This window comes from Rhizobium sp. 01N447_2 (assembly GCF_056399245.1).
Genome location: NZ_JBFTQY010000012.1, coordinates 1 through 56498, shown reverse-complemented (window position 1 = coordinate 56498; position 56498 = coordinate 1). Strand labels below are relative to the sequence as shown.

55 protein-coding genes and 2 pseudogenes (1 of these 57 running past the window's edge) are annotated in these 56498 nt (G+C 60.1%); 28 read left to right on the top strand and 29 right to left on the bottom strand.

The window, feature by feature from the left end; all coding sequences use genetic code 11:
• From AC1ECN_RS09965 to AC1ECN_RS09945, 5 genes are all read left to right on the top strand, one after another.
• Positions 1-1996, top strand: the 3' portion of a protein-coding gene (locus AC1ECN_RS09965) for a vitamin B12-dependent ribonucleotide reductase (protein WP_477952880.1). 1820 nt of this gene lie to the left of the window's left edge; 1996 of the gene's 3816 nt are visible here — the last part of the coding sequence; its start codon lies off the left edge, out of view; it ends in the stop codon at positions 1994-1996.
• A 362-nt stretch (positions 1997-2358) separates the two neighbouring features.
• Positions 2359-3552 carry an SAVED domain-containing protein gene (locus tag AC1ECN_RS09960; protein WP_130672436.1) on the top strand — a complete coding sequence of 398 codons (1194 nt, stop codon included), beginning with the start codon at positions 2359-2361 and terminating at the stop codon, positions 3550-3552.
• A gap of 10 nt (positions 3553-3562) precedes the next feature.
• Positions 3563-4810 carry a nucleotidyltransferase domain-containing protein gene (locus tag AC1ECN_RS09955; RefSeq protein WP_130672435.1) on the top strand — a complete coding sequence of 416 codons (1248 nt, stop codon included), beginning with the start codon at positions 3563-3565 and terminating at the stop codon, positions 4808-4810.
• 3 nt (positions 4811-4813) lie between these two features.
• Positions 4814-5497: a type II CBASS E2 protein gene (locus AC1ECN_RS09950; RefSeq protein ID WP_477952906.1), complete on the top strand. Its 684-nt coding sequence runs from the start codon at positions 4814-4816 to the stop codon at positions 5495-5497.
• 242 nt (positions 5498-5739) lie between these two features.
• Complete coding sequence (locus AC1ECN_RS09945) at positions 5740-7098, top strand: hypothetical protein (RefSeq protein WP_246705677.1); 1359 nt, start codon at positions 5740-5742, stop codon at positions 7096-7098.
• 49 nt (positions 7099-7147) lie between these two features.
• Here the strand turns inward: AC1ECN_RS09945 and AC1ECN_RS09940 are convergent, their stop codons facing one another.
• Positions 7148-7543: a hypothetical protein gene (locus AC1ECN_RS09940; protein ID WP_130672433.1), complete on the bottom strand. Its 396-nt coding sequence runs from the start codon at positions 7541-7543 to the stop codon at positions 7148-7150.
• Positions 7544-7733: 190 nt separating this feature from the next.
• Between AC1ECN_RS09940 and AC1ECN_RS09935 the strand changes: the two genes are divergently transcribed.
• On the top strand, positions 7734-8495 hold the full coding sequence (locus tag AC1ECN_RS09935) for a metallophosphoesterase (protein WP_477952879.1): 762 nt from the start codon (positions 7734-7736) through the stop codon (positions 8493-8495).
• A gap of 390 nt (positions 8496-8885) precedes the next feature.
• Here AC1ECN_RS09935 and AC1ECN_RS09930 read toward each other — a convergent pair whose 3' ends face one another.
• A complete protein-coding gene (locus AC1ECN_RS09930) occupies positions 8886-9350 on the bottom strand; it encodes a hypothetical protein (RefSeq protein ID WP_130672431.1) in 465 nt (154 codons plus the stop codon).
• Between the two features lie 269 nt (positions 9351-9619).
• Between AC1ECN_RS09930 and AC1ECN_RS09925 the strand changes: the two genes are divergently transcribed.
• A complete protein-coding gene (locus AC1ECN_RS09925; protein ID WP_130764638.1) occupies positions 9620-11629 on the top strand; it encodes a DNA cytosine methyltransferase in 2010 nt (669 codons plus the stop codon).
• Here the strand turns inward: AC1ECN_RS09925 and AC1ECN_RS09920 are convergent.
• The 6 genes from AC1ECN_RS09920 to AC1ECN_RS09895 form a co-directional block, all read right to left on the bottom strand.
• Positions 11619-11921, bottom strand: a complete 303-nt coding sequence (locus tag AC1ECN_RS09920; protein WP_130672429.1) for a hypothetical protein — start codon at positions 11919-11921, stop codon at positions 11619-11621. The genes AC1ECN_RS09925 and AC1ECN_RS09920 overlap by 11 nt on opposite strands.
• Positions 11918-13372 carry an AAA family ATPase gene (locus AC1ECN_RS09915; protein WP_245489794.1) on the bottom strand — a complete coding sequence of 485 codons (1455 nt, stop codon included), beginning with the start codon at positions 13370-13372 and terminating at the stop codon, positions 11918-11920. The genes AC1ECN_RS09920 and AC1ECN_RS09915 overlap by 4 nt, the downstream gene beginning before the upstream one ends.
• 419 nt (positions 13373-13791) lie before the next feature.
• On the bottom strand, positions 13792-14415 hold the full coding sequence (locus AC1ECN_RS09910) for a hypothetical protein (RefSeq protein WP_130764637.1): 624 nt from the start codon (positions 14413-14415) through the stop codon (positions 13792-13794).
• Between the two features lie 119 nt (positions 14416-14534).
• Entirely contained in the window at positions 14535-15887 is a 1353-nt protein-coding gene (locus AC1ECN_RS09905) for a sensor histidine kinase (RefSeq protein WP_477952878.1), read from the bottom strand.
• A 41-nt stretch (positions 15888-15928) separates the two neighbouring features.
• Positions 15929-16600, bottom strand: coding sequence for a response regulator transcription factor (locus AC1ECN_RS09900; RefSeq protein WP_017965669.1), 672 nt, complete (start codon positions 16598-16600; stop codon positions 15929-15931).
• Positions 16597-17088 (bottom strand): PepSY domain-containing protein, encoded by a 492-nt coding sequence (locus AC1ECN_RS09895; RefSeq protein WP_245488683.1) that lies wholly within the window; start codon positions 17086-17088, stop codon positions 16597-16599. Before AC1ECN_RS09895 ends, AC1ECN_RS09900 begins: the two co-directional genes overlap by 4 nt.
• On the opposite strand from AC1ECN_RS09895, the gene AC1ECN_RS09890 reads away from it, so the two are divergent.
• Entirely contained in the window at positions 17075-17350 is a 276-nt protein-coding gene (locus AC1ECN_RS09890) for a PepSY domain-containing protein (RefSeq protein WP_018073264.1), read from the top strand. The genes AC1ECN_RS09895 and AC1ECN_RS09890 overlap by 14 nt on opposite strands.
• Positions 17347-17910 carry a cytochrome b/b6 domain-containing protein gene (locus AC1ECN_RS09885; RefSeq protein ID WP_130672425.1) on the top strand — a complete coding sequence of 188 codons (564 nt, stop codon included), beginning with the start codon at positions 17347-17349 and terminating at the stop codon, positions 17908-17910. The genes AC1ECN_RS09890 and AC1ECN_RS09885 overlap by 4 nt, the downstream gene beginning before the upstream one ends.
• A gap of 99 nt (positions 17911-18009) precedes the next feature.
• On the opposite strand, the gene AC1ECN_RS09880 is transcribed toward AC1ECN_RS09885, so the two are convergent.
• Positions 18010-18282 (bottom strand): DUF982 domain-containing protein, encoded by a 273-nt coding sequence (locus AC1ECN_RS09880; protein ID WP_130672424.1) that lies wholly within the window; start codon positions 18280-18282, stop codon positions 18010-18012.
• Positions 18283-18522: 240 nt separating this feature from the next.
• On the opposite strand from AC1ECN_RS09880, the gene AC1ECN_RS09875 reads away from it, so the two are divergent.
• The gene (locus AC1ECN_RS09875; protein WP_477952874.1) at positions 18523-18885 is read left to right on the top strand and encodes a hypothetical protein; all 363 of its coding nucleotides are present in this window, start codon (positions 18523-18525) and stop codon (positions 18883-18885) included.
• A gap of 82 nt (positions 18886-18967) precedes the next feature.
• On the opposite strand, the gene AC1ECN_RS09870 is transcribed toward AC1ECN_RS09875, so the two are convergent.
• Positions 18968-20407 carry a DUF1254 domain-containing protein gene (locus AC1ECN_RS09870; protein ID WP_130672422.1) on the bottom strand — a complete coding sequence of 480 codons (1440 nt, stop codon included), beginning with the start codon at positions 20405-20407 and terminating at the stop codon, positions 18968-18970.
• Positions 20408-20734: 327 nt separating this feature from the next.
• A pseudogene (locus AC1ECN_RS09865) lies at positions 20735-21483 on the bottom strand (cupredoxin domain-containing protein); the annotation flags it as partial.
• 331 nt (positions 21484-21814) lie between these two features.
• Between AC1ECN_RS09865 and AC1ECN_RS09860 the strand changes: the two are divergent.
• Positions 21815-22198: an EF-hand domain-containing protein gene (locus AC1ECN_RS09860; protein WP_130672421.1), complete on the top strand. Its 384-nt coding sequence runs from the start codon at positions 21815-21817 to the stop codon at positions 22196-22198.
• A gap of 53 nt (positions 22199-22251) precedes the next feature.
• A complete protein-coding gene (locus tag AC1ECN_RS09855; RefSeq protein ID WP_130672420.1) occupies positions 22252-22641 on the top strand; it encodes a DUF302 domain-containing protein in 390 nt (129 codons plus the stop codon).
• A gap of 139 nt (positions 22642-22780) precedes the next feature.
• On the opposite strand, the gene AC1ECN_RS09850 is transcribed toward AC1ECN_RS09855, so the two are convergent.
• Complete coding sequence (locus AC1ECN_RS09850; protein WP_113546157.1) at positions 22781-23476, bottom strand: VIT1/CCC1 transporter family protein; 696 nt, start codon at positions 23474-23476, stop codon at positions 22781-22783.
• A 46-nt stretch (positions 23477-23522) separates the two neighbouring features.
• On the bottom strand, positions 23523-24770 hold the full coding sequence (locus AC1ECN_RS09845; RefSeq protein WP_245503360.1) for an APC family permease: 1248 nt from the start codon (positions 24768-24770) through the stop codon (positions 23523-23525).
• Positions 24771-24997: 227 nt separating this feature from the next.
• On the opposite strand from AC1ECN_RS09845, the gene AC1ECN_RS09840 reads away from it, so the two are divergent.
• Positions 24998-25882 (top strand): universal stress protein, encoded by an 885-nt coding sequence (locus AC1ECN_RS09840; protein WP_130673512.1) that lies wholly within the window; start codon positions 24998-25000, stop codon positions 25880-25882.
• Between the two features lie 180 nt (positions 25883-26062).
• Complete coding sequence (mgtA, locus tag AC1ECN_RS09835; protein ID WP_477952872.1) at positions 26063-28708, top strand: magnesium-translocating P-type ATPase; 2646 nt, start codon at positions 26063-26065, stop codon at positions 28706-28708.
• Positions 28709-28750: 42 nt separating this feature from the next.
• Here mgtA and AC1ECN_RS09830 read toward each other — a convergent pair whose 3' ends face one another.
• From AC1ECN_RS09830 to AC1ECN_RS09820, 3 genes are all read right to left on the bottom strand, one after another.
• On the bottom strand, positions 28751-29680 hold the full coding sequence (locus tag AC1ECN_RS09830; RefSeq protein WP_245510259.1) for an ABC transporter ATP-binding protein: 930 nt from the start codon (positions 29678-29680) through the stop codon (positions 28751-28753).
• Positions 29681-29759: 79 nt separating this feature from the next.
• Entirely contained in the window at positions 29760-29912 is a 153-nt protein-coding gene (locus AC1ECN_RS09825) for a hypothetical protein (protein ID WP_018073256.1), read from the bottom strand.
• A gap of 38 nt (positions 29913-29950) precedes the next feature.
• Positions 29951-30616, bottom strand: coding sequence for a CBS domain-containing protein (locus AC1ECN_RS09820; protein WP_018073255.1), 666 nt, complete (start codon positions 30614-30616; stop codon positions 29951-29953).
• A 244-nt stretch (positions 30617-30860) separates the two neighbouring features.
• Between AC1ECN_RS09820 and AC1ECN_RS09815 the strand changes: the two genes are divergently transcribed.
• Together AC1ECN_RS09815 and AC1ECN_RS09810 are read left to right on the top strand one after the other, a co-directional pair.
• Positions 30861-31913: a type III polyketide synthase gene (locus AC1ECN_RS09815; RefSeq protein ID WP_130672418.1), complete on the top strand. Its 1053-nt coding sequence runs from the start codon at positions 30861-30863 to the stop codon at positions 31911-31913.
• A pseudogene (locus tag AC1ECN_RS09810) lies at positions 31910-32409 on the top strand (isoprenylcysteine carboxyl methyltransferase family protein). The gene AC1ECN_RS09815 and the pseudogene AC1ECN_RS09810 overlap by 4 nt, the downstream one beginning before the upstream one ends.
• 103 nt (positions 32410-32512) lie before the next feature.
• Here AC1ECN_RS09810 and AC1ECN_RS09805 read toward each other — a convergent pair.
• From AC1ECN_RS09805 to AC1ECN_RS09785, 5 genes are all read right to left on the bottom strand, one after another.
• On the bottom strand, positions 32513-33019 hold the full coding sequence (locus AC1ECN_RS09805) for a cytochrome b (protein ID WP_130672417.1): 507 nt from the start codon (positions 33017-33019) through the stop codon (positions 32513-32515).
• Between the two features lie 153 nt (positions 33020-33172).
• Complete coding sequence (locus AC1ECN_RS09800; protein WP_477952869.1) at positions 33173-35554, bottom strand: phosphoketolase family protein; 2382 nt, start codon at positions 35552-35554, stop codon at positions 33173-33175.
• A gap of 10 nt (positions 35555-35564) precedes the next feature.
• Positions 35565-36737: an acetate/propionate family kinase gene (locus AC1ECN_RS09795; protein WP_130672415.1), complete on the bottom strand. Its 1173-nt coding sequence runs from the start codon at positions 36735-36737 to the stop codon at positions 35565-35567.
• Positions 36730-37083 (bottom strand): hypothetical protein, encoded by a 354-nt coding sequence (locus AC1ECN_RS09790; RefSeq protein WP_130672414.1) that lies wholly within the window; start codon positions 37081-37083, stop codon positions 36730-36732. Before AC1ECN_RS09790 ends, AC1ECN_RS09795 begins: the two co-directional genes overlap by 8 nt.
• Positions 37064-38701, bottom strand: coding sequence for an MBL fold metallo-hydrolase (locus AC1ECN_RS09785; RefSeq protein ID WP_130672413.1), 1638 nt, complete (start codon positions 38699-38701; stop codon positions 37064-37066). Before AC1ECN_RS09785 ends, AC1ECN_RS09790 begins: the two co-directional genes overlap by 20 nt.
• A 214-nt stretch (positions 38702-38915) precedes the next feature.
• On the opposite strand from AC1ECN_RS09785, the gene AC1ECN_RS09780 reads away from it, so the two are divergent.
• Complete coding sequence (locus AC1ECN_RS09780; RefSeq protein WP_130672412.1) at positions 38916-39563, top strand: BON domain-containing protein; 648 nt, start codon at positions 38916-38918, stop codon at positions 39561-39563.
• A 427-nt stretch (positions 39564-39990) separates the two neighbouring features.
• Here the strand turns inward: AC1ECN_RS09780 and AC1ECN_RS09775 are convergent, their stop codons facing one another.
• Both AC1ECN_RS09775 and AC1ECN_RS09770 read right to left on the bottom strand, forming a co-directional pair.
• Complete coding sequence (locus tag AC1ECN_RS09775) at positions 39991-41601, bottom strand: transposase (protein WP_477952867.1); 1611 nt, start codon at positions 41599-41601, stop codon at positions 39991-39993.
• Between the two features lie 266 nt (positions 41602-41867).
• Entirely contained in the window at positions 41868-42374 is a 507-nt protein-coding gene (locus tag AC1ECN_RS09770; RefSeq protein ID WP_130672411.1) for an Hsp20/alpha crystallin family protein, read from the bottom strand.
• Between the two features lie 205 nt (positions 42375-42579).
• On the opposite strand from AC1ECN_RS09770, the gene AC1ECN_RS09765 reads away from it, so the two are divergent.
• The gene (locus AC1ECN_RS09765) at positions 42580-43023 is read left to right on the top strand and encodes a hypothetical protein (protein ID WP_130672410.1); all 444 of its coding nucleotides are present in this window, start codon (positions 42580-42582) and stop codon (positions 43021-43023) included.
• On the opposite strand, the gene AC1ECN_RS09760 is transcribed toward AC1ECN_RS09765, so the two are convergent.
• Complete coding sequence (locus tag AC1ECN_RS09760; RefSeq protein WP_130672409.1) at positions 42986-43729, bottom strand: response regulator; 744 nt, start codon at positions 43727-43729, stop codon at positions 42986-42988. The genes AC1ECN_RS09765 and AC1ECN_RS09760 overlap by 38 nt on opposite strands.
• A gap of 173 nt (positions 43730-43902) precedes the next feature.
• On the opposite strand from AC1ECN_RS09760, the gene AC1ECN_RS09755 reads away from it, so the two are divergent.
• Both AC1ECN_RS09755 and AC1ECN_RS09750 read left to right on the top strand, forming a co-directional pair.
• Positions 43903-44586 (top strand): helix-turn-helix domain-containing protein, encoded by a 684-nt coding sequence (locus tag AC1ECN_RS09755; protein WP_245488679.1) that lies wholly within the window; start codon positions 43903-43905, stop codon positions 44584-44586.
• Positions 44564-46483: a hybrid sensor histidine kinase/response regulator gene (locus tag AC1ECN_RS09750; protein WP_130672407.1), complete on the top strand. Its 1920-nt coding sequence runs from the start codon at positions 44564-44566 to the stop codon at positions 46481-46483. The genes AC1ECN_RS09755 and AC1ECN_RS09750 overlap by 23 nt, the downstream gene beginning before the upstream one ends.
• A 344-nt stretch (positions 46484-46827) precedes the next feature.
• On the opposite strand, the gene AC1ECN_RS09745 is transcribed toward AC1ECN_RS09750, so the two are convergent.
• Together AC1ECN_RS09745 and AC1ECN_RS09740 are read right to left on the bottom strand one after the other, a co-directional pair.
• The gene (locus AC1ECN_RS09745; RefSeq protein WP_130672406.1) at positions 46828-47475 is read right to left on the bottom strand and encodes a BON domain-containing protein; all 648 of its coding nucleotides are present in this window, start codon (positions 47473-47475) and stop codon (positions 46828-46830) included.
• Positions 47476-47598: 123 nt separating this feature from the next.
• On the bottom strand, positions 47599-48171 hold the full coding sequence (locus tag AC1ECN_RS09740; protein WP_245488678.1) for a PDZ domain-containing protein: 573 nt from the start codon (positions 48169-48171) through the stop codon (positions 47599-47601).
• A gap of 372 nt (positions 48172-48543) precedes the next feature.
• Between AC1ECN_RS09740 and nhaA the strand changes: the two genes are divergently transcribed.
• The 5 genes from nhaA (at position 48544) to AC1ECN_RS09715 (ending at position 53704) form a co-directional block, all read left to right on the top strand.
• Positions 48544-49737, top strand: a complete 1194-nt coding sequence (gene nhaA / locus AC1ECN_RS09735) for a Na+/H+ antiporter NhaA (protein WP_130672405.1) — start codon at positions 48544-48546, stop codon at positions 49735-49737.
• A 347-nt stretch (positions 49738-50084) separates the two neighbouring features.
• Positions 50085-51428, top strand: coding sequence for a chloride channel protein (locus tag AC1ECN_RS09730; RefSeq protein ID WP_018069785.1), 1344 nt, complete (start codon positions 50085-50087; stop codon positions 51426-51428).
• Between the two features lie 143 nt (positions 51429-51571).
• Positions 51572-51949 (top strand): GFA family protein, encoded by a 378-nt coding sequence (locus AC1ECN_RS09725; RefSeq protein WP_130764636.1) that lies wholly within the window; start codon positions 51572-51574, stop codon positions 51947-51949.
• 885 nt (positions 51950-52834) lie between these two features.
• Positions 52835-53200 (top strand): MarR family winged helix-turn-helix transcriptional regulator, encoded by a 366-nt coding sequence (locus AC1ECN_RS09720; RefSeq protein WP_245488677.1) that lies wholly within the window; start codon positions 52835-52837, stop codon positions 53198-53200.
• An 87-nt stretch (positions 53201-53287) separates the two neighbouring features.
• On the top strand, positions 53288-53704 hold the full coding sequence (locus AC1ECN_RS09715) for a hypothetical protein (protein ID WP_477952862.1): 417 nt from the start codon (positions 53288-53290) through the stop codon (positions 53702-53704).
• A gap of 72 nt (positions 53705-53776) precedes the next feature.
• Here the strand turns inward: AC1ECN_RS09715 and AC1ECN_RS09710 are convergent, their stop codons facing one another.
• Both AC1ECN_RS09710 and AC1ECN_RS09705 read right to left on the bottom strand, forming a co-directional pair.
• Positions 53777-54085: a hypothetical protein gene (locus AC1ECN_RS09710; RefSeq protein ID WP_130672403.1), complete on the bottom strand. Its 309-nt coding sequence runs from the start codon at positions 54083-54085 to the stop codon at positions 53777-53779.
• Between the two features lie 22 nt (positions 54086-54107).
• Positions 54108-54530 (bottom strand): response regulator, encoded by a 423-nt coding sequence (locus tag AC1ECN_RS09705; protein ID WP_204332766.1) that lies wholly within the window; start codon positions 54528-54530, stop codon positions 54108-54110.
• 70 nt (positions 54531-54600) lie between these two features.
• On the opposite strand from AC1ECN_RS09705, the gene AC1ECN_RS09700 reads away from it, so the two are divergent.
• The 3 genes from AC1ECN_RS09700 to AC1ECN_RS09690 all read left to right on the top strand — a co-directional run bounded on the left by AC1ECN_RS09700 (position 54601) and on the right by AC1ECN_RS09690 (position 55563).
• Positions 54601-54729, top strand: a complete 129-nt coding sequence (locus AC1ECN_RS09700; protein WP_018069779.1) for a hypothetical protein — start codon at positions 54601-54603, stop codon at positions 54727-54729.
• Between the two features lie 195 nt (positions 54730-54924).
• Positions 54925-55194 (top strand): hypothetical protein, encoded by a 270-nt coding sequence (locus tag AC1ECN_RS09695; RefSeq protein WP_197727401.1) that lies wholly within the window; start codon positions 54925-54927, stop codon positions 55192-55194.
• Positions 55195-55212: 18 nt separating this feature from the next.
• Positions 55213-55563 (top strand): hypothetical protein, encoded by a 351-nt coding sequence (locus AC1ECN_RS09690; protein WP_245488676.1) that lies wholly within the window; start codon positions 55213-55215, stop codon positions 55561-55563.
• A 9-nt stretch (positions 55564-55572) separates the two neighbouring features.
• Here the strand turns inward: AC1ECN_RS09690 and AC1ECN_RS09685 are convergent, their stop codons facing one another.
• A complete protein-coding gene (locus tag AC1ECN_RS09685) occupies positions 55573-56061 on the bottom strand; it encodes an invasion associated locus B family protein (protein WP_130672402.1) in 489 nt (162 codons plus the stop codon).
• Between the last annotated feature and the right edge of the window lie 437 nt (positions 56062-56498).

Below are 56498 nucleotides of genomic sequence, written 5' to 3'. Positions count from 1 at the left end.
CATGCTCAAGGTCATTCGCAACCATCGCCGTGCCGCGCATGGCGAGAGCTCCGGCTATGAGGCCCTGTCGATCAACCCGGTCGCGCTGATCCATTCGGAAAACCCGGACCAGGATCTCGTCGCCCACGCCAAATCGGCCTGGGACAAGGCGCTCGAGCTCGGTGAACAGCATGGCTACCGCAATGCCCAGGTCTCGGTCATCGCGCCCACGGGCACGATCGGTCTCGTCATGGATTGCGACACCACCGGCATCGAGCCCGACTTTGCCCTCGTCAAGTTCAAGAAGCTCGCCGGCGGCGGCTACTTCAAGATCATCAACCGCGCCGTGCCCGACGCGCTGCGCACGCTCGGCTATTCGGAAAGCCAGATCGCCGAGATCGAGGCCTATGCCGTCGGCCACGGCAACCTGAACCAGGCACCGGCCGTCAATCCGTCGACGCTGAAGACCAAGGGCTTCACCGACGAGAAGGTCGAAGCCGTCAACGCCGCGCTGAAGAGCGCCTTCGACATCAAGTTCGTCTTCAACCAGTGGACGCTCGGCGCCGACTTCCTGAAGGAGACGCTGAAGGTTTCCGACGAACAGCTCGCCGACATGAGCTTCAGCCTGCTCGACCATATCGGCTTCTCGAAGAAGGACATCGAAGCCGCCAACATCCATGTCTGCGGTGCGATGACACTGGAAGGCGCGCCCTTCCTCAAGAATGAGCACCTGCCGGTCTTCGATTGCGCCAATCCGTGCGGCAAGGTCGGCAAGCGCTACCTCTCGGTCGAAAGCCATATCCGCATGATGGCGGCTGCCCAGCCGTTCATCTCCGGCGCAATTTCCAAGACGATCAACATGCCGAACGAGGCGACCGTCGAGGATTGCAAGAACGCCTACATGCTCTCCTGGAAGCTTGGCCTCAAGGCCAACGCGCTCTATCGCGACGGCTCGAAACTGTCGCAGCCGCTCAACTCCTCGCTGATCGAGGACGAAGACGACGAGGATGCGCTGGAGGAACTGCTGCAGGCGCCGCTGGCCGCCCAGGCCGTTACCGTCACCGAGAAGATCATCGAGCGGGTGATCGAACGAGTTTCGCGCGAACGCGAGAAGCTGCCGAACCGCCGCCAGGGCTATACCCAGAAGGCCGCCGTCGGCGGACACAAGGTCTATCTCCGCACCGGCGAATTCGGCGACGGCCGCATCGGCGAGATCTTCATCGACATGCACAAAGAAGGCGCTGCCTTCCGTGCGATGATGAACAATTTCGCCATCGCCATCTCGCTCGGCCTGCAATATGGCGTGCCGCTCGAGGAATATGTCGAGGCCTTCACCTTCACCAAGTTCGAGCCGGCCGGCATGGTCATCGGCAATGACGCGATCAAGAACGCCACCTCGATCCTCGATTATGTCTTCCGCGAACTTGCCGTCTCCTATCTCGGCCGGCATGACCTCGCGCATGTCGATACGTCGGATTTCTCAAACACGGCGCTCGGCAAGGGTATCCAGGAAGGCAAGACCAACCTGCTCTCCACCGGCTGGACCCGCGGCTACAAGCCGACGCTGGTGTCCGGCACCGGCGGCGAACGCCAGGCAGGCGAACCCAAGGGTGCGGCGACCGCCGCCCCTGCCCGCGCCGCCTCCACCGGCACCGTGACTGCCTTTGCAGGCGCCGCTGCCCGCAAGCTGGAGCCGACGGTCGCCATCGCCACCTCCGAAATCGTCGCCTTCAAGCGCGATTACGAGGAGCGCGCCAAGGAATTGGCGGAAGAGATCGCCGAAGAGGTGACCGAGGAACTCACCAGCGACGCAACGGCGTTGTTCTCCGACAAGGCGGCAGCCGACGCGGCAACGGCGAAATCCGAAGCCAAGAAGCGCGAAGCCGAACGCCGCCAACGCTCGATCATGCAGGGCTATACCGGCAACATGTGCTCGGAGTGCCAGAACTTCACGATGGTGCGGAATGGCACTTGCGAGAAGTGCGACACCTGTGGTGCGACGAGCGGGTGCAGCTGAGTAGGCTTACCTACTTGTAGGCAGCCAGTGATTTTGACGAGCAGCCACTAAAATGACGCAGTAACAGGAAGGCCGCAACACCCTTGCGGCCTTCCAAAATTCCCAAGGTCTGAAGAGTTGGCGGCTTGAGAGATCACAAGGAAACGACAAGCAGAAAAAAGGAAGCATAAACACAATAGGACGGCACGGAACGGGAAAGTAACGATTGCTTTTTAGGTAACCGGTCGACCGATAAACTTCGAAAGAAGACGGCATGCATTCAAAAGAGATTTCATACTGGGTTCGCATGCAACACTGTACTATTGGAGATCTTCCATATTCATTGGTAGATTCCCTCAGGTCGAAGATTTAAGAGGTGTTCCATGTCAGGAGCATCCGAGGCCGTGGACGAGCAGCTCCTAGCAGACAAGAGCACTAGGCGTCGCCCTTCCCTTCCGCAGAATGTCAAAGCGATCGTCTGGGCGCGTGCGGCCGGCCGGTGTGAGTTCCGCGGCTGCAACTGCAACCTGATCGGCGATCTGTTGACGGGGAAAGACGATCTCAACAGGGCTTACATCGCACACATCGTCTCTGACGCCCCAAAGGGCCCGCGTGGCGACGACGTTCTCTCGCCTCAGCTCTCCATCGATCCCACAAACCTGATGCTACTATGCGACACCCATCACAGGCTGATCGATGGCAGTTCGACGTGGCGAGAGTACCCCGACGATATTCTTCGGGAGATGAAGGCCGAGCACGAGGACCGCATTGAAGGCGTCACGTCGATCGCGCGCGATCGTGGGTCCCATGTCATTCGCTTCGCAGCCGGCATCGGCAAGAACGAGTCACCGGTGAACACTGACGCAGTTAAAGAGGCGCTACTGCCGGAGTTCTATCCCATCCGAAACGGCATGATAGACTTGGATGTCCCCGATCTTGGCATCCCTGACAGCGACCCGGCCTATTGGCCGCTCCACCAGCGCCTCCTTCGCGAGAAGTATCAGGAGCGGGTCAAGGGACGGCTTGAGCGAAACGAGATCAACCGGCTGACCGTGTTCGGCCTCGCTCCGATGCCGCTGTTGATCGAGCTCGGCCGGCTGATATCCGATATTTCGGAAGCAAACGTCCGGCAGCGGGTCCGCGAGCCGACTACCTGGGAATGGCAGCCTGAACCTGGGAACATGGAGCTCGTTCGAGAATCGCCCGCTTCCAACCGATCAGTGATCGCTCTGAAGCTGGGCGTCAGCGGACCGATCGACGACCACCGCATCACGGCCGCCCTCGGCGAAGACGTATCAATATGGTCTCTGTCCGCAAAAGACGCCAACAACGACGTTCTCCGCACCCGGAGCGATCTTGTTTTGTGGCGAAAGGACCTCAGGGCCGTTTTCGAAGCCATCAAGGACCGCCACGGAAACGCCGACATCATACACCTCTTCCCTGCGATCCCAGTCTCCGCAGCGATAGAGGTCGGCCGGGTATGGATGCCGAAGGCCCACCTCCCGATGCGCATCTACGACCATAACCGGGCGCTAGGCGGCTTCCGTCAGACCCTCGACATCGTTCATCAAGCATAGGAGCCATCCGATGAACTATACGGATCCCGTCCTTCGCGAGATCGCCGCCTTCAGTCCGCTCGACGTCCTGCTCGCAGACATCGCAGTCCGCATTCAGCTTACACCGACAGACCATCGTCTTGCCGTGGGCCACTACAACGCGATCCATCAATGGTTGGAACGGGACGACAGTCCGTTCTCAGGCCTCATCGAATCCTTCTATGCGCAAGGCGGGTTCTCCATCGGCGCGACCACGGCGCGGCATGCTGAAGACGCCGACTTCGATATCGACGCCATGGTTCAGGTGAGCTTGCATCCGGAAACCGACCCTGAGCACGTCCTGTCTACGCTCCACACCGCCATCCGGGGCGAACCCGGTTCCCGCTACTACGACAAGACGGAGCGGAAGAGCCGTTGCGTCACGGTGAATTACGACGGCATGCATCTTGACGTAACGCCTGCCGTTCTCATCCCGTCGCTCGAAGAGCGGACGAGCTTCATCTTCCACTCCAAGAAGACGGGGAGCGGCTTCGACAAGGCACGGCTTGTCGCAAACCCGTGGGGCTTCGCGAGATGGTTTCTAAGGCAGACGCCACCGGAAGCCGCGTTCGGCCAGTTCTTCGAACGGCAGACTTTGGACTACGACCGGCTTCGCGTTACCAAGGCAGAGTCTGAGGCCGACCCGGTCCCCAACCAGGATCCAGCTTATCGCAAATCTCGGGCTATGATCGCGCTTCAGCTCGTGAAGCGTTGGAGAAACCTCGCGTACGACGCACGACATGGCGCGCTGCGGCTGCCCCCGTCCGTCGTTCTGGCCCACTCCGTCGCCGTGAACGCGAACAGGACGTCGAGCCTATCCGAGGAACTGCTCCATCAGGTAGTCTCCCTTATTTCGGCACTCGAAGCGGCCGAACGTAAGGGAACGACCTACAAGGCAGTCAATCCAGCATGTGTTCCTTACGACATTCTGACAGACCGCTGGCCAGAGGATCTTAATTGTCAACGCATCTTCATCGACGAGCTGCGCGCCTTCGCGGTCGACATTCAGCGGCTGCGTAGCGGCCTGTCCGTGCCGGAAATGCGCAAGACGCTGGAGAAACTTTTCGGCGAACGGCCGGCAGCAGATTCGGTCCGGAAGTTTATGGACAATCAGGTGTCCGCGGATCGAAACGGCGTTGCCGCACATGTCCCTTCGACGGGAACTGTGGCCGCCGTGACTTCAATTGCGACTCCGACCTATGCCCGTCCTACCCCGAGAACCTCTCCCTGGGGAGACTGACAACTGGCGTGGTATTCGATTGCAGAGCAGGACGCCCGGCTCCGTTCCGTCTATCCGGGATTTCGGTTGACGTTCGACGGCGGGTGGTTTGCGACCTGGGAAGGAACCCTGACCCCGATCGCTCAGTCCTACCGGATCTGGATCAGGTACTTTCCGGAACGATATCTCGACGAGGTGACCATTTCACATCCTTATGTGACGGTGAAGGTGCTCGATCCTCTGATCGCACCCGACCCGCGCGGAACAGGCGAGCGGACACCGCACGTTTACAGATACCATCAGCCTGCCCACAGTCCCGCTCTTTGTGCGTGGGATCCGACGGACGAGCCGTTCAGTCCCGCCGTCTTCGTCGCAGATCATGTCATTCCCGCCGTTGTAAGGTGGCTGGTTTTCTATGAGGACTGGCTTGACACGGGTGTCTGGAGAGGCGGGGGAAAGCACCCAGACCCCGACGCCGCAATGCTAGCTCGGTCGAGTGCTCTCACGGCAGGGGATGCATTCTTGAAAGTGCGAAGTTACGGCACTGCCCTCGAGCGTCGCGTGACCGATGAAACCGGGTCGGCGACATCAGCGATCACGATCTGTCGAGCCGCTTGGGGATGGTTCCCGAGTGCGCTGGATTACGTTCAGTACAGCTACCACAGAAGGTTCGGTATCAGCCTAGGAAGAACGATCGTGGTCAGGTGACATCGGCATTCCAGTGGTTCAAACCAAGGTGCCGATCAAAGTGCCGCCGGCTTCCAACGTTTCTGTATAATTCTTACCCTTCGCTCGCCGAATCCTTTTCAGCCGTGGGAGATTTCACGCTCCCACCAAGCATTCGTCAGAATCCAGTGAACAACCAAGGATTGGAACTTCGAATATTCGGAAAGGCTATTGCATCCATGCCGCGATCATATTGAACTTCGGACACTTATGGATGAGGGGCTATGAGTTACCGGACGATACTACTTGACGATATGCTGGTTAACCTAGCGAACGATCGGCACGGCGAGTTGGAAAACGAAACCGCCGCCATCGGGTGGCTGTTTTCAAACCATCTCGGCCAGATGCGCAAGCTTGCCGAAGATATCGTTAGCTCCAAGGTACTGTACGAGCCTCCCCTTGTTTACCAGGAAGGATCGCACTTCGTCGTCTATGACGGCAATCGTCGAACGACCTGCCTAAAACTGCTCGCCGACCCGAGGCGGTCGCCAAATGCGGAGTTGCGCGATTTCTTCGTCAAACTTCGGGCTGAGTGGATGGGTGCCTTCCCGGATCGGATCATGTGTCGCGTCGAGACCGATCGAGATGAGATCGACGAAATTCTCTACCGGCGTCACACGGGGAGCCAGGGAGGTGTCGGCCAAAGCACCTGGGATGACCGGCAGAAGGCAACATTCGTCAATCGGACCGGTAAAGGCGGAAAGCTCAACGTCGCTGACGAGATTGAGACCAGGTTAAGAAACGCGGGTCTTCTCCCCAAAAAAGGGCGCATTCCTCGCAGCAATTTGAATCGCCTCCTGTCCGGCGAAGTATTTAGAAATCGTGTCGGGATTTCCACGGCGAAGGGACGATTCGAGTTTATCCGGACGGAAGAAGCCTCCTTGAAGGCACTTGCCCGTATTGCCGACGATCTTGCTCACCGCCGAAAGACGCTCGACGATGTGTGGGATGTCGACAAGAAGTCCGAGTACCTCAACGAACTCGACAAGGAAGGCGTCCTGCCGACTGCGGCTGACCTCTTGACATCGGGACCGCTAAAATCGGCGAAGGCGGTGAAGACGGTGGGCGCCACAACTGTTCCTTTGGCAAGTTCCGCACCGGGCAACGTGGTCTCCTTGGGAGCCTCACGCTCATCCAAACCTCCAAGACGAACCACGCTGATCCTGCATCACGACTACGGCATCGCGTGGACCGGACGCCTCCAGCGGCAGAGGTCCATCTGGGAGGAGCTTCAGTTCAAGCTGGACCTGAACGAACACCCGAATGCCATCGCGGTTCTGTGCCGAGTGCTGCTTGAGCTGTCCGTCGACAACTACATCAAGCAGACGAAGCTGGCGACGGCGGCCGAAAACGACGCCCTCGTGAAGAAGCTAGTGGCGTGCGCGGAAGATCTCAACACCCGTGGCAAGGTGGACAAGCGCTACGTCGAAGTCGTGAGAAAAGCGCGTACGATGGACGCTATCGTGTCCGTCGACACTCTAAACAAGTATGTTCATTCGTCGAACCTTGCACCCACCGGGGAACATCTTTGCGCACTCTGGGACACATTCTCAGAACTCGTCGTGAACTGCCTCAATGAATAGCCGGTAAAGATTGATTAAGCGCCGGCGCGGGCACCATCGCGCTATCTTCCTAGGCAGCCTTTTCGGGAACGCGTTCGTCGATTAGGCCCGTAGACAACCACTGGACGGCAAGTCTGACGGCGCGCTCATAGGAAAGACGTTGCCCCTCACCGATCCTCTTACCGGGGGTCCACTCAGCGTCGTCACAGATGAACTGCGCACCTTCTCCACGGTATCTGTTGATCGTCAATGTCCATCCGTCGTCACTTCCGGGACCGCTCAGCACGACGTCCCGCCTTGCGCCAGTTTCGGCGTAGGTCGCTACGTATCGCCAAAGATTGCTCGGACCGAAAGAAACATCGAACTCCTCCATAGCTTTTGCAACGAGAACAGCGAGCGGCTCTTCGACGACTTGCAAGACCGACAGCGATACCGGTTCGAGATGGTTGGAGGTCATGTCTGTCATCGCTTCGGTGCCCCTCACATTCGGTCGATCGGTTCGCCAAGCTGTAAATGATCGCGCGTTGCGAAAAGCGCCTTGGTTTCATTAAAAGTCATCGAAAATGCCAGATAGTCAGTTTCAATTTGAGGCATGACATTCGCGCGCCGGAAACGTTTGGGCGCTATTGCTTGCCATAAAACCGAGAGGACGTCCTTTGAAGACCTATGCCATAGGCGATGTACATGGCCGCGCCGACCTATTGGAGGCACTGCTTTCCCATATCGAAGAAAACGGTCCGAATGGCGGCGGCCACCGGGTCATCTTCCTGGGTGACATCATCGATCGCGGTCCGGATAGCATGAAGGCGATGGACATGGTGGTAAGCGAGCTCAGCCAGAATCCGGAAAGCCGCCTGATCCTCGGTAACCACGAGGAATTCATGCTCCTCTTCCTGGACCGGCCCGACAAGCGCGAGATAGTCTTCGACCACTGGATGAGGAACGGCGGCCTGGCTGCCGCGGCGTCCTACGGATTGGATGTAGGGGGGCGATACGGCCGCATTGAGGAGGCTCACGAGTCCTTGCTGGAACTTCTCCATCGGAAGCGGGACCACATAGACGCGATGCGACGGGCCGCTTCTCTGATCAACGACGGCGCCAACGTCTTCGTCCATGCCGGCCTTCGGCCGGGCGTCCCTCTCGAGCAGCAGACTACAAAGGACTTGCGCACCATCCGCTCGGGTTTTCTGGACAACGATTTCGACTTCGGCGCGATGGTTGTCCACGGTCACACCGTGACGGTCTCTGGTCTGCCTGAGATTCGCCGAACAAGGATTGCACTCGATACCGGTGCGGGTGCAGGCGGATGCCTCTCGATGATGATGGTCGATGACGACGGAGCAAGAACCTTCTTCCAGTCGGGTTCGGCCCGCGAGGTCGTGAAAGTCGAACTTTCCCAACGGCCGGACGAACATTGACGCTCGATGGCATCGTTTGCAGGATTCACTAGCCATGACTCCGATCCAACCGAGTGACAGGGAAATGCCAGGGAGCGGTTGACGGGCGGGATTGATACTAGAGAACTGCCGGCATCTTCGCAGGCCAGGCGCCTACTAGCTCCTCCAGCGTCGGCGTCCTCCACAATCCCCATACGTGATCGTCCGCCACGCCCGGATAGCTGCCAAACCAACTGCGGCAATCAAATAGTAACAGTGAGAGCGGTGAAGCCGTTTTCTCACGACACTGGCAGCGGATTAGGAGTGATGGAAATCTGCAATGAGGTCATCGACGTCGGTAGAATCAGGCGACGGCCAAAGAACGCGTCAATGGAAACCAACCTTTTCTTGTGCCTAAACACGCCTGACGGATCACGAGTAGAAGTTAGTGATCAAAGCCACGAAGCTCTGGGCAAGTTCATCGTTTTTCGACGTGTGAGGGATTTTGAGGCTGTCTTGGTCCTCTGCAACCGCGTTCGTGACGTTGGTGAAGAAATGGTGATAGTCACTATGGAGGTCGATTGCGACCGTTTGTGATGGCGATCCCTCCCAGAACATCGTGATCGCCAGCGTTTTATTGTAGGCCCGCATACTGATGTCGAGACCATGACCGTATTTCGGAGGTTCGCTGATATAAGGCCCCTCCCACTCCAATTGATAATCCGGGTCTTGCTTCAAATCGATGATGCTGAACGCCGAGTTCAAAACCCGAATGAGATACAAAGTCAGGGTCAGGAACGTCTGCTCATCCGCTGAAATCGTCTTATCACGGGCGTCGATCGCCCTGTCGAGCTTGTCCCGCAGATCGATTTCAAATGCAGAAAGGTCTATCGCCATCAGGTCTTTCCTCGGTTTTAGAAGGAGCACGCGCTCGCTTAGAGTGCGCCTCACGACATAGTCGGCCGCAGGGGCCCGAAAGTCTCCATGGGTATTGACGAAAATCGATAAGATCTCAACTGTATCGTTTCCGTTTTAATCTCATTCGCATAAAGATTAAGCCAATCCCAATAATTTGAGGTTGCAAACAATTTTAATGACACGCTTGCCGGTCCGGCAACGAATGTCCCGATATGACACGTGGGAATTTCACATGCGAGACATTGCGGATGACGGATTTGAGAAGCGAAGCACTCAGCAAGGCGAAGAAGGCGATCCGGAGCCTTCAACAGCAGATGTCTGACCGCCTGTTCAAGATGGCCCACGAAGTCGAAGGACTGCTTGAGCATCTGTCGCCGAAGGAAGTGGTACACTTTCTTCATGCCGGCTGCGAAATGGATGTCGCCGAGGCAGGCACATATGTGAAGTTGACGAAGACCTTAAAGAGCTCCGAGGAGTTGCTGCGCGAAGCACGCGTTCAGTTTCCAGTCCTGAAAGCTTTGGCCGCCTCGGACGACGAAGCGCGGAGCGAGGCCATTTCCCGGATTGCCGGTGGCGCAACATTGGGTGTGAGGGATGTATCCGCCATCCGGGCCAATCTTCGGAGTAGGAAAAAGACGTTCGCGGAGCAGTATGCCACGGCCGGCTTCCAGAGCTCGTCGAAGGCGGCGCGTCGCAGAGCGGTCGATAACGTGCGCGTAGTCGACAAGGCTGCCACGGAACTCCTTGCCCTCCTCCACGCATACCGCCCGAAGAGTATGACCGACGAGCAACGCTCGGACGCCCATGCGAACATCCGAGCGTCAGCAGCAGCTCTTCTTCCGAACTTCATCTCTGCCTATGGCACGTATGACCTTCCGCTCGCAAACGTCTTAAAGCTTCCGCAGCGTGCGACCGAACGTCATCTATCCCTCGCCTACGCCGCCATCGGCGCTCTTGCCGAAGGACGCTTTGGCGGGGACTACGGGCTTGCCCTCGACAGATCCAGTCTGGAAGCGCAGTGGGCGACGCATTTCCAAGAGTGCATCCAACCGATCACGTCGACCGTCGCGCCGATCATGTATGACGTCGCTATGAAAGAGCCGGCGCCACTAACTCGTCTTCCCAATCAGAAGCTGACCGTCGTCGAATTGTGCGCGGGCGCGGGTGGAATGTCGCTGGGTCTGGAGGATGCAGGGTTTCATCCCCTCGCCCTTTTCGAGTTCGACAAACATGCCGCCGCTACGCTGCGGCTGAATAGACCCTTCTGGGATGTGGTCGAGGGCGACATCCGCCAAGTGGACTTCACGAAATATAGATCGGCCGGCGTGGACCTTCTCGTGGGAGGCCCGCCGTGTCAGCCATATTCCATAGATGGCAAGGGTCTCGGCAAGGAGGACCCCAGAGATCTGCTACTCGAATGTGCGCGCGCCGTKCGCGAGATGCTGCCGCGGGCCTTCGTCTTTGAGAACGTCTCTGGTCTCCTGAATGCGAGACATGCAGACCATCTCGGGAACTTCCTGAAGCAGTTGAAGAAGTCTGGCTATGCCGTTCAAATCGTACGCATGGAGGCGGAAGAGTATGGCGTCGCCCAGGAACGTACCCGAATGCTGTTCGTTGGAATGCGCCAAAAATCTATGGGCGCCTTCCGTGCTCCGCCGACATTCCCCAATTGGCGGTCCAACCTCGGTGACGTCCTCGAAGACTTGATGGCCGCCAACGGCTGGACGGGCGCCACGGATTGGGCGGAAGCCCGCCGCAACTATGTGGTCGTTCGCAATGGCATCGAACTACGAGGAGCGTTGGCCTCGACAGTAGTCGGGCGAAAGGGAGGCTCTCGCGAGAAGGAGGCAGCGCGCTGGGCGAGGAAGGGCATCGACATCGCCACCGTCGCCGACGCCGCACCAACACAGGAGGAAGCTGACAAGGGCGGCGCAGGATTCCTGCCTCAACTTACGCTTCGGATGCGTGCCCGGCTTCAGGGGTTCCCGGATTACTGGGACTTCGTAGGCGGCAAGGATTCGACCGCTCGGCAGGTCGGAAATGCGGTTCCTCCCGTGATCGGTCAGGCAATCGGGCTTGCGGTGCGGTCGGCTTTGACCGGGAAGCGATTTGACTATTCGGTCATGCTGCGGGAGCGAGGCTGCATCGAAGAGCCATTTGGACGGCGCATCATCGATGCTCCTCCCATCGTCCCGTCCCTTCAATCGAAAGGCGTCGGCGACGTAGATGGATCGGCGACGGCTGTGATCACTGCGTGACACGACGCATGACCTCCGCCAGAGTTGGCGGAGGATCGGCCAGGATATCCAAAAGATCATCGAACGAAATCAGGCAGATTTCACCCTCTCCGTATACGTCGATAAACCGTGGCGTACCGGAGAGGGCGTCGACGGACATCGTCAGCAGTACTCTCCTGGCCTGTCGGATCGGCGCGGCGTCGCCACCGACGTCCTTCAGCACTTGGGCGATCAACTCCTTGCGGCCTGCCAGCACCTTGCTCTTCAGGCCTTTGACGACGAGCTTCCAGGAAGATTCCTTCGCCCCTGTCATGGCGACCTCTCCCACAGCTTCGCCGACATCATCTGCTCCACTTCCTTCCCGTCGAGACGACCCTTGGCGGCCAGTTGCGACGCCACCAATTCAATGACGCCGACATGTTCCTCGACGATGGTTCGCGCGCGCTTCCACTGCTTCAAGAGAACCTGTTCGACCCGCTCGCGCACGGCAGGAATTCGGCGGCGAAGTTCCTCAAGGTCGGCAGAGGAGCTTGCCCGGAAATACCCCAGCGATTCACCCATCCCGAGCTGAACCTCCATAACGGTCGCGAGGTCCGTAGCCTTGTGGATATCAGATCCCTCGCCGCCCGATCCTTCGAATGCCGATCCAAGAATGACCTCTTCCGCCAGTCTTCCTCCCAGCAGCATCGCGATCTGGCTCAGGAAGGTCTGTCGATCTCGCTCGACGTCACCGTCGGCAACGAAGTGCACAAAACCGGCGGCGGATCCGGTCCTTGGGACGTCGCGGGCGACCACGATGGAATCCAACCTTCCGACCGCAACGCGAATGCCGACGATCGCGTGGCCGGCCTCGTGCACGGCCACCGTTCGCCGCCGCTCTCCCTCGATTTTCAACATAGGAGGCAAGACCGACAGAGCGAGCTCGGCCGTGATCTCCGCCCCGCCCCTCCTTGCCCGCCGACGGATATCGCGTCCGATCTGTTCGAAATCGGCGCCGCTGAGACCGGCGGTGGCATGAACGATCGTCTCGATCTCGCCCTTGGGCATATCATTACGGATGTATCGTCGGCACAGCGATCGTCTGGTTTCAGCGTCCGGCAGGGAAATAGCAATATGCCGATCCAGTCGGCCGGCCCTCACGAGTGCAGGGTCGATTTTCTCGGGGAAGTTCGTAGCTCCAACCACCACGACGCCTTCGAGACGATCAAACCCGTCGACCAGTTCGAGCAGTCCGTTCACCACCTGGCTAGAGTATTGGGCGTTGTCGCCCTTGAAGGTGGCCCTGTCACCAATGCTGTCGAGTTCGTCCAGAAAAAGGATGCATGGCTTCTTTGCGGCAGCCTCCTGAAAACTCTTCCGCATGGCTCCCAGCATGTCGCCAAGGTGTCCGGTCGACTGCCACCGGCTCACGGACGTCGCGACGACCTCAACTCCGCAGGTACGTGCGAGCGCCGAGGCGAATAGCGTCTTACCCGATCCTGGAGGCCCGCTGATGAGAATTCCCCGATCGACATCCGACCATGGAATTTCGGCACTCTCCCATGCACGGATATCCTCCGCCAACGCCAAGCCCCAATCGCGGGCTTCGCCATAGCCTTCCAGCTCGTCGAGGCCGGGACCTGCTGTGGGGATGTCGGACGAGAGATGCGCGTCCTGGAGTCGCTTCAGGACGATTTCGGCCGAGCGTCCGGCGCGCATCGCCGCGAACACGGAGGTGACCGGATATTCCAGGAATCTGGTCGCCTCGCTGATATCAAGCGTCATTCCTTCAACGAACTTGGCAGCGGAAACGAGATGGGAGGGCCGTACCGAACGTACGTCGACAATTCTGTCGGCCGCTGCGACAACATTGGCCGGCACGTTAAGACCCGGTGGCCAAAGAATGACGAGCGGACGTCGTAGCACAAGAGCGTCGTCGAGCTTTTTGACATCCAGGACGCCCCGGCGCGTGACGTCGGCTCTCAGAACCAGGAAGCCGTAGAGATCAGGTACGCATTTGATCAGCAGGCCAGCCGCGTTTTCATAGCCCCTTTCGTCGGCGTGCGGAGGCAACTTCAAGATGATGACAGTTTGACGGGTGGTCGCCTCTTTCAGAAAGGCGCCCCCGAGGCGCATCGCAGCTTTCAAGGCGACGCCGTAGGTCGCCGATGCGATGGTGATAGTCGTGGGAGTTCGCTCGAGGGTCATCGCGCCACCTCGTTGCTTGAGCGACGGATCAAGGTGTCGGGGCCGATCGGGGCGCCGTCCAGATCCATGGAGATGAAGCGGTGAAGGGTCATCCATGCGATCGCCGTCAAAGGCGGCACTTCCCGGAACAGGTTGAACGTTTCGCCGACGGTCATGGAACCTGCTTCGCTCAGGGCGGCCATCATCCTCACTCGGTCGTTCAGGGGGGTGCGATACCGAGCGTAGCGGAGCAAGTCCTTCGCATTCTGGAGGCGATGCCCGGAATAGATTTCTCCTAAGGTGACGAACCGGTGCCGTCGCTTCATACATGCGATCGTCTCGGTCACCGCGGGATCACCGAAGAACTCTGCCACGTCAAGGAACTCGCGCGTTCCGTTGGAGTGGTCGACCATGAAATCAACCACATGCACTCGATCATCGACGTGAGCGCCGAAGCAGAGGCAGGACCAGGCGATGACCGTTTCGTCGACGTCCAGGAGACAACCAAGGTCTCGCGCGATCTGGCTCCTAAACGCGGGTCGATCCGGGCAGCGGACGGTGGCTAAGGGGAAGTAGGTCTTCAGTGACGCCTCGCGAAAGACAGCGTCGAGGATGGAGTGGTCAGCGGCACGCTTTTCCATGTTCGAAAATCCAACACACGATGATACCTGCCGCGGGAGCGGCGTTCAGTGTCAACCGATGGTGGATATTCGCAGATTGTGCTCCATATTGGAACATATAGAGAACACCCAGGTCGATGTCAACAGAGATCCTCAACGCTTTCTGTCGACTCTTGTCGGGAGTCGCTGGCGTCAGGGAACTCGACTTCCGCACGGAAGCCACCTTCCACGCGGTTTTCCAAAACGAGCGTCAGGTCGTACACCGCTGCAATCTCCGACACGATTGCAAGACCCAGACCAGAGCCGGGTTTCAGACGGTCGAGACGGACACCCCGGCGCGGAAGTTCGGGCAATTTCTCTGGCGACACGCCTGGGCCGTCGTCCTCAATCACGAGGCGGGAATGCCCATACTGTCGAACTGCGCTCACATATATCCCGGTCCTGGCCCACTTGCAGGCGTTCTCGAGCAGGTTTCCCACAAGTTCCCGAAAGTCGTGCGGGTCGACCGGCACGCTTAAGCGGTCGGCAACGTTTACGTCCCAGGCGAGGCGTTCGCCCGCCTCAGTATGTCGGAGCATTCGAACGGTCTCGTTGACGATCTTCTCGACGTCGGCGTCACCACTTCTCTGATCAGGGCTCGGGGTGATACGGGCTCGGGCGAGCTCGTTCTCGACGTGGGAGAGCATGGTCTCGGCAAGGTGGTCGAGTTCATCGGCGATCTCGATCTCGCCCTTCTCTCGGAGTGAGTACGCGTTGTTGGTGAGAACGGTCAAAGGCGTCTTCAGCCCGTGAGCGAGGTCACTGGCCCTACTCCTGGCCTTCTCCATCGCCGCGCCCTGGCTTTCCAGCAGTTTGTTCAGTTGGTTGACGAGCGGTTGGACCTCACGCGGATAGGCCCCCGCCAGTCGGCTGGCCTTCCGGTCGCGGACCGCTTTAAGATCACGGCCAATGCGGTCGAGAGGTCTCAATCCGATCCAAAGCTGCCCGATCGACATCAAGACGAGGAGCGCGGCAAGAACAGCGACATAGGGCAGGATGTCCAGAGCAAATCCAAGGCGTGCGCTGTCGACCTCGTCGGCATTCACCGCCACCGCGATGCGAATGGGCCTCCTGCCCTCAGGTGCGGCCAATGACAGCACGCGTTCCTGAACAAGGACATCCTTCCCCTCCGGTCCGGAGAGACGATATTGGTGCATGATGCCGACAGGATGTGAATCCTGCGGCAGAGGCAGGACGTAGTCGAAGAGCGAGGAAGATCGGACCTCCGTCTTCCCCACAGGATCGTCGATCTGCCAGTAGAGCCCCCCATAGGGTATCAGGAAACGATTGTCCGGAGGGTTCTCGGACACCTGCAGCCTGCCTTCGGGCGAGAAGCGGATCACAGCGGCCAGGCGGTTTATGTGTCCGGTCAGCTCGTTCTGCACGCGCTTGCTATAGCTGTCCGCAAAAATCTGGACGAGAGCGACGGATGCAGCAGCCAGGCAGATCGACACGGCTATCAGCGACGTGATGATGAAGCGGCCGTGAAGCGACCTCATGTCCCCTCGCCCGATGCTATCTGGTATCCGAAGCCTCGGCGCGTGACGATCGCGTTCCTTCCAAGCTTCTTTCTCAGCCGTCCGATCAGGACCTCCACCGAATTGCTCTCCCGTTCAAAATCCTGGGTGTAAAGCTGCTCAGTAAGCTCGAGCTGGGAGATCGCGCGACCGCGGTTCTGCATCAGCACCGACAGGCATTTGTACTCCATGGGCGTGACATCCACAGGCATCCCGTCGACCATCACCGCGCGTCGGCGCGGGTCGATGGAAACGGGACCTGAAGATAGGACCGCACTGGCATGGCCAGAATATCTGCGCAGGACTGCGTGCAATCTGGCGAGAAGCTCCGCGATGCGGAATGGCTTACCAAGATAGTCGTCGGCGCCAGCGTTGATCCCCTCGACGCGCTCCTCCCAGTTGCCGCGCGCCGTCAAGATGATGACCGGCATGTCACGACCGTTCGCCCGCCAGTTTTTGAGGATCGTTAGGCCGTCGATCTTCGGCAGACCCAGATCAAGGACGACGGCGGCGAAGTCCTCATGCTCGCCGGCGAACAGGGTGGCTTCTCCGTCGGTCTCGTGGACGACATTGAAACCGGCTTTGGTGAGCTGAGCGGCCACGTCACGGGCGATGAGCGGGTCGTCTTCGGCAAGCAACAGGCGCATCATTCGTTCTCGACTTCGACGATCCTGCCTGACGCGGCGTCCACTTCCACCTCGGTGACCTGACCGCCGCCCCTCAGAATCCGGAACTCGTAGATTATGCGATCGTCATGCCGATCGACACTGATATCGATCAATTCGCCGGGCGACTTGGCGAGGACTTTCGCCTTCAGTACGGTCAGAGGCAGGATTTTCCCTTCGTGGACCTGTTTAGGAAGGTCCTCGTGCGACGGCAGGTCATCCGCTTCGCGGGAACGACCAGGGAAATCGTCGGCATGTGCGTTCGCTACCGGAAGCGACGGCCACAGAAGAACAAGGCAGACGAACGCGAGCGTGCGGGTCGGGTACATCGCCGGAGAATATCCTACCGAAGGTGACAATAAGCTGACAATCGCGATCAGGTCGCCGTCAGGTCGCGCCCCATAGGTTCGAGGCCGACCAGATGAGCAAAACCGCTCCTGGGATGATGGAGAAAGACCAATGAAGAAAATCATGTTCGCAACCCTCCTGCTCGCCACCGCGTCGATCGGCGTTGCCCGCGCCGAAGAAGGTCAGAATTGCACGCAGGCTTCCAAGGACAGGTGGTTGAGCGAGGACGGCATCAAGGAAAAGGCCAAGGCCGCGGGCCTCGAGGTGCGCCGGGTCAAGGTGGAGGGCAGTTGCTACGAGGTCTACGCCGTCGATACGAAGGGCAAGAAGGTCGAAACCCTGTTCAACCCCGAGACCGGCGCAGTGGTCGGCAACGAAAGCGAATGATCATGCGCAGGATGGATACGGATGCGGCGAGCGCTGGCTCGCCGCCAAAGATCAGGGTCTGGGATCCGGTCGTGCGGATGTTCCACTGGGGTCTGGTGGGCCTGTTCGCGTTTTCCTTTCTGACGGGCGACGAGTGGAAGCAGGCGCATATTCTGTCTGGCTACGCCATCGTCGGTCTCCTGCTCGTGCGGATCATCTGGGGCTTCGTCGGCAGCCATCACGCGCGCTTTTCCAACTTCATCTACGATCCGATCACGACCCTCGGCTTCATACGTGACAGCCTGGCCATGCGCGCCAAGCGCTACATCGGCCACAATCCGGCCGGAGCCGCGATGGTGTTCGCGCTGCTCCTCGCGATCTCGGGCATTGCCACAACCGGGTATATGATGACGACGGACGCCTACTGGGGAGTGGAATGGGTGGAAGAGGCGCATGAACTGCTGGTCAATTTGACGCTTGGCCTCGTCGGCCTACACGTCGGAGGCGTCCTCCTGGCAAGCATCGAGCACAAGGAAAACCTTGTCCGAGCGATGATAACCGGCAGGAAGCGAGCCGATTGACCTGGATCGGCGTCGCGGCCGAGTAGGACCTGAAGCCATGGAACACACCTGGGTTAAGGACTTGTTGCTCGCTTGACCGAGCTGATCTCGTCCTAGCGTCTACGAACGACCACTGGGCGCGCAGGTGGACATCCTGGCTTCGTCAGCGGCCTGAATGAAAGCCTTGCGCGCGGTCTCCTGCGAGACATGCCCGCTTACGGCCGCGGCGCAGATCTCTCTCGCGAATGCGTGTTTTCTACGCGAGCCTTTCCATCGGTTGGCGAGAAACTCGAGCGCCTCGCTCGCTCCGCCAACAGCCTCAGGGGCGTTCATTCCCACCTGGACGAAAACAGGTTCCGACCAGGTTCCTTCAATCTGTTTCTGGGACGTCATCCTCGATCTCCTGAACGTTTCGAATTGCGAGCGGGGCATCATCACGAGGGCCTGACCACGATCAGGCGCTGGCTGATGGCGTCAGGATACCGCGTTCGACCGGCGTGGACGTTGATACCGATCAAAGCCAGGCACGATCGCACTCTGAGATCACCTTGTTCTCGCCTTAGCCGGCTCGCTCCTCCGTGTCGCTTCAGCCGCGATCATTCCTCAGCGACGCAGGTGGCTGACGTCGCAGTCATGGCGCGGCGCGAAGGCAATCGGTCCGACCTCGGCGACTCGAACCGGGCCGGACATTCTTGTCTGGCCCGTCTGGTTCAGGGCACGGTGAGCAAGCTCCTTGGCCAGGAGGAAATCAAGCCGCACGAGATGCGCTACTATCTGGAACGTCGCGATGCCGGGTTCGGGCAGAAGATGGCGGAGGTCTTGTGTGCCTATCGCGAGGTTCAGGTCCTGAAAAAGGCCGCCGCCGGGACGAACAAATCGGGCAAGCGGGTTGCGATCGTCTCCTATGACGAGAAGCCCGGAATCCGCGCTCGCGACGACGGCGCCGGATTTGCCGCCGGTGCCGGGCGTCCATCCGGCATTCGCACGCGATTTTGAATATAGGCGGCTTCGGGGGCGCTCACGGAAGGCTCAACGTTAAAGTCCCGGCCTTGGGCGGGACCAACCTTGGCGCTGTCGACTACCCCACCTTTTTCACTAACGGGATGACCCAGGATCCATCCAAGATCGATGGCGGGCTGTCATCGGGCCAGTAAAGCCGCATCATCAGGATGAACTTGCCCTTCGGTGCCGGAAGCCAATTTGCTTCCTTGTCGGCACCCGGCGACTTGTTCTGGATGTAAATGTCGATCGAGCCGTCTGAATTGGGCTTCAGGTCCTGCCGCGCGCTGATCGAGTAGCGATTGATCGGATTGTCGACAAAGAAGTACTTTTCATTGTACATCGTAATAGACCAGAACCCATTCACAGGCGGCGTCTCTCCCTTGGGAAAGGCCAGGACATAATTGTCCGATCCATTGTAGGCTCGGGCGAAAAGTCCATCCTTCGACTTCGTCGACGTCGGATAAATCGCATCCTCGGGACGGTTGGCCCCGAGCCCGATCGCGCTGACCAGCGCACGCTGCAGGTAATCAGTTCCATAGATGCCTGTCTTGGTCGTGTAGCCCCAGCCGTTGATATCCTTGACATCGCCATTGCTAAACTTGAAGTGCAGCATGATGCGCGCGAAGGCAACTTCGGGAATCCGTTTGATGAAACGGGCATCGAGCTTGCTTTTGTCGAAATCCTGACCGGGGACGATCCCGATTTCAGCCATCTTCGCGACGATCTCTGCGTCGTCCCTTGTGGGCGGATTTGTTTTCAGCAACTCGCTCAACAAAGTGAAGTATTCAACCGCATCCATCCGGTTGACCTGCTCACGGACGGCTGTCTTCATGTCGATCTCGTGATCGACCTTGCCAAGCGGCGGGGTCCAGTCCTTGCCATAACTGCTGAGCGGCACGAGCTTGCATTGGTCTTGTGCCTCATGAACCGCCTTGTAGTCCTCCGGCGTTCCGGTGCAGTAGATGCGTCCGAGGATCCAGACGATACTTGTCGATGACTTGTATTCGGTAACGCCCTCAGGCAGCTTGCCTTGCCATCCCGGACCGGTAATCGCGTATGTCTGGGCTCCGTCACCGGTTGTCCGCTTCCCCGGCACCTGAAAGACGGTTGTCCATCCATCGAGCATGGGAAATAGGAAGTAGCGATCCTTCATTTCCGGTATCGACAGGACCCATGGCTCCTTGCCGACGTCGATGAACGCCGTCGTATAGAGTGTGTCTGCGTTCGGCGCAGTGACATCGGTAAAGGAAGCATCTGGATATTCGCGTACCTTGATTATCTGGCCCATGGGGCCCTTGGTACCCTTAACCTTGGATACGTTGGTGACGACCCGCCGTGTCATCTCCATCGTAACCAGCGGATAGCCATAGGTATAGGCTTCCACCGCCAGCCAGAAATCGTTTTTCCCCTCGAAAGGATCAACGAGCGGATCGTCGACGGCGTAAGCGGGTGTGAGACAGCTACTGGCAAGCAAACTCAGACCGCCGATCGACACGGCGCGACGTGTAACTTCCATCTTAACCTCCAACAGAAAATGTCGCTCTTTGGGCTGAATCGGCGGCCTCGTCCAAGTGTACTAGGGCAGGAAGAAGTCGGCGCCACACCAAAAAGGATTATAGTTGCACCGGTATCTTCGGCATTTCGCGGCGGAGCGAAGTAGATCTCGATTCATCAACATTTGCCGCACTCCTACCGTTCGATGAGTTATCGAATCCCCTTCGGCAGTACTCCCCCACCCAACCAGGAGGCTCGGGTTGCCTTCGACCGCGATCGTGGCCGGGCACTGTAAAAGCGCAAGTATGTAACTGTAACATACGGTATCGGGGCCGCTTCACTGGATGTCCGAAACGCGCGGCGTTCGAATCACCGCCTCCGGAGAGGCCAAGATGACGCCTGCGCGCTCGACGACCCCTTCGCGCAGAGCGAGGGCGGGAAAGGCGCCGCCCTCCATGGGCAAGCTCACACGAATGTCGACGCGCTGGCCCATGGCGACCGGGAAGGAAGTCCCGCCAATCGGTTCGACACCCTGACCGTCGACCGCGACCAGCTCTCCGGAAAGAGGGCCGGTGTCGATGGTGAATGCGGTCGCCGTCGCGCCGTTTATGATGCGCAGCCGGCCGCGGCCGCGTTTGTCGACCGCCACGATTTCGGGATCGTCGAACGTGCGGTCGTTGGCGAGATAGGCGTCATAGTCGATGTCGTGACGTCCATGGCCGCCATTCCCGGCATCGTCATGCCCGCCATGCCCTTGCCGGACATCATATGCTGCATGCCGGTGATGCCCGACATAGCGCCATGGTCCATCGCCATGCCGCCGGATGCGGCTCTCCCCTTCAACTTCGCCAGCAGTTCCTCCGGCGATTTGAATGAGAACTCGCGCAGCAGGACGACGACCTCCTGCTCGTCCCGCTTGAGGTCGTCCGGGGTCCGCACGATCAGCGGAGCGGCGAGCAGGTTCTGCTCCTGGAGCGTATGAGCGTGCATCCAGTGCGTGCCGCCTGACCGCGGTTCTGCATCAGCACCGACAGGCATTTGCACTCCATAGGCGTGACGTCCAGAGGCATCCCGTCGACCATCACCGCGCGTCGGCGGGAATCGATGGAAACGGGACCTGAAGACAGGATCGCACTGGCGTGCCCGGAATATCTGCGCAGGACTGCGTGCAATCTGGCGAGAAGCTCGGCGATGCGGAATGGCTCGCCAAGATAGTAGTCGGCTGGCGAGAAAATCGAGCGCCGGATCGATTCCTCGTGACGCAGGTGGCTGGCGTTGCGGTCATGGCGCGGTGCGAAGGCGATCGGTCCGACCTCGACGAACCGAACCATACAAGTGGTTGATCCAGCGCAATGTGTGAAGCCAGTAGGCATCCTATTCTCAAAGGCAGCTCCAACTCGTGGAGGACAACACTTAAAGGAGATTCAGGATGTCCATGTTCAGACTGCCAACGATCGCTATGTTGGCCTTGCTCGGTGCCGTCGGTGCCAAGGACATCGCCTTCGCCCAGACGAAAAGTCCAGAACCGGTCCAGTCGGAGGACAAGCCCGATGCCGACGGATCGGAAATGATGCCACGCATGATGGGCCGCAACATGATGTCATCGGACATGAATGAAGGAATGCGCATGATAGGGCCAATGCGCGGTCATATGATGAAGATCATGTTCGCCATCGCCGATACCGATGGGGACGGCGCAATTTCTTTCGAAGAGTTGACCGCAATCCACAAACGCGTCTTCGACGCGGTCGACGCGAACAATGACGGCAAGGTCACACCTGAAGAAATGCAGGCGTTCATGCAAGACATGTGATTGGGCGCCGGGCATTTGCCGGCCGTTGCATAGGAGCCCAAAGGAGACTTCTCATGACCTACACGCTCGATAGAACCCTCTGGGCGACCAGTTTCGACGATGCGGTCGGCAGGACCAAATCCGCTCTCATCAAGCACGGTTTCGGAGTTCTGACGGAGATCGATGTCAAGGCAACCATGAAAAAGAAGATCGACGCCGACATCGACGACTACCTCATCCTCGGAGCCTGCAATCCGCGCATGGCGTTCGAGGCGATGAAACTGGAACCGAAGGTGGGGGCCATGCTGCCGTGCAATGTCATCCTGCGCGGGGTCGATGGCGGCAATGTCATGGTGAGCGCCATCGACCCGGTCGCATCCATGCAGGCGATCGACAACGAAATGCTGACCAGTCTGGCAGGCAGGGTCCGCTCGATGCTCGCAGAGGTGCTGGTCGAGATCTGACGATTACGAGTTCCGGCCCCCGAGCCCTGAGGGGTCGAGCTTGCGTCGGCTCCTCTTTCGTTGCGACCAGAACCGCAACATCCTAAAAACTCACCCCGTCCTCAAGCTGAGCGTGCAGGAGGGGGCGGAAAGTTACTCGTCAGACTGCGGTGCCAACCAGCGCACCGATCCCCGCCGTCAATGCCATAGCGAAAGCGCCCCAGAAAGTGACGCGCGTGGTGGCCCTCCAGACGTTGGCGCCGCCCGCTTTCGCACCGATGGCGCCCAGCAGCGCGAGGAAGGCCAAAGACGCGGTTGCAACGGTATAGATCAGCACCGAGGCGGGCGAAAGTACGACCATGAGCAAGGGCAATGCGGCCCCCACCGCAAACGTGACGGCCGACGTCAAGGCCGCCTCAACCGGCCGGGCCGCCATATGTTCGACGATACCGAGTTCGTCGCGCGAATGCGCGTCGAGAGCATCATTTGCGGTCAGTTGGATCGCGACTTGCCTGGCCAGCTCGTCGGTAAGACCGCGTTTGACGTAGATCTCCGTCAGCTCCTCGTACTCAGCTTCGGGTTGCGTCTCCAACTCGATCCGTTCTCGCGCGAGATCGGCTTCCTCGGTATCCGCCTGGGAGCTTACCGACACGTATTCGCCGGCCGCCATGGACATTGCGCCCGCGACCAGACCAGCGACGCCTGCTACCAGGATCTGCGAGGGTCCGGCGGACGCGGTAGCGACGCCCATGATCAAGCTCGCCGTCGAGACGATTCCATCGTTTGCGCCGAGGACGGCAGCCCGTAGCCAGCCGATGCGGGAGACCAGGTGATGTTCCGAATGCAGTCTGCTCATGCGCGTCTCCAAGACGAAGTATATTTTGACGGAGTGAACTGCGAAATTAACCGATGAGCGCAACGTCGATCGCGAGCAACGCGGCACTCGCGATCACACCTGCGACGGGCACCCAGAACGGGCAAATGAAGACACCCGTAGGCAGCGCTGTGGTCTCGGTCATCTTTATGCGGATCAGCGCCAGGTTTACCAAAGTGAACAGCCCCAAAGTACACTGCGATGTCAGCTTGGCGAGACCTTCGAGCGGTACGAAGATGGCAAACACCAGGATCGCCGTGGCCCCGATCAAAGTAGCGACGATCGGCGTTCCCGTGTGAGGGTTCAGGCGTCCGAGCACCTGGGGCAGGTTTCCCTGTTGGACCAGGCCGTAGATCACCCGAGAGATCATAATCATGTGCACGATGATGCCGTTTAACGTCGCGATGATCGCGATCGCACTCATGGTCACGAGCGGCATGCCCGTCAGGCGTTCAAAGACGAGTGCGAGCGGCGCGGGCGAGCTTGCCAGTTCGTCCGGAGGAACAGTGACCACAGCGACCCATGTGACGCCGGCATAGATGACGGCAGTCAGCCCCAACGTCACGAAGAGCGCGCGAGGCAGAGTCTTCGACGGCGTCTTCATCTCTTCGGCAATGTTGACCAGGTGTTCGAAGCCGATGAAGGAGAACACCGCAATCATGGCGGTACCGAACACGCCGACCCAGGCCGTGGGATTGCCGCCGGGCCATGCCTCCGGCAGACGTTCGATCAGGCCAACGCCTTCGGAGAACCCCGCTCCGACAATGAGGAGGAGACCACCGACCTCGATGAGCGTCATCACACCTGCGAAAGTGATCGAGCTGGCTGTCGCCAGGCATGAAATAGCAGCCATTGTCAGCACGACGCCGGCGATGATCGAGGATCCAGGAAGCGGAAGGAGGACGCCTACATATCCAGCACTACCAGCGCTGATCGTCGCTGCCGAGATGATCGCCGTCACGATGACCAGCAACCCGGTCACGATCGTGAACCATCGCAGTCCAAATGCCCTATCGACATAGGCGGCTTCACTTGCGCTGACGGGCATTCGCGTGCCGAGTTCCGCAAACGAGGCCGCGCTCAAGCCCATGACTGCTGCGGCACCCAGGAACGCGAGCGGTGCATGCATGCCCGCCCGCCCGGCGGCGACGCTGACGAGCACGTAAATACCCGCGCCTATGGTGACGCCAAGACCGTACAGGACGGCGTGCGACAGGGTTAGCGTGCGTGCTAGTCTCGGCCGCATCCCGGTGGTTTCGGCGGTCGTTGAATTCACTTCGCGCTCCCATTGTCACAGGCACATCCTCCTGAATTCAATACCGGATCTCGGCCATCAAGGATTTGACCACGATCAACTTACGCAGACTTCCAGTTGGAAAGGCGCCTGTGTGAACATCCGGTTATCGTGGGGCTCTTCGAAGGAGAGGCGGAATTCTGGCACGCGGCGCCGGGCCGTGGCCAGAGCGCCGGCGATTGCGTTACATCAATGCCGAGTCGAGACGGATGGAGATAGATGATTGCAATCGTGGCGGTTCGCGAGAGATGGAGCAGGACATGACGGCACAATATTTTCTCCCGCTGGCAACATATCCCGATTCAAGTTCCGGATTGATCATTTCGAACGCCGTAACGTTTACTGGGTATTATAGCGCGCATCTTCACGCGTGTGCGCTAACAGTCGCGATTCCGCACATCCCCAACGCATGGTCGTCGTTGCTGCTCGATACTCCGAAGATGATCGAGCATGCCGAGACATTGAGCCGCGATCGTGCCGCAACACTGATTGCAGCGGCGACCAACCTCGCATCGAGTGCCAAGATTGAATTAACTTGTCGAACGGTCAAAACCACCTTCCCTCTGTTACACGACACGGCAGCCACGGAAGCACGCTTGTTCGATCTGGCTATTCTCGAATGTATCGCGGACGTTCCGGATACCCGTATCGTCGCCGAAGCGGTCATATTCGGCTCCGGCCGGCCAGCCATCATCTTTCCCAACAAGACCCTTGCGAGCCCAATCGACCATCTGGTCATTGCCTGGGACGGAAGCCGAGCGGCCGCTCGGGCCGTCAGCGACGCAAAGCCATTCATTCACAAGGCCAAGCGGGTCTCGGTCCTATCTCTGACGGGCGAAAAACCGCTTCCGGAGACAAGCGGAGTCCACCTCGCTGAGATTCTGGTTTCGAGCGGCGTCAATGCAAGCGCAACGGCAGCTCGCTTTACTTCGTCATCCATCGGCCTCAGCATTCAGCGGACAGCGCTGGAACTGGGCGCCGATCTTCTGGTCATGGGAGGATTCGGACACTCAAGGCTGCGAGATTTTGTCTTGGGCGGAGCAACCGATGGTGTCCTGGGAGAGCCTCTTCTGCCCGTCCTCATGTCACATTGACGAACTGTGCCCGCCGTGGCGTATGACTGGTTTCGGCTGCTATCGAGCGGCGGGACCTTACCGGCTTCGAACGGCGTGGACGTGGAGGCACCTTCGATGCGAAACACGAAGCTTTGACAACCATCAATGACGTCCCCCCGGCGGAGACGATAATCGGCGAAATCACATACGGAGTTCGCCATGGATATCCCCGTTCTTCCTTCTCCTCCCCCTTCGTCCGCTTTAGAGGTCGCGATCCCCGCATACTGGACGAGATCGCCCTCGGGGCTCGCCGCTGCCCTCGCCACGTCCCTGCAGGACGGGCTGACGACCGCCCAAGCCGAAGAACGCGTGCGACGGTTCGGACCGAACTCTCTTTCCGATGAAACCCGTGGAGGCATGCTGGCAGACTTCGCGCGCCAGTTCAAAAGTCCGCTCGTGCTCGTGCTGGTGTTCGCAGCGCTCGTGGCGGGTGGCGTCGGCGAAGTCCACGACGCCATCATCATCGGCATCATCATTCTCGCTAGCTGCCTCCTGGGTTTTCTACAGGAACATGGCGCGCAACGAGCGGTCGAGGCGCTTCGACAGCGAATTTCTCTCACTTCAAAGGTCCGCCGCGACGGCGTCGACAAGATAGTGGCCGCAGTCGGCATCGTGCCGGGCGACCTGATCCTGCTCTCGGCGGGGAGCCTCGTGCCTGTCGATGCAGTCATCGTTGTCGCGCAGGATTTAAACGTCAGCGAAGCGACGCTTACCGGAGAGACTTTTCCTGTTGCAAAGGTGCCCGGCGTTTCGACCAAAGACGCCGGTCTTGCGGACCGTTCCAACTGCGTGTTCACGGGAACCTCGGTTCGGAGCGGCACTGCGACTGCGCTTGCGATCGCGACCGGCCCCCGCACGGAATTCGCACGGATCGCCAGCGCCGTCGCGCGCCAGATTCCGGAAACGGAATTCGCGCGAGGTGTCCGGCATTTCGGATTTCTGATGACGCGGATCATGCTCTGCATCGTCGTCGTCGTCCTTGTGGCGAATCTCCTGCTTCACAGACCTATCGTGGACTCTCTGCTTTTCTCGCTCGCGCTTGCCGTCGGCCTGACGCCTGAGCTGCTGCCTGCGATCATCAGCGTGACGCTGGCGCGCGGCGCCCGGACGATGTCGAAGTCTGGCGTGATCGTCCGCCGCCTCGATGCAATGGAGAACCTTGGCAGCATGGACGTGCTCTGCACCGACAAGACGGGGACACTCACCGAGGGCGTAATCCGCCTCGACAGTTGTGTCGACCCGCAGGGCGTCGTCTCGCCTGAAGTAAGGCGGCTGGCACTTCTCAATTCAGCGTTTCAATCGGGAATGAAGAATCCTCTCGACGACGCCGTGACGGCCACGATCGCAGCGGGGGAGATTTCTTCCGAGGCCCGCAAGCTTGCCGAGATCCCCTACGATTTCTCGCGCAAGCGCCTATCCGTAGTCGTTGCCGTCAGGGGCGGTCCGCCGCTGTTGATCTGCAAAGGAGCGGCCACCAACGTGATCGACGTCTGCGCCGCCGTCATGACCGCGGGCCGCGAAGTGGCCTTGGACGACAATGTCCGCAAACGGTTGGACGATGCCTGCCGGCAATGGGGAGAAGCAGGCATGCGCGCGCTCGCGGTCGCCACCCGGCCCATATCCGAAGCAGCTCCCGCAATCTCGAGGGAAGACGAATCCGGGCTTTGCCTGAAAGGTTTTCTGCTCTTCTCGKATCCCCCGAAGGCCGACATTTCAGCCATAGTAGCAAGCCTCGTGGAACGAGGGGTGCGGATCAAGGTGATATCGGGAGACAACCGATATGTCGTCCAGCATCTCGCGTCGTCGATCGGAATCGACGGTTCCCGCATGCTCACGGGGAAAGAGGTCGGCCGCATGAGCAACGACGCACTGTTCAGCCGTGCGGGGAAAACCGACCTGTTCGTCGAAATCGACCCAAATCAGAAGGAACGGATCGTGGCAGCCCTCCGCAAGGCCGGACACGTGGTCGGATATCTTGGAGACGGGATAAACGATGCGCCCGCCCTTCACGAGGCGGACGTCGGGATTTCGGTGGACGGCGCGGCCGACGTCGCCCGCGAGGCTGCCGACGTCGTCCTGATGCGGCAGGATCTCGCGGTCCTTTCGAAAGGCGTGGACGACGGACGCAGGACCTTCACCAACACGATGAAGTACATATCGATCGCGACCAGCGCCAACTTCGGCAACATGATCAGTATGGCAGCGGCGTCGCTCGTGCTGCCATTCCTGCCGCTCCTTGCCAAGCAGATACTGTTAAACAATCTGCTGTCGGATCTGCCGGCGATGGCAATCGCCACGGACAAGGTCGATCAGGCAGACCTTCGGCGTCCGCAGCGTTGGGACATCTCCCGCATCAAGAGGTTCATGCTGTGGTTCGGGCCGCTAAGTTCTCTCTTCGATCTGGCGACGTTCGTCGTTCTGCTGGCAGTGTTTTCCGCCGGACAGGACGAGTTCCGCTCCGCATGGTTCGTTGAATCGCTCATGACGCAGTTGGCGACCATGCTCGTCATCAGGACGCCGGGTCCGATCTGGAGAAGCCGGCCCAGTCCGCTGCTATTCGGCACGGCGATCGCCGTCGGTGCCGCGGGAGTGACCATCCCCTACACCGCGGTCGGCGGGCTTTTTGGTTTCGTTCCGATCCCCCTCGAAATTCTCACAGTGCTTTTGGGTATCAGCTTGTTCTACGTAGCAGCTCTCGAGACCGTGAAGATCTTCTACTTTACGACGCTGTCAACGGAGGACCATTCACAGCCCCGAACATCACGCCGTCGGCCTCGCACTCGAACAAGGCGCCATTCAAAATAGGCGCGATCGCTCAGCGCGGGAGCGCGGAATCTCAAAATGCACTCATATTTCGTGGTTGCCAGCGCCATCGAACTTCGCGGCGTCCCTGATGAGCCGGAACTTCACCTGGGTCACTCTGAGGTCACGATACCAGTCCACGATCGCCCCCCAAGGATCGACGATCTTCGCCAGTCCCGAGACGAAGGCGACGACGGTGCCTATCTCGGTCTTGCCGGTGACAACATAATATCCCCCGAGGACGAAAATGCCGACATAGCCCAATTGCGCCATGAGATTCATGAGAAAGTTCATGGCGTACTTGTAGCGGTAGATCTCCATGTTGGCGGAGAAGATCGCTCCGATGCGCGAAGTTTGAGGATCCTCTCCCTGGCCACCTTCGATCGCATGCACCATGCCTTCGCTGACGTCGCGCATAATGGCGACCTTCGCCTCGACCCGGCGGTTGATCGCGGCCTGCATCATCGGGACGAACGCAATCTGCGGGGCGAAGGTCGCTGCGACGGCCAGCATCATCAGCGGCTGGAGATAGATCAGGTAGCTGCAGACGGTGACAAGGATGCCGACCTGCAGCAGCGGCTCGGAGATGCTGGTTCCAACGAAACCGCCGACCGGCTCGGCTTCCGCAAGAACAATCGACAGCTCGACGCCCTCGAGCATGGATTCTGACGGCGGCGTCTCGGCCTGATGCAGAACACGCGCCCGCAGCCAGAGCGTGCCCTTCTCGCCCACCCAGCTTCTGTAGAGATTGAGGGTGAATTTTACCGCGCCCTCCAACACTGCCACCGCGAGATAGAGGGATACCAGAAAAAGAAGCGTCCCGTATGACGCTTGCTGGGTCGCCTCATTGACGATCCGGCGCTGGAGTTCGAGAGGCGCCGCGCCGATAACAAACAGAACCAGGGACAGCCCGGCGATCAACGCCTGATGACGCCTTCCCATCAGCCAGATGAAACCGAACAGGTCGGAGGGCATCGAATCCGTCGCGCTTCCGGTCTTTTGCGAGACGCGGCCCGGCAATCCAATCCTGGAGGGCCAAATGTTCATCGCGCACTCACGGGTCAGAGAGAGAGCGCTCGACGCGCCCGCTTCGAGAGTCGTCGGACGGTTTCACCAGCAGGACGCCCACGACCGTCCCGACCATGAGGATCAGGATGACGAGGAGAAGCCTCGACATGACGGCGTCTGCGATGACCCTGACAAACATGACGTAAACTTTCCGTGGACTTCATCGTTTGAGGGGGCTCACCATGCGGAAGCCAAGGTGATCTTGTTCACCACGCCGCCGACGCCGCGGACGCTTTCCGCCGCCACCCTGGCCGCTGAGCGTTCCAGCTCCGTCTCGACCTCTCCCCTCAGGGTGACCACCCCGTTGGAGACGGTCGCATTGACCATGGGGGGCGTTATTTCAAGCTCGGCGTCCAGGCGGCTACGAACTGCGATCCCGAGGGCCTCGTCGCCGGAAGCGGTGCACTGCCGTGGAACATCGAGAAGCGCTCGCATCAAGTCGCGACGGCTGATCATGCCGGCGAGCCTGCCGTTCTCGACGACGGGCAGGTGTTTGATGTCGTGGGCCTGCAGGAGTTCCGCGAGCTGGCTCGTGGTGGCGGTGGGGGCGGCGCTGATGACAGGCGTCGACATCACGTCCTTGACGCGCCAGCTTCGGGCCTTCACATAGTCCGCCAGTGCATCGTCGCGGTCGCGCGTATGCGGTACCGCCCGTCTGGCCCAAGACGACGCCACCCGGCGCAGCAGGTCTCCCTCGGTGACGATGCCCGTGAGCCGACCTTCGCCATCGACGACGGGCACCGCGCCAATCTTGCTGGCGTTGACGATCTCGACGGCTTCCCTGACGTTATGTCCCTCGTCGATCGTCGTCACGGGGGTCGTCATAATGTCTTTAGCAAGCATCGCGCAGTCTCCTTGTTGACCGGACGATTACGGATCCAACACACGTCGAGCGCATTGACGTGGATCAAGCCGGACACGAAGGCACGGGAGGCCACCTTCGCGCGTCGGCGTCTCCGGAGCTTTCCGACGAAGTGCGGCATCAGGGTCGCCGGCATTGCAACCTTTTGCAGGATCAAGCCGTTATGGTTCGGTCTCGTCCTCGCGCGGCACACCAAAGTCTTTCCGCGCCGCCGCAAGGAGTCCTATGCAGCATTCTGTCAAGCTGGTATCCGTCGGTACCGCAGTCCCGCCACATGTCATCGATCAGCGTGACGCGGCGCTAGCCTCGCACGCCGCGTTCTCATCCCGATTTGGCGATTTCGAAAAATTGGCAAAGGTGTTCGAAACCTCGGGGATTCAACGACGCTACGGCGTCCGGCCGATCGAGTGGTATCTCGAGACGTCGGGATGGCCCGAGAGAAACCTCGCTCATATCGAGGGCGCGGGTGCGATGTTCGTGTCCGCCGCCAGTAAAGCGCTTGCGTCGGCTGGCCTGGCCGCAGGCGACGTTGACACGATCGTAACGGTCTCCTCGACTGGTATTGCGACACCTAGTCTGGAAGCGAGGGTAAGCAGAGAGCTGGGTTTGCGGGACGACGTCGAACGGGTGCCCGTGTTCGGCCTCGGCTGTGCCGGCGGAGTCTCCGGGCTGTCGATCGCGTCACGGCTGGCGGCATCCCGGCCAGGCTCGGTCGTGCTGCTGGTCGCGGTCGAGACCTGCACATTGGCATTCCGGATGGACAAGCTTACGAAGGCGAATATCGTGGCGACCGCCCTCTTCGGCGACGGGGCCGCCGCCTGCGTGGTCCGCGCCAGCGAGGCCGGTCTGGCCGAGGTCGAATTTGCAGGCCAGCATACGTGGCCCGACACGCTGGACATCATGGGGTGGAGCGTCGATACGGAGGGTCTAGGCGTGATCTTCGACCGTGCCATACCACCGTTTGCAGAAACTCACGTCTTGAAGGGCGTGACATCCATACTTGCCCGATCAGATCTCACTCCTGCCGACGTTGACCGGTTTGCGTGCCACCCCGGTGGATCCAAGGTCATCACCGCCTTGGAATCGGCACTTAAACTGAGCCAGGGAACCCTCGACAAGGAACGTGAGGTTCTCTCGGATTATGGGAACATGTCGTCGCCAACCGCGCTGTTCGTACTCGAGAAGCTTCTCGCCCACGGACTACCCAGGCGAACTGTCCTGACGGCGATGGGGCCGGGCTTCACGCTTAGCTGCCTCTCGTTGAAGACTGCAGCATGATCGCCTCGATCATTCTTCTCGCTGCGGTCACGCTCGAGCGGCTCGGGGAGCTTTGGCTCGCACGCGACGTAACACGCAGGCGTTGCTTGCTCGTGGCGCGGTCGAGGTCGCCGCCGGGCGCTATCCGCTGATCGTCTTCCTGCATTTTGCATGGATAGCTGGCCTTTGGCGGTTCGCATGGAACACGCCCATTCGCCTGGAGTGGCTTGTGATTTTCGCAGTTTTCCAAGTGGCCCGGCTGTGGACACTCTTCACGCTCGGGCGTCGTTGGACCACGAGGATCATCGTGGTTCCCGGAGAGGTCCTTGTCGCCGAGGGGCCTTACCGGTTTGTGCGACATCCAAACTACGTCGTGGTGGTGGGCGAGATTGCAACACTTCCACTCTGCATCGGATTGTCCAGCCTCGCGTTGCTATTTTCAGTCGCCAACGCCATGGTCCTGACGATCCGCATCAGAGCGGAGGACGACGCTCTTGCAGCATCGGTTCATTCCTGACGGCAATGAACCGGCGTGCAGGCGCTCGACACAAACTCCTATCGCCGGGCTCGTGTGCGACATCCGCCCGGACCAGACCTGCGGGGCAACGACTTGGCACGGTTCAGCCGACAGTCATGCGTCTCAAGACATTCGTCTTCCAATAGAATTGATGGACTAACGCGCCAAGGACGTGGGCGGCGATCAATACCCACAGTATCACCTTCAGCACCTCGGCATGAACGTCGCCCGCACCATCGTAACCAAGATAGAACGCTGCCATCCCCGTTACCGGCAATGCCACAAGAAGGAAGTAAAGGGCCGCATGAGCGGCCTTGGCAGCCAAGCCGAATTTCGCGGGTTCCTGGGGAGGTGCCGGAGGGGCTCCCTGGACGAAACGAAGGACGAGGCGAATGCCGATCAGAAACAGAATTGCGATGCCGACGTAGGCATGGATGTTGGCGCCGGCCACTTGTTCGAGACTGGCTGAACCCGTCCGCCTGACGGACCGGCGCCACTCGCTCATCCCGTCCGGAAGGAGCAGATTGTAAATGACGAGCGCCGCCGTCAACCAGTGCAGGATGCGCTGCGGCAAGGAGTAGGATGCTAAATTGGCTGTATCGGGTGGCATGGCTCGTCCTCTAACTCACTATCTATTGAAGCCGTGCGCCCCGGCTCCGATGGTCGAGTGTTATGGTTTCACTTTTGCTTGATCCGCAGGTCCCGTATTTTCAAGATTGGCGGATCTCTCAACAGCGATTTCCAAACAAAGTGCTCAGTCGCCTTAGGAGCGTGCCCAGCGCCAATTCTGGATCTCGGGCATGTCTTCTCCACGCTCCCGCACGAACGCCCGGTGCTCGTCGAGCTTTGCATGCAGGTCTGCGATCACGTGTGGCACCTTTTCGGCGAGATCGGGCAYTCGCGCAATCGCCTCGAGAGCGAGATGATACCTGTCCAGCTCGTTCAATACGGTCATGTCGAATGGCGTCGTCGTCGTTCCCTCCTCCACGAACCCGCGCACGTGAATGTTGCCGTGATTGGTACGCCGGTAAGTCAACCGATGGATGAGATAGGGATAGCCATGGTAGGCGAAGATGACCGGCCTGTCCTTCGTAAAGATACCATCGAACCGCCGATCGTCGAGGCCATGGGGATGCTCCTTGGGATCCTGCAGCGCGAGCAGATCGACGACGTTCACCGTCCTGATCTTGAGATCTGGTATCGCCTCGTGCAGCARCATGACGGCCGCTAGCGTCTCCATGGTCGGCACGTCGCCCGCACATGCCATCACTACGTCCGGCGCGATCGTATCGTTCTCGAAGCTCGCCCAGTCCCAGACGCCAATGCCCTCCTCGCAATGCTTCACCGCCTCGTCGATCGTCAGGTACTGGGACTCCGGCTGCTTGCCGGCGACGATCACGTTGACGCGGTCGTATGTCTTCAGGCAGTGATCGCCGACCCACAGCAGCGTGTTGGCGTCCGGCGGTAGATAGATGCGGACGATGTCGGCCTTCTTGTTGGCGACCAGATCGACGAAGCCGGGGTCCTGATGCGAGAAGCCGTTGTGATCCTGTCGCCAGACATGCGACGTCAGGAGGTAGTTGAGAGACGATACCGGCTCCCGCCAATCCAGTCCTCGCGAAACCTTGAGCCACTTGGCATGCTGGTTGAACATCGAGTCGATGATGTGGATGAAGGCCTCGTAGCATGAGAAAAGCCCGTGGCGACCGGTCAGGAGATATCCCTCCAGCCAGCCCTGGCAGAGATGCTCGCTGAGAACCTCCATGACCCGTCCGTCTCTGCCGAGATGGACGTCGTAGTCTTCGATCTCTTGCATCCAAACGCGGTCAGTCTGCTCGAAGACGGCACCCAGCCGGTTCGATTCGGTCTCGTCCGGCCCGAAGATCCGGAAGTTCTTGGCCTCGGCGTTGAGCCGCATGACGTCCCGCAGATACCGGCCTAAAATCTCTGTCGACTGGACCTGGGAAGCGCCACGAACGTCGATCGAGACCGCGTGGTCGCGAATGTCTGGAAGCTGCAGCTCCTTGCGCATCCGTCCACCGTTTGCGTACGGCGTCGCTCCCATGCGCTTCTCACCGGTCGGCGCCAGGCATCGCAACTCGTCCTTGAGCCGCCCGTCCGTTTCGAACAAGTCGTCGGGATCATAACTTCGCATCCAGTCCTCGAGGATCTTTCGGTGGCCGGCATCGCCGCGGCAATTGGCGACAGGCACCTGATGGGCACGCCAGAAACCCTCCACCTTCTTGCCGTCGACCTCCTTCGGCCCGGTCCACCCCTTGGGGCTGCGAAGCACGATCATGGGCCACCGCGGCACGCCGGCCGCGGGCGACCCGTTCCTCGCCGACGCCTGCAAGGATTCGATGACGTCGAAGGCCCGGTCGAAGGCGGCCGCCATCTGCCGATGCATGTCCGCCGGCTCGTGGCCCTCGACGAAGATCGGCTCATAGCCAAATCCAACGAACAGGCTGCGGAGATCCTCGTCGCTGGTCCTCGCCAGGATCGTAGGATTGGCGATCTTGTAGCCGTTGAGATGCAGGATCGGCAGCACCGCGCCGTCGCGAGCAGGATTGAGAAACTTCGTCGAATGCCAAGCCGCCGCGAGAGGTCCTGTCTCCGCTTCGCCGTCGCCGACCACGCAGGCTACCACGAGGTCCGGATTGTCGAACGCGGCGCCGAAGGCGTGGACCAGCGCATATCCGAGTTCGCCGCCTTCGTGGATCGAACCGGGGGTCTCCGGGGCGACGTGGCTGGGTGTGCCTCCCGGAAAGGAAAACTGCCTGAACAGCTTACGCATGCCATCGGCATCCTCCGAGATGTCGGGATATACCTCGCTGTATGTCCCCTCCAGATAGGTGTTGGCAACCATTCCCGGCCCGCCGTGGCCAGGCCCGCACACATAAAGGACATCTCCGTCCCGAGCCTTGATGACGCGGTTGAGATGGGCGTAGATGAAGTTGAGGCCGGGCGTCGTTCCCCAATGTCCGAGAAGACGGGGCTTGATGTGTTCCGGCCGAAGCGGCTCGCGCAGAAGCGGATTGTCCATGAGATAGATCTGGCCGATGGACAGATAGTTGGCGGCCCGCCAGTAGCGGTCGATGAGTTCGAGCTCGCGCTCGGTGGGCGGTGGGCTTCTACGTTCAGACATGTTGGTATCCTTAAAGCCTGTGGCGGCTGATGACTTCGATCGCTTCGTCGGCGATCACCTGTTCCTCGTCGGTCGGAATGACGAGGGCGACGATTTCGCTTTCTCTTGCGCTGATCACGGTCGCGTTCATCTTGTTCGCGGGCTCGCTCAACGAGAGACCCAGCCAAGCCAGATGGTGGGCGACGCCAGTGCGTATCTCTGGCTGATGCTCGCCTATGCCGGCGGTGAAGACGACGGCGTCCACGCCGCCCAGAGAGACGACGAGCCTTCCTATCTCGCCGGCAATCCTGAAGCAGAAGAGGTCGAGGGCTTCCCTGGATGCCGGATGGAAGTCCTGCAGCAGGACACGGACGTCGCCGCTTTTGCCGGAGACGCCGAGCAGGCCGCAACGGTGATAGAGGAAATCCTCAAGACGATCCGCGTCGTGGAAATTGTTGCGCAGAAGATGGACGACGGCGCCCGGATCGAGCGAGCCTGGCCGGGTCGACATCGGAATTCCGTCCAGCGGGGAGAAGCCCATGCTGGCGTCTATGCTCACGCCGTCGACCATGCCGCAGAGGCTCGCGCCGCTTCCAAGATGCGCACAGATGACACGGCCGGCGGCCAGGTCGGGATCGTGTTTCCTGAGTTCGCCGGCGACGTACTTATAGGAAAGACCGTGGAAGCCGTATCTGCGGACCCCGGCGTCGTGCAGCTCTCTTGGAATGGCGAGCCGTGCGGCAAGACTGCTCTGCGACGAATGGAATGCGGTATCGAAGGACGCGGTCTGCGGTATGTCCGGATATGCGCTCCGGACTTCGCGGATGATGGCAAGCGCAGGAGGGAGGTGCACCGGCGCAAGATGCGTCAGGTCTTCCATTCTGAGGACGACCTTGGGTTCCAGCAGAACGGGGCCATCGAAGACCTGTCCCCCATGGACGATGCGATGGCCGGCAACCACGGGGTCGAATCCTCTGCGGACGATGCAATCGACGACCTGCGAAACCAGCCGCGCGTCGATCGCTGTCCCGGACGGAAGATCGACAGTCTCGTCCCCGTCAGAAAATCGGAATGTGAATCTTGACTGGTCTCCGAGCGTGGCAACACCGCCTCCCAGCCGGAGCGCCCGACCGTCCTTCAGCCTGAAGACGCCGACCTTGAGGCTGGAGGACCCGGCGTTGAAAGTGACCGCAACCCTATCCATGGCCCGAACCCCTGGGGCGTGCAGTCCCAGCAGACTTCGCAGCCATCTTCGTCGCAGTCTGCCTGCCTGCCTCCTTGCTAGCCTCTTCGAAGAACTCGCATGCGTACTCCAAGGCGGCCTTCTCGTCTTCCGACGACAGACCGAACGGCGCGCACTCCTCCTTCATCGCCCGCAGAACCTTCTTCTTCAACGCGGCGACCGCGAAGGCATTCTTCGAAGCGAGAACCTCCCGCAGGCAGGTTATAGCGACGACCTCCAAGACGATAAGCTTGCCTTGCACCTCCCCCTGGCTCGGTATCGCGAAGCGTTCCCCGCCGCGCTTGCAGTCACGATCCATGATTAACATTGCCGTCCCTCCTCCCTTCGACCGCCGCAGCATCGTCCGGATCCAGTGCGCGTCGAAGCCTGCGCAGCACGACGGCGCGGCCCTTTTCGTCGGCGACGGATTTCAGACGATCGGACAGGTCCAGAACGAATCCCTGATAGTCGTTGTTCCAGTCAGGCCTGCCGGGCACGACCGGCTTGATACGTGCGGGCGTCGTGTCCTCGATGAGGCGTGCACCCGCCGGTGCAAGCTCATAGGCGTCGTCCAAAGACGGGCAGACGACCTTTACGGAAACTTGCTTCGGGAGCCGGGCGGACATCGCTTGACGAGCGCTCTCCTCTCCATGGACAAGGAAGATCGCCTTCCGGATCGGTTCCCGACCGGCAACCCACGCATCCAGTTCGCTTGCATCGGCATGTCCGCTGTAGGCGTCGAGCGTGGCCATCCTGGCGCAGACGTGAATCTCCTCGCCCTGGATTCGGACGTCGGTCGCGCCCTCCTGCAGGATGCGGCCGAGCGTCCCAGCCGCCTGGAACCCGACGAACAGCACGGTGCACTCCGGCCGCCAGAGCCAGTTCTTCAGGCGGTGGCGGATCCGCCCCGCTTCGCACATTCCGCTTGCCGCGATGATGATGTGAAAGCCACGGACGAGATCGAGGGCCTTCGACTGCTCGGCCGTCTCGGTGAAGCGGACGTTCGGCGCGTTGAGCGCGCGAAGGAACGCCTTGCCGCCGTGACCGAGGTCCGCCGCATGCTTCTTGAATGCCTCGGTCGCTCGCGACGCGAGCGGCGAGTCAATCATGATTGGGCACCGCGGCACCTCTCCTTCGTCCATGAGGGCGACGAGATCAGTCAGCACCTCCTGCGTCCTCTCGACGGCAAAGGAGGGAATGAGAAGAACCCCGCCGGGGCTGTTCGAGCTCGCCACCACTTCGCGCAGCCGGTCCCGTCGATCTTTCAGGGCGTACTCTTCCCGTTCCCTGTCTCCGTATGTGCTTTCGCAGATGAGGTAATCGACCCCGGAAGGCGCCAGAGGGAGGTTTTCGAACAGCTTGTTGCTCGCGCCGACGTCGCCCGAGAACAAAATTCTTGTCGCCCCGTCGGCGCCGGACGTCTCGACTTCGATGGATGCCGAACCCATCAGATGTCCGGCATTCCAGTAGCGGAACCTTACGCCGCCGACGGTCTCCCGCCACTCGCCATACTCGACCACGATGAACTGCGGCAGCATGCTGCGGGCGTCGTCGGCGGTATAGATGGGCTCCACCGTCGCTCGCGCCCTTCTACGATTCCTTCCGTTGAGCTGTCGGACCTCCGACTCCTGGATGTGACCCGAATCCTGGAGCATGATCGTGCAAAGGTCGATCGTTGCTGCCGTTGCAAAGATTGGCCCGCCATATCCCGCCTTCGCGAGCTTCGGAAGCAGGCCCGAATGGTCGATGTGCGCATGCGTGAGCAGCACTGCGTCGATCCGCGATGGTACGAAGGGGAATGGCTTGTAGTTGAGCTCCTTCTCCGACTTCGAGCCTTGGAACATTCCGCAGTCGATCAGAATGCGCGTGCCACCGGTCTCCAAAAGGAAGGTCGACCCGGTGACCGACCCCGCGGCGCCGTGGAAGTGAAGGATCGGATTGGCCATGACAACTCCTATGTGTTGTCGGGCACTTTATGGCACCCCGGACGACCGCACGTTGACGAAGGTCAAAGACATGCTCGCGGCTCGCCTGCCGGTCGGTTCGCGCAGATGCGGGCCGGTCCCCAGGTTCAATTGACCAAGCGCAACGCGCGAGATTTCGGATGGCGCATCATACCCCGCGAGGCCACCAGGCTTCGGAACCCAACAGGAGGTAGAAATGACGGATCCAGAAATCCAACAGGACGTACTCGACGAGCTGGCGTTCGAACCTAGCATCGACGCCGCCCATATCGGCGTGTCAGTGGAAGATGGCATCGCGACCCTCTCCGGTCATGTCTCGACCTATGCCGAAAAGCTGACGGCGGAGGAGGTGGCAGCGCGGGTGAAGGGCGTCCGGGCGGTGGCCGTGGACATCGAGGTGCGATGCGTAGGTCACAAGCAGCACGCGGACGACCAGATTGCCTCGCGGGCTATCGACATCATCGCCTGGACCACGGCACTTCCGGAGGGGCCGGTTCATGTAAAGGTCGAGGACGGCTGGGTGACGTTGTCTGGCGAAGTGCGCTGGCAGTTCCAGAGGGCTGCTGCCGAACGTGCAGTCAGGAAGCTCGGTGGCGTCGTCGGCGTCCTCAATCTGCTCACGATGCGGCCGTGCCCGACGGTGCCGGACGTCCGCCGTCGGATTGAAGACGCGCTGAAAAGGAGCGCCGAAGTCGACGCCGGAGGCATTTCGGTGAAGGTTCAGGACGACAAGGTCGTTCTCGAAGGCGGCGTGCGCGCTTGGCACGAACGCGGCGTCGCCGAACGGACGGCCTGGTCTGTTCCAGGCGTCGCCACCGTCGAGAACCACATCCGCATCAACTGAAAAAGAGGGAGGGGTCGCCCCCCAGCCACTAACGCAAATGTGGAATCGCTAGAATTTTTCGGTTCCACGTTTGTGGCTGTGACCGCTGACGGACCCGAAGGCGGCCGTAACGTGCTCAAACAACCGAGGTTCTTGCGTTATCTAGGCAATCAATTAAGTTGCAGCCATGATAAAAGTGGCATTACTGATTGCAGCAACTTTGACATTTGGCGCGGTCTTTTGGGTTATGCTGACCGAGATCGGGAAGAAAACGGATATGATGAGAGCGCCTCCGTCATTCCATGTAAGGCAAGCCAAGTTGATACTTCCGCTTATGGCACTTTTCGTCTTGCTTATTTTGCTCGCCAGCCAAGCCGGATCGTGGGGATGGCCATAATCGGGTGACTTGATGTCCGCTGGCAGTCCCCGCATTTTTTGGGCTCGGCGATTATTCGAAATACAGAATGTCTTCAAAGCGGATCGCGCCCTTGGCGAGGCCCAAGCGCATCGCAGGAGTGTTTCCGTCTTTTCCTTTGGCGATGTAGTTGAAGTAGGTGCGGAAGATCACAAGCATCTTCTCCACCATGTCCGGTGAATAGAACCCGTAGAGGTACCATTTTCGCGACGCCCGCCTTGGGTACGACGGCGCTCGCTCGAGACCTGCGATGCTGCGCCGAACCTGCATGAAGAACCTGTCGACCTGGTGCAGCGAGGTGTCGTGGAGGATGGTCGCGATCTCAAGACCACTGCGGCGTGCGTCATCGGTAAAAAGAAAAACTCGCTTGCCTGGTTCCGATTTGTTGATGAACGGGTAGTCGACGCCGTACTTCCGCAGCACCTCTCCACGCTCGGTGCGGCTGATCCGATCAAATCCGCTGCTCATCAGGAAGTAGGTCAGCCAGGCCTTGAATGGGTGGAGGTCGGGATAAGCCGCCTCCGCCAACGCCCTGAGCTTTGCGGCCTCTAGCACCCGGCGGTTCTTCTCGTCGATGGTCACACCCTTGTCGAAGGTCATGACAGCGACGTCGATCTTCCGAGCCATGGCCCGGTCGACCCAGGTTGCCAGCACTGCGGTCGGTAGGCCCGGATCGGCGTCGAGGGAAAAGTAGACGTGATCTGCGCGGCCGAGAAGATGGCGCAGGTACTTGAAGTGGCCGATCATGAGGTAGTCGATGTGAACCATTGCACCCTGTTTCGGGAGCTGGCGATCCGAAGTCATATGCTCGGGACCCTCCTGGTCCTCACGGGTAGGCCCGAAGGTGTGAGGTGGTAGCGACATCGACCTTGCGTAGTCCTCGAAGTTCCAAAGCCTTGCAAACTCGCGGAAAGCAGGCTTTCGAAGAAGATCGCCACATTCCTCGACGAGACGGTGAACTTCGAGCGTGTCGATCCGCAAGTCGAGCTGCGGATGGCAGGCGAGGACGTATCCGGTGTTGAGACAGCTTGTCGCGATTGCCCTGAACTGGATCGTCTTCCGCATTTCCTTGGTTGGCCAGTTCACCATGTAGTCTTGCATGTCAGTGGCGAGCCGCATGTCGCCCAGCGGCATGTCCGGGAGCCGCCGCTCGCGATCCGCTACGAACTTGACGCACTGCCCGTAGATGAAGTCGATCTTGTCGTAGACCGTTTTGGGGTGAAGCCCCGTGACCTGCGCGATCCTGGCCAGCGCGACCTTGGCGACGAGAAGCTGGAAGACGGTCTTGTTCTCGTGCGACGTCCGCTGCCTGGCATGCCCTTTCGAGGTTGAGAAGGTCGCCCGGCACTCCCGGCATCGGAACCGAGCTTCGCCGCTCGCGTTGGTTCCGTGGCGGTAGTATCCTTCGGGGTGCGAATCAAGCGGTCTGGAGTGATTTGAGCATGCCTGGTTCGAGCAGCGATGACCGTGGGGAAGAGCAAGCGCCTGTAGGTGCCTGTCGAACTCTTCCCAAACCGCTTTGTTGCTTTTGATGACGGTGTGGACGCCGCAGAACTTGCAGAAGRGCGAGGCGTCCGTCGAGGCTCCCGTTACACGGTAGGGGGTCTGTTGGTTCCCAGTCGATCTGCCGCGCTGATCTTCCACGTCGGCGGCGACTCCAAAGTTTGGGCAATGCGGATTTTTTGCAAAAGTTGACGTTCACGCCCCGGAAGGGGAGTGGCAATCGAAGCCGCTTTTGACCTCCCGAAGAAATCTCCGGCATTGGCAATACCCCCGATAACTTGCGTTATAAGGGGTACTGCTGAACATGGTGCTAACGATTCCACATTTAAGTTAGTGGCTGGGGGTCGCCCCCTCCCTCTCTCCGCGCCCACCGTACGCCGCCCCTCGGCGTAGCGGAGGGTTGACCCTCAGGACGCCTTGACAGTGATCTTCTTGCCGTTCTGCTGCCGCTCGGGGGTCTTCGGCAGCGAGACCTTGAGAACGCCGTTGGAGAAGTTCGCCTCGATCTTCTCGCTGTCCACGCCGCGCGGCAATTCCAGGCTTCGATGGAAGGATCCGTAACGCCGTTCGGAGAGGTAGTAGTCGTTTTCCTTCTCCTCCTTGGTCTCGTTCTTCTCGCCCTTGATGGTCAGCACACCGTCGGCGAGCGTGACCTCGAGATCCTTGGCGTCCACGCCCGGAAGCTCGGCCGACAGCTCGAAGGCCTTCTCGGATTCAACGAGGTCGAGGGCTAGCATGTTGCGCGAGAAAGCGGCCGGCATCCTGCTGAAGGCCCGGTCGAAGATCGACGGGCTTCCGAATTCGCTGAAGACGCGGTCGATCTCGGACCGGAGGCTGTCGAGGGGCCACCAACGGTCGGCGGGCGCCGCCGGCCTTGCGTCTGTCTTTACGGAAAGTTTCGATGCATCTGCCATTGTCATTCTCCTTCTCTAAAGAATGCCGTCGTTCACAGGCGGCGACGCGCACATAGAACAGTTCATTGCATCCTCGGTCTTTGATCGCCGTCAAATCACCCTGGTTTTTGTCTTTCGGGTCTCCCCGGACTGAGGATTGACCTGGGACAATGCCCCGACCGCAGGAGCATGCGAAAATTTCTCTCGATCGAGGAGGAAAACCGCCATGACGTCGGGATATCACGTCCGCCTGCTCCATACGGACGATGCATTGCACGCCTACAGCCTAATCCAGGTGGCGGCTCCCTGCTTCTCTGCCGACGATTGGGCGCAAGTCGTGGCGAGCGCCGATCGGTGGACGCTCGTCTCGCTAAAGGATCCAGCAGGCTATGTGCGTGGGCTGGCCGCCTACAGGATCGGCACGCATCCGATCGCCGGACGATTGATGGACGTTCCGATCTTCGTGGCGGCGAGCGTCATCGACGACGTGGCCATCGCGGACGTCCTGTTCACCTCGTTGAGAAGGCGGTCGGTCGGATGCGATTTCATGCGGCTCTGGGGGCGGTTTCCAAGCAGTTTCGCTGAGATGGAAAACGAGGACAGATTCCATCGATGGGACCATGGCCTGATGGTCAGGGTCGACCACAAGCCGTCTCCGGCCTTGCTGTGAAGAGATAGCCGACGCCACGGACGGACTTGATCAGGCTAGGATTTGTCGGATCCGTCTCGATCTTGCGCCGCAATCTGACGATAAGCGCGTCGATGGTGCGGTCGAAACCGTCGCGGCCACGCTTGTGCGTCAAGTCCATCAGCATGTCGCGCGTCATGACGCGCCCCGCATGAGTGGCGAACACGTGCAGCATGTCGAACTCGCCCGTCGACATCGCCACTTCGTCTCCGGCCGGGTTGAATACCGCCCGCCGTTCCACATCGAGCCGCCACCCCGCGAAGCGCAGCACGTCTTCTTCCGGGGGTGCGGCTTCGTTGGGAGCGGTTCGTCTTCGCAGGACGGTCCTCACGCGGGCGAGCACCTCCCGGAGATGGAACGGCTTGCCTATGTAGTCGTCCGCGCCGACCTCCAGACCGACGACGCGGTCCATCACATCGTCGCGGCCGGACAGCATTATGATAGGAACGTCCGAGCTGGCACGGATCTCCCTGGCAAGCTGGAGCCCGTCGCAGTCTCCCGGCAAAACGAGATCGAGCAGGACGGCGTCGAATTTCGATCCCGCCATTCTGGCGCGCATCTGCGAGCTGCCGCCTGCCACATCGACGTCGAACCCCTCCTCGCCGAGATACTGCGTGAGCATTCTTTGGATCCGGACATCGTCGTCCACGACAAGTATGCGGGTCCGCCTGACAGTTCCGCTCGTCATCCCGGCATTCTCAAGTTGTTACGGATTGTTACACGATCGCATCAATTCTTACGCTCCTCGCATCTCTGTGTCATCAGAGTTCGGTCAAATCCACGCCACGCAACGGCAGATGGAGCCACGATATGCAAGCGGCATCAAACATTCACTCACTCGAACGACCATTGGCGCACGGAATGATCGACTTCGCGCCGCTCTTCATGCGCCAGACCGTTGAGACCGCCCAGTCGGGAACCACGATCTTCTTCGAAGGCGACGCCGCCCGCCACGTGTTTCGCATTCTACGCGGGAACGTGCGCATATGCAGGTTCCTTCCCGACGGCCGCCGCCTCATCATCGGCTTCCTTGGCGCGGGCGACTTGGTCGGATTGTCTTTTCACAACAGATACATGTTTGCAGGCGAGGCGATCGACGAAGTGTCCTTCTCCCGGATGAACAAGCGTACGCTGGAAGAGGAACTGCAATTGGTGCCTGAATTCCGGCTTCAGCTTCTGTCGCAACTACGCGACGAGATTTCCGCAGCGCAGGACCACATGCTCCTGCTGTCGCACAAGAACGCCGAGCAGCGCGTCTGCACCTTCCTGCTGCATCGGCTGGAACGGAACGAGGCGCGGGACGGCCGGACGATCAGTCTGCCGATGGTCCGCGCCGACATCGCCGACCATCTCGGCATGACGATCGAAACCGTGTCGAGGACGCTTACCAAGCTGGTCGTCAAGGGCGTACTATTGCCTGCGGAGAAGCATCAGTTCAAAGTTGCCAGCCGGTGGGCGTTGGCCCGCTCAGCCGACGAAGACCTGGACGACGCCTTCGAAGATATAGACTCGGGAGCACGCTATGCTGGAACACGCTACCAGTGAGACCGACCTGGACCGGATGGTACGCATGTTCGACGGGGCCAACCTCATCGTCCACGGCTTCGACGGCGTCATCCAGCGCTGGACCTCGGGCTGCGAGCAGCTCTATGGATGGTCCGCCGCGGAGGCCGTGGGAAATGTGGTCCACGATCTTTTAGACACGCAATTTTCGGCCGACGTGGAGGAGCTTCGAGCCAATGTGCGTGATAAGGGGTTTTGGAGTGGTCAGGTGGGGCACAGGCGAAAGGACGGGGTCACACTGGCGATCGTGTCGCGGTGGACCGTTCTCGACCTTGGCGATCCGGACACTCTCATCGTCCAGTCCAACAACGACGTGACCCTCATGCAGCAGGTCGAGGACGAGCTGCGGGAGCGGCAGGCTCACCTCCAGTCCATTCTTGATACGGTACCAGACGCAATGGTCGTCATAGACGACAGAGGTATCATCGCTTCTTTCAGCGCTGCGGCGGAGAAACTCTTCGGCTACTCCGCGCACGAATCCATCGGCCGAAACGTCTCCATGCTGATGCCGTCTCCGGACAGGGAGGCGCACGACGGATATCTGGATTCATACATTCGGACCGGCCGCCGCCGGATCATCGGCTACGGACGCGTGGTCGTCGGTCTGAGGAAGAACGGGACCACCTTTCCAATGGAGCTCTCGGTCGGCGAGGCGGTCGCCGGCGGCAAGCGGATCTTCACGGGCTTCGTCAGGGATCTGACGAGCCGTCACCGCATCGAGGCCGAGCTGCGGCAGTCGCAGAAGATGGAGGCGGTCGGGCAGTTGACCGGGGGGCTCGCCCACGACTTCAACAATCTGCTCGCGGTCATCAGCGGCAATCTCGAAATGCTCGAGGCCCGTCTCGCCGAACCGGGGCAGTTGTCCCTGCTGCGGGAGGCGCAGTCCGCGGCCGACGACGGCGCGAGACTAACCTCCCAGCTTCTGGCGTTTGGAAGGCGGCAGGCCCTCGCACCAAAGGAGCTGGACGTCGGCGCCCTGCTTGGAGAGTTTTCAGACCTCGTCCAACGAACGCTCGGCGACTCCGTCGAGCTCCGGACGATCATTCCTGGACGGCGGCTGAGCGCAATGGCAGACAAGGCGCAGCTCCAAAGCGCGCTTCTCAACCTTTCGATCAACGCTAGGGACGCGATGCCTGCCGGCGGCCGTCTGACGATCGAGATATCGGGCGTCGAGATCGACGCCGACTACGTCGGGATGTACCCGGCGATCCGTCCTGGCAGATACGTCCTCATTTCGGTCACCGATACCGGCACCGGAATGACACCCGAGGTGATGGAGCGGGCTTTCGAACCGTTCTTCACCACGAAACCGACGGGCTCGGGAACGGGGCTTGGACTCAGCATGGTCTATGGTTTCGCAAAGCAATCCGCAGGGCATCTGCAGCTCTACAGCGAACCTGGCGAGGGGACGACGGTGCGCCTCTTTCTTCCACGCGCCGACGCCGGAAAGGATTCCCATCCGGACGAGCAGCAGGCCAGGGACGCCCCGTCTCACGGCACCGAAACCATTCTCGTGGTCGAAGACGACGCGAGAGTTCGCCGAGTGACGGTCAGCCGCCTGCAGACGCTTGGCTACTCTGTGATCGAAGCTACGAACGGGATCGACGCGTTGAAGGAGCTGGGCGCGGGGCATGACGTAGCGCTCTTGTTCAGCGATGTGGCTATGCCTGGAATGAACGGTGACGAACTGGCCCGCAAGGTTCGCGAACGCTGGCCGAGGGTGAAAATTCTTCTCACCTCGGGCTTTTCGGAGCCCCATGCTGCGGAGAAGGAGATCTTAGCGGGCGCCGGCTGGCTAAAGAAGCCGTACACGGCGTCGGAGATGTCGACCCGCCTCAGGCTGCTGCTCGACGAGAAGTATGATGGCGATTCCGCTTGACGGCGGGATTCCAAGTCGGAGAAACGGGAGGACTCTCATTCGCGCTGTCGCCGTTGATATACGGGACATCGAGCTCGATAGCCGTCTTGGCGACAGATCCAGTCAACATCCCGGATCGGCCTTTCTAGGCAACAAGCTTTTCCTGACGCTCACGACGGAGGCTCAGCATCGGCAGGTGCAGAATTTCGTTTCGAAGACGAGAGTGACGCGCCAGTCGGGCAAAGCCGAAAAGACGGTCTGATCTTCGATCTCGGGATTGGTGGCGTATGCGAGGGCGCTCGCAACGGTGCCCTTGCCGCTGAGTGGGCGGAGCGGCTAGCGTCCAGCCGCTCGCAATAATTCGATCACCCGACCGTCAGACGGTCGTCGAGAGTGCCTATCCCCGGAGCGGACCATGCAGCGCGCTCCGCTGCCTGCCGTTCGGACCAAGTCTTCACATTGCCAGATAGTGTGACCTTTCTGCCTTGCACGTCGATTCTGATTGCACCAGCCTCCAGAGCGGCGTCGCGCTGGAACGCATCTTCTATGCGTTTCTTGACGTCCACGGCCGTAATGCGCGGCTTCAGCTCCACGAGGTTGGATACCCCTACGACGCCGGCGAGATCGCGCACCGCGTCATAGGCCGCGTTCTTTTGATATTGCCACTCGACCTGGCCCCGCAGGGTGATCCACCCCTTGAGGACCCGCACCTGCACCGAATCCTTTGGCACGGAGACGTTCCAGTCAAGCATTTTGACAGCCCGACGGGCGATGTCGTCGTCGTCTGTTTCCTTCGGTCCGAAAATCTGGACCTCGATGTCGGCAGCTATTCCCCGTACGCCCTTTACGCGACGAACCACCCGCTCTGCGGCCTCTTTCTCCGCGTAGGTACGCACGTGACCGGTCAGGGTTACGATCCCGCTGTGGACCGCGACGCCGATGCCAGCCGCGTCGATGCTGGGCTCGAATTCCATTTCGTCGAGGATGCTCTGTCTGAGATGAATGTCGTTCATGACAACCTCCTTCAGGTTTGCGACGAGACATCGTGCCAGTGCCGGAGAGTTTCGTCGTTGATCTTCATCAAGCACGAGAGCGACCTTGGGATTTCAGCGGACAGATCATCGTCTGCGGGGCTGCTACTGGGTCTGCACGTCGGCGGCCACGAAGTGGCGGTGGCCGTTCCTCACGACGGTGACGAGAGCGCGGGCACGCTCCTTCACGAGAATTGCGAGCAGTTGCCCGACGTCGGTCACCGGCTGCTGGTCGACAGCGACGATAACGTCGTCTGGCTGCAGGCCGGCCTGTGCCGCGACCGAACCCTCGGCGACGACGACGACGCGCGCGCCGAGACCGTCGGGGGAGTTCGCCATCTCGACGTCGGCGAGAGGGCCACGGGAGATATGGATGGTACGAGGAGCGGCCGGTTCGGCGACCGGTGCGTCGGAAACCACGGGAAACACCTCCATCCTTCGGCTGGCGCGATCGATCTGGAAGGACGGCTTGGACTGCAATGGTAGCGATCTCACCAGCCTGCGTACGTCGGACGCGCCGCGCACCGTCCTTCCGTCCACCATTCGGACGACGTCGCCCGGCTGAATTCCTGCGTTCAACGCCCGCGAACCGTGCCGGACTACGCTGACGAGCGCCCCCGACCTGGCATCGGCCCCAAGCGCCCTTGCAAAGAGCCGGCGTGAAGTCCTGCGTGACAAGTGCGATCTCGCCGCGTACCAGCTTGCCCGTCAGCATGAGCTGCCGTATCTCGACCCCACAACCTCGGCTGGCACCGCGAAGCCAATCCCGACAGGCACAACCGCGGCAACTGCGAGCATGATACGGGTGGTGAGTGGGTGAACTCATGCGAGCGGGAAGGAGATGCGCGGCCTCGCTCGTGGGGCTGCGCATCAGCAGACAAGATACTTCACCTGCGGAGCAAGCCATTGTTACGATCGGACAAGGCTTGTCGATTTCACTGGCAAAACATCACTTCAACCCCTAGGTCTTGATCAGGCGTGTGCTGCGTGCGCCGGGGATTCCCCTGATCGACGGAGACCGAGATCAACCTCGCTCGAGGGCGCGAAACCATGTCGAACACCGTCCACGGCCGGATCAGGTCAACTATGCGCCAGTTTTTGGACAGCGAGGCCTCCGGCGGTCTCATCCTCATGGCCGTGGCGGCGCTGGCGATCGTCGTCGCGAATTCTTCCGTCGCCGACTTCTATTTTCATGCATTGCATGTCTACCTCGGTCCGCTCAGCCTCCAGCACTGGATCAACGACGCCCTGATGAGCATCTTCTTCCTGCTCGTCGGTCTCGAGATCAAGCGGGAAATGCTCGACGGCCAACTGTCGAGCTGGGGCAGACGAATCCTCCCCGGTGCCGCCGCCGCAGGCGGGATGGCGCTGCCGGCGCTTATATACATCGGCTTTAATCTCGTGGATCCATCGAATTTGCGGGGATGGGCGATTCCAACGGCAACGGACATCGCCTTCGCTCTTGGCGTCCTGTCCCTGCTCGGCAACAGGGTCCCGGCGTCACTGAAGATCTTCCTGGCGGCACTTGCGATCATCGACGACCTCGGCGCCGTAATCGTGATTGCGGCCTTCTACACAGCCGATATCAACCTAATCGCGCTTGCCGCGGCTGCCGTTGTAATCGGCAACCTCGTCATCTTGAACCGATCCGGCGCAAAAAACATCTGGGTCTATCTCGGTCTGGGCGTCCTCCTATGGATTGCGGTGTTTATGTCTGGAATTCATGCAACGCTTGCGGGCGTCGTTCTAGCGCTCGCTGTTCCGCTGAAGCTCACTCCCGGCGCGCCCGAGGCCTCGGACGACGATTCTCCGCTCCATCGGCTGGAGCACGCCCTTCAGAAGCCTGTCGCATTCTTCATCGTGCCGTTGTTCGGTTTTGCCAATGCCGGCGTCTCCTTCGCAGGCACGTCCACCAGCGTCCTCATCGAACCGGTGACAATTGGCATCGCCGCCGGACTTCTTTTCGGAAAGCTGGCTGGAGTGCTCGGAACGGTGACCTTGCTGGTGAAGACGGGGCTTGCGCAGCTTCCGGCGCGAGCTTCGTGGGCTCAGATGACGGGCCTGTCGCTGCTTTGCGGCATCGGGTTCACGATGAGCCTGTTCATCGGAGTGCTGGCCTTTCCGGACTCATCGTCTCAGGATCACGTGAAGATCGGAATCCTTGCGGGTTCACTCGCCTCGGGTCTCGCGGGGGCAGCCCTCCTGATGGGCTCGACACGGAGACGGCCAGCCTCGAAACCTTGAGCGCCGCGCAGGATCCGTGGGCGGTGTCAGTTCCGGGAGGTGAGGAGCTCGCTCAGACGGTTACGGTCGGTCACTCCGATCTGAAACCATTTGAGCAGCTCTCGCGCGACGTCCCCCCTCTTCGCTGTCCGATTCGACGGCCTTCGTCCGACATTGTTCTTTCATCAGGCTTTGAACCATAACGGCGACGTCCGGCCGAGGGACGGCAACCTAAACCGAATGCGTTGAACGTGGGCTTCGGCACGCCCGCGGTCTTGCCCACGTTCGACACGTTGCAATTGGGGGTGATCTTGGGGCGCGATGGCGCTAGTAAAGGACAACCACGCCCCGTATCGCCGAGCCCCGACATGCCATCATCCTATCGATATTCCAAGCTCTTTCGCCGCTCCCGCGTCTTATGGGGCTCTTTCTCGCTTTGGCAGCCGAGGCTGGTGTTTTGGTGCGGGGCATTGGCAATCGGGGTGATCAGCGTCGGCTTTGCGAAGCTTGCGGATCTGGCGCAGAAGGGCTTCGGGTCTCTCACCTCGTCCGGTGAATGGGCCTTCCTGCTGCCACTTGCGCTGACCCCGCTCGGCTTCATGCTGTCGGCCTATCTGGCGGCGACGCTGTTTCCGAACTCGCAGGGCAGCGGCATTCCGCAGGCGATCGCCGCGCGACATCTGCGGGACGAAGAAGATCGGACGCGGCTGCTGTCACTGAAGATCGCTTTCGGCAAGATTGTGTTGACGGTGCTCGGGCTATTCTCTGGCGCCTCGATTGGCCGCGAGGGCCCGACCGTGCAGGTCGGCGCGTCGATCATGCTCGCTGTCGCCCGGTTCAGTGGCATGGCGCAGGCCCGCGGGCTGATCCTTGCCGGTTCGGCAGCGGGAATTGCGGCCGCTTTCAACACGCCGCTTGCCGGTATCGTCTTCGCGATCGAGGAAATGAGCCGGACCTACGAGTCTCGGGCGAACGGGCTGGTGCTCACGGCAGTCATCCTCTCCGGTCTCGCGGCACTCGGGCTTTCGGGCAGCTACAACTATTTCGGCATGGCATCGGCTGCCCCCACGGAGCTTCGCGACTGGGGGCTGGTTCTGATCTGCGGCATCGGCGGTGGTGCGCTCGGAGCGGCCTTCAGCGGCTTCGCGTTGCACTTCGGCCAGAAGATCCGCCGCTGGGCGCAACCACAGCCGCTGAAGCGCATGCTGGCGCTTGCGGGCATCTGCGGACTGGTGATCGCAGTCATCGGCGTGGCGTCGGGAGGCACGACTTTCGGCACCGGCTACGAGCAGGCACGAGCTGCGGTCGAAGGCAATGCCCTGCCTCTGCTCTTCTTCGTTGAAAAGCTCGCCGCCAGCTTCCTGTCCATGCTGTCAGGTATTCCGGGCGGCATCTTTGCGCCGTCGCTTGCCGTCGGCGCCGGTTTCGGCAGCACCGTCGGCTCCCTGCTCGGCACCAGCATCGCACTGGCGGCCATCCTCGGCATGGCCGGCTATTTCGCGGGCGTCGTGCAGGCGCCGATGACGGCCTTCGTCATCATTCTGGAAATGACCGGCGACCACCAGGCAGTCATCCCAATCATGGCGGTGTCGATGATCGGCTACGTGACGTCGCGGATCCTATCGCGCGAACCCCTCTACCACGGTCTTTCACGGGTCTTTATTGCGGCGGCGATCCGGGCGCGGCGTGTTGTCGAAAGGGAATCGGAGTAGCGTGCCGACATGGACGAGCGACGAACCCCGGCGTCGAAACGCTCGCGGGCTGTGCTCGATCCCTCCACCGGCCTCGCGGGGTCGATGACGGGAAGCCTGACCAGTCGATTGGCTTCGCGGACAGCAATTGGGAGGAGCACGGAATGAGACGAGCGGCCAGTTGTTCCTGCGGCCAGCTTTCGATAATCGCCGACGGAGAACCCGTCAAAATCTCCGTCTGCCATTGCCGGGCCTGCCAATGTCGCACCGGCAGCGCGTTCGGAGTGGCCGTCTTCTTCCAAGCGGATCAAATGGAGACTTCCGGAGCGTCGAACAGCTACGTCCGGTCGGGCGACAGCGGTAGATCGATCGATTTCAGGTTCTGCCCGGCGTGCGGGTCGACGGTTTTCTGGATGCCGGAGTTCAGGAAAGGGCTCGTCGCCGTCGCTTTGGGATGCTTCGCCGACCCATCCTCGCTGGCGCCAACGCAAAGCTTCCACGAGGAAAGTCGCCTGGAATGGGTGTCGTTCGATTTCGCTTAGGCAAAGGCGCATCGGCAGTGGGGCCTCTTTCTCCAAGCGATTTCCGAGGGCCGCCCTCTAGTTTGTGATTTCCTCGCGAGCAAGAAAACCATTAATATCCTGGCATGATATTTTCAGCGTCCGCGATAGGTTTGAAGCTGTTCGGGCTCGTTAGCCTTCCCTTCCACCGACGTCCTGAACCGACGTCGACGGAAGCCAGCGAAAACGTTGTGGTAAGTCTCCTGCTCGACGAATGGTGCAGGCATTYGGCAACGAACCGAAACGATCCGAACTCCTACGCCACCATCCGGAGGATCGTCGCGCTTCGTGCGACGGGTAAGACCGTGGACGAAATCCGGTCCGAAATTTTCACGGAAGCCGCGGCCGAAGAGGCAGACTAGGGAGGAACATTCACAGGTTCAATCTCGTGGATCATCAGGCCGCCTCGATCGATTCGGACACGTCATCATAGTCACGGGCCACAGCGCTCGAAGCTACATTCTACCAGCTCCTCCGCGTCGACAGTGCTAAGCTCTGCATTACGCCGCCAGCCGGTGAAGATGCCGGCCATTCCCTTCAAGGCTCACGTCCAAATGATCTGTGTCACGTGGCAACGCTTCGGATTCGCATCTTTGAAACACGACAGAATTTTCTAGTGAGGTCACGAAATTGGCACAGTTTTTTTAGCAACATCGGGAGAATATGGCTCGCGAGCTATCCGTCGACGCCGTTGCGACCCAACACTTACCGCATCGGCTCAACTTGCAGACCGTTCTCCTATTGTGTGCCGCTGTTCATGTCACATCATGACATTTGAGAAGGACCATTCGCATGCCTCGATCGGGACGCCGGACTTCTGGCCTGACTGACGACGTCTATGAAGGCCTGGCGGGATTCCGGCTAGCCATGAGGCGGTTTTTGTCGTTCAGCGAGGCGGCCCTTGCCGAGGCTGGTGTCACCTCGCAGCAATATCAGGCTCTCCTGGTCGTGCGCACGGCGCCGGGCTGGCAGATCAGGCTTCGCGACCTCGCCGAACAGATGCTCATGCAACACAACAGCGCCGTCCAGCTTGTGGATCGGATGTGCTCGGCAGGCCTGGCGGAGCGGATACCCGCAGAAGATGACAAGCGCAGCGTGCTGATCGGCCTGACGACGAAGGGCGAGCTGACCCTTGAATCCCTGGCGAAGGTTCATGTTGAAGCAATGCTTGCGCACGAGCCGCTGCTGGCTGAATCCCTGTCTCGGCTTCGTCAGGTGACGGAACTGGCCTGACGGTCACTCACCATTTCTTGATCACCACGCGCTTGACCTCCGAACGCACTATTGTATCATGGCGTGATATAAAAGAGGAGAACAGCTATGCAAAGCGGCGAAGGTGRCTGGTCCAGCTACCGACCGTCCAAGACCCTATGGGCCTGGTCCATCGTCGGGGCCTCGGCATTGACGATGGCTCTTGGCTTCACCTGGGGAGGATGGACGACGTCGGGAAGGGCCAGGGTGATGACCGACATCGCCGTCCGAAACGCGAAGGCGGACCTGGTCGCGGGCATCTGCGTCCATAACTTTGTGACGGCGAAGGACGCACAGGAGAACCTCAAGGCCCTGCAGGCGAAGTCGTCATGGCRGCGTGACGACTTCATCACCGATGGCGGCTGGACCAACATCGCGGGGATCGACGGTACTATCACGAACGCGGCGGACGCCTGCGCCGACCAACTCGTGAAGATGAAGGAACTGCCGCAATCGGGAGGAGATGCCGCAGTCACCGACAGCTAGAGTTCAGGCCGGAAGTGATGAGTTATCTGGCCCTCGCGAGGCCCGTCCGAAATGATTTCGGGCGGGCCATTGTTACGCTCTGAAATCGCCAGCGGCCTGCGAATCCAATGCCTGGAGAACCTCTCTGGCCATGAGGTGTGCGGCCATCAAGACCGCAGGCGACAACGGTCTGCCGTCGCGCGCGTCCCGGCATATTTTCAGAAGGCCCAGCAGCTCGATCGGGTTCTCGATGAATCCGTCCAGCGCGTCTTCAAGATCCTTGGGAAACTGCGATCCGACCTGGATCGCGAGCTCGCCGTCCTCCCTTAGCACTCCCCGACTGATCAGAATCATTTCAAGCCGCCCTATCCAATGACCGAGTTCGGCGCGTGTATCGATCATGTCGTCCCCCTCCCTAGCTTGTTCAAACGAAGAGCCGCATTCCTCCTGGCGGGACGCCTCGTTCGCCTTCGCGGATTGTTCTCAGATATTCGAGAACGTCCCGGATCAAGTACGGATGGGCGGGTTTCGATATCAGGCCGATAACCTTTGAAAGATCGGTTTCAATCAGTTCGGGGCTTCCCGTGACCATGACGACCGCGACGCCGAAATCGCTCGCGAGATACTGCCCGATCCGCGGACCGGTCGCTCCGTCTCTTAGGTTGACGTCCACCAAGGCAATCGTGCTGAAGGCAGCGAACTGCTGCACAGTCTCAAAGCTGTCGGCTATCCCGGAGATCTCATAGCCAAGTGTCATCAGAATATCCTCAAGATCAGACGCGATCAGCATGTCGTCTTCGACAATCAGTATTTTCTCCCCAGCCACCAATTTCCCTCCTTCGTTCATGCTGCATTCATGATTGACAATATGGGCGAACCGTCAAAGAATGTCACCACATGATATAAGGAGCGAGCCCATGACGAAGACAGCCTTCCTCTCCGCTGTATTTGCCTGCTATGTCGCGGTCATGTTCGCCATCGCTTCCATCCCCGGCGAGACATCTTCCGAGGTCTCGCAGGCTCAACAGCTACAGGCGGTGAATTGAACTCTGACGCAGGGCGGCGAAAATCAACGATGAACTGTAGCGTCGGAGCGTGACCGTGTCCCCTGATAGCAAGGTTTTTCTGGTCGCCGTCGTGCTATTCGTCGCGGCGATATGGGGCGGAGCGATCTACGCCTTCCTGCAGCTCTGACCCTCACATACATCATCACGTGACATTTTCTGCTGGAAACGGAACCGTTGCGCGCGCCGCTCATTACTCCTGCCAAGGAGATATTCGACATGCAACGCTCGCTGATCCAGCCAGACCACGCCTATGTGTCGCGCGATCCCGGACGACCGCGTTACGTGTCCCGGATCGAAAACGGCATCATCGCTTATCGCCAGTACCTGTTCGGCATCCCCTTCTCMAGGACGGCGACTTTGGACGATTTTGCCAAGTGGGCGCATGAGGACGTCGAACTGAGAGAGCGACGCGACGTATTCCAGCCGCCGCGGCAAACCGCTTGATAACCGGAGAGCGGTTCAATGTTGATGGCGACCCAGAGTAAAAAAGCCGTTCTCTACCGAGAAACTGAATTGAAGTGCGCCTGCGTTGCCGGTGGCGATGGCATTGTGGATGATCACGAAAACCTTAGCGCTGTGACAACGATGGAAGGGGCTGAAATGCACGCCGAACAAGACGAGTCCTTTTACAACGTCCGCAGCCTACGGCGCTGCTATGGCATTGGTCGGCACGAGGCGGAGCGGCTTCTTCAGCGGTTTGGCAACTCGAAGCAGGAACTGGATCTGCTCCTTTCGGCCCGTGGCAGGACTCCCAGGCATCGCCTGAAGGAACTTGCGACACCCGAGCAGAGAGCCCCGTTTGGTATAGGCTGAATTCGCCCCTCAGTTGCAGTGGGCAACGCGCTCTAGCGCCGCTGTCACCCCTGTCAGTGAATAGGTATAGGTCGTACGAGTGCCTCGCGCCGACGTCGCATGCAGCATCATTTGGCTGCCGGACCGAAGTGCATCGACGAGTTCCGGTTCGAGAGCGGCCTCCGAAACCCAGGCGGCTTTGTCCTTGACGAACATTTTGAACGTCTTGTCCCCGATTGAAACCTGCACTGTCGTGCCAGTTTTCAATGAGTATCCGAGGATCGCTTCGGGTTCATTGCCGCCCCCCTTCTCCGCCGGCGCGATCAGGAAGTAGTTTTCTCCATGGTCCACATTAGCGGGAACAGATTCCTTCGGCACCGATAGTGCATAGCAGACCCGAGATCCGTTTCTCATAAAGGAATACACGCCCCAGTCGTCGCTTTGAGACACCATCCTAGCCGCAGCATGGGCGGTCAATGGCATGGATGCGGCGACAGCAAGGCTGGCAAGCTTCTTCATTTTTTTCCTCTTCGTGAAGTGTCGAAATTAACGCTCGCGGTCGGACCTAGCGCGGGTTGGTTGCGCGTTTCCCCCGCAGGAACCGGACCTCTTCGAAGGTGATGCACCCGTTCACGACGTGACACTCCCAGACTCGGTTTCCAAGCTGGCAGGTGACCATGAGGCCTTCGCTCTCACCGACGGCGGCGGTTGAGGAAACCGTGACGAGATTCTGGGTGCGATATCGTTGGAACTCTCTCGTCGTGAGGCCCAGACGGTCGGCGAGCACTTCGTCTGAAGGTAAGGATTTGGGGTTCGGGACGTCGGACATGTTGAAGGTCGAGCTCCGGCCGTATCAATATCATGACGTGATATAATTCGTTCCGGACTGCTGGTTCAACCCCTTGGCGCACGGAAAGGGTTATCTGCCCGATTTTTATGGAGAGCCCAGCTTCTCC

Coding starts and splice junctions, on each gene's coding strand:
- AC1ECN_RS09960 (WP_130672436.1), top strand. CDS start 2,359: ATGTCAGGAGCATCCGAGGCCGTGGACGAGCAGCTCCTAGCAGACAAG.
- AC1ECN_RS09955 (WP_130672435.1), top strand. CDS start 3,563: ATGAACTATACGGATCCCGTCCTTCGCGAGATCGCCGCCTTCAGTCCG.
- AC1ECN_RS09945 (WP_246705677.1), top strand. CDS start 5,740: ATGAGTTACCGGACGATACTACTTGACGATATGCTGGTTAACCTAGCG.
- AC1ECN_RS09940 (WP_130672433.1), bottom strand. CDS start 7,543: ATGACAGACATGACCTCCAACCATCTCGAACCGGTATCGCTGTCGGTC.
- AC1ECN_RS09930 (WP_130672431.1), bottom strand. CDS start 9,350: ATGGCGATAGACCTTTCTGCATTTGAAATCGATCTGCGGGACAAGCTC.
- AC1ECN_RS09920 (WP_130672429.1), bottom strand. CDS start 11,921: ATGACAGGGGCGAAGGAATCTTCCTGGAAGCTCGTCGTCAAAGGCCTG.
- AC1ECN_RS09915 (WP_245489794.1), bottom strand. CDS start 13,372: ATGACGCTTGATATCAGCGAGGCGACCAGATTCCTGGAATATCCGGTC.
- AC1ECN_RS09910 (WP_130764637.1), bottom strand. CDS start 14,415: ATGGAAAAGCGTGCCGCTGACCACTCCATCCTCGACGCTGTCTTTCGC.
- AC1ECN_RS09900 (WP_017965669.1), bottom strand. CDS start 16,600: ATGATGCGCCTGTTGCTTGCCGAAGACGACCCGCTCATCGCCCGTGAC.
- AC1ECN_RS09890 (WP_018073264.1), top strand. CDS start 17,075: ATGAAGAAAATCATGTTCGCAACCCTCCTGCTCGCCACCGCGTCGATC.
- AC1ECN_RS09895 (WP_245488683.1), bottom strand. CDS start 17,088: ATGATTTTCTTCATTGGTCTTTCTCCATCATCCCAGGAGCGGTTTTGC.
- AC1ECN_RS09885 (WP_130672425.1), top strand. CDS start 17,347: ATGATCATGCGCAGGATGGATACGGATGCGGCGAGCGCTGGCTCGCCG.
- AC1ECN_RS09880 (WP_130672424.1), bottom strand. CDS start 18,282: ATGACGTCCCAGAAACAGATTGAAGGAACCTGGTCGGAACCTGTTTTC.
- AC1ECN_RS09875 (WP_477952874.1), top strand. CDS start 18,523: ATGGCGCGGCGCGAAGGCAATCGGTCCGACCTCGGCGACTCGAACCGG.
- AC1ECN_RS09870 (WP_130672422.1), bottom strand. CDS start 20,407: ATGGAAGTTACACGTCGCGCCGTGTCGATCGGCGGTCTGAGTTTGCTT.
- AC1ECN_RS09860 (WP_130672421.1), top strand. CDS start 21,815: ATGTCCATGTTCAGACTGCCAACGATCGCTATGTTGGCCTTGCTCGGT.
- AC1ECN_RS09855 (WP_130672420.1), top strand. CDS start 22,252: ATGACCTACACGCTCGATAGAACCCTCTGGGCGACCAGTTTCGACGAT.
- AC1ECN_RS09850 (WP_113546157.1), bottom strand. CDS start 23,476: ATGAGCAGACTGCATTCGGAACATCACCTGGTCTCCCGCATCGGCTGG.
- AC1ECN_RS09840 (WP_130673512.1), top strand. CDS start 24,998: ATGGAGATAGATGATTGCAATCGTGGCGGTTCGCGAGAGATGGAGCAG.
- AC1ECN_RS09830 (WP_245510259.1), bottom strand. CDS start 29,680: ATGCCCTCCGACCTGTTCGGTTTCATCTGGCTGATGGGAAGGCGTCAT.
- AC1ECN_RS09825 (WP_018073256.1), bottom strand. CDS start 29,912: ATGTTTGTCAGGGTCATCGCAGACGCCGTCATGTCGAGGCTTCTCCTC.
- AC1ECN_RS09820 (WP_018073255.1), bottom strand. CDS start 30,616: ATGCTTGCTAAAGACATTATGACGACCCCCGTGACGACGATCGACGAG.
- AC1ECN_RS09815 (WP_130672418.1), top strand. CDS start 30,861: ATGCAGCATTCTGTCAAGCTGGTATCCGTCGGTACCGCAGTCCCGCCA.
- AC1ECN_RS09805 (WP_130672417.1), bottom strand. CDS start 33,019: ATGCCACCCGATACAGCCAATTTAGCATCCTACTCCTTGCCGCAGCGC.
- AC1ECN_RS09795 (WP_130672415.1), bottom strand. CDS start 36,737: ATGGATAGGGTTGCGGTCACTTTCAACGCCGGGTCCTCCAGCCTCAAG.
- AC1ECN_RS09790 (WP_130672414.1), bottom strand. CDS start 37,083: ATGTTAATCATGGATCGTGACTGCAAGCGCGGCGGGGAACGCTTCGCG.
- AC1ECN_RS09785 (WP_130672413.1), bottom strand. CDS start 38,701: ATGGCCAATCCGATCCTTCACTTCCACGGCGCCGCGGGGTCGGTCACC.
- AC1ECN_RS09780 (WP_130672412.1), top strand. CDS start 38,916: ATGACGGATCCAGAAATCCAACAGGACGTACTCGACGAGCTGGCGTTC.
- AC1ECN_RS09770 (WP_130672411.1), bottom strand. CDS start 42,374: ATGGCAGATGCATCGAAACTTTCCGTAAAGACAGACGCAAGGCCGGCG.
- AC1ECN_RS09765 (WP_130672410.1), top strand. CDS start 42,580: ATGACGTCGGGATATCACGTCCGCCTGCTCCATACGGACGATGCATTG.
- AC1ECN_RS09760 (WP_130672409.1), bottom strand. CDS start 43,729: ATGACGAGCGGAACTGTCAGGCGGACCCGCATACTTGTCGTGGACGAC.
- AC1ECN_RS09755 (WP_245488679.1), top strand. CDS start 43,903: ATGATCGACTTCGCGCCGCTCTTCATGCGCCAGACCGTTGAGACCGCC.
- AC1ECN_RS09750 (WP_130672407.1), top strand. CDS start 44,564: ATGCTGGAACACGCTACCAGTGAGACCGACCTGGACCGGATGGTACGC.
- AC1ECN_RS09745 (WP_130672406.1), bottom strand. CDS start 47,475: ATGAACGACATTCATCTCAGACAGAGCATCCTCGACGAAATGGAATTC.
- nhaA (WP_130672405.1), top strand. CDS start 48,544: ATGTCGAACACCGTCCACGGCCGGATCAGGTCAACTATGCGCCAGTTT.
- AC1ECN_RS09730 (WP_018069785.1), top strand. CDS start 50,085: ATGCCATCATCCTATCGATATTCCAAGCTCTTTCGCCGCTCCCGCGTC.
- AC1ECN_RS09725 (WP_130764636.1), top strand. CDS start 51,572: ATGAGACGAGCGGCCAGTTGTTCCTGCGGCCAGCTTTCGATAATCGCC.
- AC1ECN_RS09720 (WP_245488677.1), top strand. CDS start 52,835: ATGAGGCGGTTTTTGTCGTTCAGCGAGGCGGCCCTTGCCGAGGCTGGT.
- AC1ECN_RS09710 (WP_130672403.1), bottom strand. CDS start 54,085: ATGATCGATACACGCGCCGAACTCGGTCATTGGATAGGGCGGCTTGAA.
- AC1ECN_RS09705 (WP_204332766.1), bottom strand. CDS start 54,530: ATGAACGAAGGAGGGAAATTGGTGGCTGGGGAGAAAATACTGATTGTC.
- AC1ECN_RS09700 (WP_018069779.1), top strand. CDS start 54,601: ATGACGAAGACAGCCTTCCTCTCCGCTGTATTTGCCTGCTATGTCGCG.
- AC1ECN_RS09690 (WP_245488676.1), top strand. CDS start 55,213: ATGTTGATGGCGACCCAGAGTAAAAAAGCCGTTCTCTACCGAGAAACT.
- AC1ECN_RS09685 (WP_130672402.1), bottom strand. CDS start 56,061: ATGAAGAAGCTTGCCAGCCTTGCTGTCGCCGCATCCATGCCATTGACC.